Here is a 55891-nt window from a genome sequence, read left to right as displayed (position 1 = left end):
AATCCGAGCCGGTCAACGGCGACCCAGTAGCCGGTGTGCGCGCGGCCACACGTGCAGCGCTGAACGCGGTGCAATCCTGGCTGGCCGAACCACATTCGGGAACCTTGGTGGTGCTCACCAGGGGCGCGGTTGCCCTACCGGGCGAGGACGTCGCCGATTTGGCCGGCGCGGCGGTGTGGGGTTTGGTGCGGTCCGCGCAGACCGAGCATCCGGGCCATCTCCTTTTGGTGGATTCCGATGCGCCACTTGACGATACGGCAATAGCGGCGGCATTGGCGGTGGGCGAGCCGCAAGTCGTGATGCGCGGCGGCCAACCGCATATCGCGCGGGTGCACGCCAGCCGCGCGGTGGACGGCGTGTTGTCGCTTCCCGCCGATTCGGCGAACACCGCCTGGCGGCTGGGCATGACCAGCGCGGGCACATTCGAGAACCTGCGGCTCGAGCCGGCACCTGAGGCCGCTGCGCCATTGGCCCCGGGTCAGGTGCGCGTCGCGACCCATGCCATGGCGGCAAACTTCCGCGACGTCATGATCGCCTTGGGTCTCTACCCCGACCCGGACGCCGCGATGGGCGTCGAGGCCTCCGGCGTCGTCCTGGAAGTTTCTGAAACCGATTCCGGCGTAAGTCGTTTCGCGGTCGGCGACCGGGTCGCCGGACTGTTCCCAGACGGCACCGGCAGCATCGCCACCACCGACGAACGGCTGCTGCTGAAGATCCCCGCGGACTGGTCGGACGCCGACGCCGCCACGGCACCCGTCGGCTTCGCGACGGCGCACTATGCACTGTCCACCCTGGCCGGGGCGCAACCCGGCCAGCGCATCCTGGTGCACGCGGCCACCGGTGGCGTCGGAATGGCCGCCGTGCAGCTGGCCCGTCATCGCGGGCTCGAGGTGTTCGCCACCGCCAGCCGGGGTAAGTGGGACACCCTGCGGGCCATGGGTTTTGACGACGACCACATCGCGGATTCGCGCAGCTGCGAGTTTGAAGACAAGTTCCGTGCGGTCACCGGCACGGCCGGAATCGACGTGGTGTTGGACTCGCTGTCCGGCGAGTTCGTGGACGCGTCGCTGCGACTGGTCGCACCCGGCGGCGTCTTCCTAGAAATGGGCAAGACCGACATCCGCGACCCCGATGCGATCGCACAGGAATATCCGGGTGTGCGTTACCGCGCCTTCGACCTCTTCGAGGCCGGCCCGGACCACATTCAGCGCATGCTCACCGAATTGGCCGACATGTTCGAGGCGGGAATCCTGCGGCCATTGCCGGTGACCACGTTCGACATCCGCCGCGCACCCGCCGCGTTGCGGTACCTGAGCCAGGCGCGGCATGTGGGCAAAGTCGTGATGAGCATGCCCGACGCATGGGCGACCGGCACGGTGCTGATCACCGGCGGTACCGGCATGGCGGGCTCGGCGTTGGCCCGCCACGTGGTGGCACAGCATGGTGTGCGGCATCTCGTGCTGGTGAGCCGTCGCGGGCCGGACGCGCCCGGGGCGCCGGAACTGGCGGCCGAACTCGGCGCTAAAGGTGCGCAGGTGCAGGTGGTGGCCTGCGACGCCGCCGACCGGGAAGCGTTGGCCAAGGTGATCGCCGACATCCCCGTGCAGCATCCGCTGTCCGCAGTCATCCACGCGGCCGGAGCGCTCGACGACGCGGTGGTGACCTCACTGACCCCCGAACGCATGGAGGTGGCGTTGCGGGCCAAGGTGGATGCGGCGTGGAACCTGCACGAGCTGACCCGAGACTTGGATGTGTCGGCGTTCGTGATGTTTTCGTCGATCGCCGGGCTGGCTGGCGCAGCCGGGCAGGCCAACTACGCCGCCGGCAACTCGTTCCTGGACGGGCTGGCCGCACACCGGCAGGCTCGCGGCCTGCCGGCGGTGTCGCTCGGTTGGGGTCTGTGGGATCAGGCCAGCGCGATGACCGGCGGGTTGGAGAGCGTCGACTTCGCCAGGTTGGCCCGCGACGGCATCGTGGCGATGACCTCGGACGAAGCGCTTCAATTGCTGGACACCGCAATGATTGTGGCCGAGCCGTTCCTGCTGCCGGCCCGCATCGACCTGGTCGCGCTGCGCGCCAAGTTCGACAGCGGCACGCTGCCGCCGATGTTCGTCGACTTGATCAATGCGCCGGCCCGGCGCCAGGTCGACGACTCGATCGCCGCCGCCAAGTCCAAATCGGCCCTGCTGCAACGCCTGGAGGGGCTGCCGGCAGACGAGCAACAGGCGGTGCTGCTGGACTTGGTGCGGTCGCACATCGCCACCGTGCTGGGCAACACCACTGCCGAGGCCATCCACCCCGACCGGGCGTTCCAGGAGCTCGGCTTCGACTCGCTGACCGCGGTGGAAATGCGCAACCGGCTCAAAGCTGCTACCGGCCTTGCGCTTTCGCCCACGCTGATCTTCGACTACCCCAACTCCGCCGCGCTGGCCGGTTACATGCACCAAGAACTGGTGGGTAACGCGGCGCAACCAGCGCCCGCAGCGGCGCCGGGGGAGGCCGAGATCCAGCGCGTGGTCGGATCCATTCCGGTCAAGCGTCTTCGGCAGGCCGGCGTGCTGGAGCTGCTGCTGGCGCTGGCAGACGAAGCCGACGGTACCGGCCAGGCCACCAACAAGGACGTCAAGGACATCGCCGACATGGATCTCGATGATCTGGTCAATGCGGCGTTCATGGACGACGACGAGTAGGCATGGATCGCCAGCTCCGACTCGAGGCTACCCGGTGAGAATCGCCGTCACCGGGGCCAGCGGAGTGCTGGGCCGCGGCCTGGTCGCCCGGCTGCTCGGCCAGGGCCACCGAGTGGCCGGGATCGCCCGCCAACGCCCCCGAAGCTGGCCGGGCACAGCCGAATTCGTCGCGGCCGACATCCGCGACCGTGCCGCCGTCACACGTGCCGTCGGCGGCGCGGACGTCGTCGTGCACTGTGCCTGGGCAAGGACCCCTGGACCAGACGAGCCCATCAGCGAGCAGGTCAACATCGACGGCACGCAAAATGTCCTGGACGCGATGGGCGGCACCGGGCGCATGGTGTTCGTCTCGTCCGCGCACGCCCTGAATCCTGTTGCCGCCGAAGGCCGGTACAAGGCGCGGGTCGAGGAGATGCTGGCCGCTTCCGGTGTACCCTGGGTCGCGGTCCGCTCGGCGCTCGTCTTGGGCCGAAACGTGGACAACTGGGTCCGCCGGGTGTTCGCAGCGCCGGTGCTGGCCGACATCGACGGGTCCGCGGACCGCGTCGTGCAGGTGGTCCACTTGGACGACGTGCTGCGGCTGCTGGCCCATGTCACCGTCGGCAACGAAACTTACAACGGCCCAGTCAATCTCGCCGCTCCCGGCGCGTTGACCCTTCGCGAGATCGCCCGGGTGCTCGGCCGTCCTGTGCTACCGCTGGCCAGTGTGCCGTCGGCATTGCGACGACGGGTCACCGCCATCGCCGAACTGGAACTGATCCACAGCGCCCCGGTGATGGACACCACGCGGCTGCGCGACGAGTTCGGATTCCGAACCGCCTGGACCGCCGGCGAATCCGTCCACGACTTCGCGCTGACCGTCCGCGGCCGGGTGGCGATCGGCCGGCGGGTGTTGTCACTGCCGTGGCGGATGACCAACATCGCGGACCTACCCGCCCCGGACGCGCCGGCCGACGACGGCGTGGTGCCCAGATTGGCCGGGCCGGACGGGGTCAACGGGGAATTCGACACGCCCATCGATCCGCGCTTCCCCACCTACCTGGCGACCAATTTGTCGGAGGCGTTGCCCGGTCCGTTCTCGCCGTCGTCGGCCTCGGCAACGGTACGGGGCTTGCGCGCCGGCGGGGTGGCGATCGCCGAACGGCTCCGTCCCGGCGGTGTGGTGCAACAGGAGATTGCGGCGCGAACCGTCGCGGTGTTCGCCCACCGGCTATACGGCGCCATAACGTCGGCGCATTTCATGGCCGAAACGGTGCCGTTCGCCAAGCCCACGACGATCGTCAGCAATAGCGGCTTTTTCGGCCCCAGCATGGCATCGCTGCCGATCTTCGGTGAGCATCGCCCGCTGTCAGAAGCCGGCCCGGTCCGCAGACAACTGCGCACCCTGCGCAACATCGGAGTATTCGGCGTCAACCTGGTGGGCCTGAGCGCCGGATCACCCCGCGACACTGAAGATTTCGTCACCGACGTCGACCACCTGGAACGACTTGCCGGCGGTGACTTCGCGGCACTCGATGATCGGCGGCTGCTCAGCCTGATCGGGTTGGCACGCGACCACGTCGTGCACGGGTGGGTGCTGGCCTCCGCATCGTTCATGCTGTGCGCCGCGTTCAACGTCTTGTTGCGGGGTTTGTGCGGCCGGGACACCACCACACCCGCCGGGCCGGACTTGGTCAGTGCCCGATCGGTGGAGGCGGTGCAACGCTTGGTGGCTGCTGCGCAACGCGATCCGAACGTGATCCGGCTGCTGGCGGAGCCGGGCGAGCGCCTGGACAAGCTGGCCGTCGAGGCGCCGGAGTTTCATGCCGCGGTACTGGCCGAGTTGGCGCTGATCGGTCACCGCGGCCCGGCGGAAGTCGAGATGCGGTCGACCAGTTACGCCGACGACCCCGAATTGCTGATCCGGATGGTGGCCAAGGCGTTGAACGCGCCGCCGGCGCCTGAACCTCGGCACCCGGCTATTCCGTTGCGGGCCAAGCCTATTGCCGTGCTGGCCGCACGGCAGCTGCGTGATCGTGAAGTCCGTCGCGACAAAATGGTGCGGGCCATCTGGGTGCTGCGCGGCCTGCTGCGTGAATACGGGCGCCGGGCGGCCGATTCCGGCGTCTTCGCCGACCCCGACGACGTGTTCTACCTGTTGGTCGACGAACTCGACGAATTCGATCGGCTTCCGGCGGACGTCTCGGAACTGGTGGCCCGTCGGCGTGCCGAGCAACGTAGGCTGACCGCCGTCGTGCCACCGACGGTGTTCAGCGGAACCTGGGAGCCGTCGTCCCCGTCGTCGCCAGCGCTGGCGGCGGGGGACACCTTGCGCGGTGTCGGGGTGTGCGGGGGGCGGGTCCGCGGCCGGGTGCGGATCGTTCGGCCCGAGACCATCGACGATCTGCTGCCCGGTGAGATCCTCGTCGCCGAGGTCACCGATGTCGGGTACACCGCCGCCTTCTGCTACGCCGCTGCCGTGGTGACCGAACTTGGCGGCCCGATGTCGCATGCCGCGGTGGTCGCCCGCGAGTTCGGGTTCCCGTGCGTGGTCGACGTGCAGGGAGCCACCCGATTCCTGCCCGCGGGGGCGCTCATCGAGGTCGACGGCAGCACCGGCGAGATCCGGGTGCTGGAACCGTCTTCCGACGACAGTTCCCCGCTCAGCAGCTGAAGGCGATCCCGACGCCCTCGGGCGGCGGGACCGATCGCAGGCAACCGAACGGCTCGATGCCCGCGCTACTGAACCGTGCGGCCGAGCGGTGTGCGTAGTTGACGCAGAACACCCCGGCCCGGTCAGCGCGGCACCGGTAGTCACCGAACGGCAGCGAGTCGCCGTCGGCCAATTCCGATCCGTCGCCGTACAGGAACGGGCCCGGATCGGCGCGGGCCGACCCTACCTGCAGCTTTGTGCCGTCGAAGTCCACCCAGCCGCTCTTCCATTCGCCGTAGGCGGTCTCCGGACGCGGCGGCGGACTGTTCAGGTTGAGCAGGCACGACAGCGTGCCGTCGGTGTGTTTGGTGTCGGTCATGCAGGTCACCGGCCGACCCGTGTCGGATTGGCCGGACGGCAGAACGAACGCAATGTCGGGACCGAGTTGCGTGGTGAGACCGGCCCGGCTCGCGCTGTGGTAACCGCCCGGGTCGACGGGGTGACCGGCCTCGACCCAGGCGATGACGTCGGAGATCGGCGCTCCGGCCACCGGCGCGCCCGATGGGGCCGCCGGCTTACTCGTGGAAGCGGCGGCAGACGAACTCGGGCCGCTGGTGTGCGGTTCTCCGGAATGGTCGCCAGCCGTGTGCGAGCACCCGGCAACCAGCAACGACACTGCGACCAGCGCGGCGATCCGCATTCCGCCAGGCTAGCCGCCGCGCGGCGATTTGCGGCGCTGCGCGCGCTTTACCTTCGTGGTGTCGGCTACGGTCGGGGTTATGCACGAGCGCACCGTCCGCGCACACACGGCGTCCGGCATCGTCGAAGGCTTCACCCGCGACGGCGTGAACCGATGGCGATCCATCCCCTATGCCCGGCCGCCGATCGGGCCGCTGCGACTGGCGTCGCCGCAGCCGGCGCAGCCCTGGTCCGGCGTTCGGCACTGCCACGGCTTCGGCAACTGCGCACCCCAGCAGCGCCGCTACACGATGCTCGGGGTCGGCAGGTACCAGCCGATGAGCGAGGACTGCCTCACCCTCAACGTCGTCACGCCCGAAGCCCCCGCCCGCGAACCGCTGCCGGTCATGGTCTTCATTCACGGCGGCGGATATTTTCTGGGCAGCTCGGCCACACCGATCTACGACGGGGCCGCGCTGGCCCGCCGCGGTTGCGTCTACGTGTCGGTGAACTACCGGCTGGGCGCGCTGGGATGTCTGGATCTGTCGTCTCTGTCGACACCGGACATCACCTTCGACAGCAACCTCTACTTACGCGATCTGGTGCTGGCTTTGCAATGGGTCCGGGACAATATCGCCGGGTTCGGGGGTGATCCGGGCAATGTGACGATCTTCGGCGAGAGCGCAGGCGCGTGCATCACCGCCACGTTGCTGGCGGTGCCCGCTGCCAAAGGGCTGTTCGCCCGGGCGATTTCGGAGAGCCCGGCGTCGGGGCTGGTGCGGTCGAAAGAAATTGCGGCCGAGTTCGCGAACCGGTTCGCCGAGCTACTCGGAGCGCGTAGGGACGACGCCGCCGATGTGCTGATGCGGGCGCCCGCGGCGCAACTGGTGGAAGCGCAACACCGCCTGATCGACCAGGGCATGCAAAAACGGTTGGGCGCCTTCCCGATTGGACCCGTCGTCGGCGACGACACGCTGCCGATGGACCCCGTCGAGGCGATGCGCTGCGGGCGGGCGCACCCGGTACCGCTCATCGTGGGTACCAACGCCGAGGAGGGCCGGTTGTTCACCCGCTTCCTGCCGATGCTGCCGACCAACGAGTCGATGGTTGAAGAGCTGCTCGCCGACGCCGAACCCGATGCCCGCCAACGCATTACCGCCGCCTACCCGGAGTACCCCGCGCCGTCGGCGTGCATCCAGCTCGGCGGTGACTTCGCCTTCAGCTCCGCGGCGTGGCAGATCGCCGAGGCGCACTGCGATCACGCGCCCACCTACCTGTACCGGTATGACTACGCCCCAAGGACATTGCGCTGGTCCGGGTTCGGGGCAACGCATGCCACCGAGCTGCTCGCCGTCTTCGACATCTACCGCACCAGGTTCGGCACGTTGCTCACCGCGGCGGCCGATCGACGCGCCGCCCTGCGGGTCAGCAATCAAGTGCAACGACGTTGGCAGTCGTTCAGCCGCACCGGGGTCCCCGGTGACGACTGGCCGGCCTACACCCGAACCGACCGTGCCGTGCTGGTTTTCGACCGCAAGTGCCGAGTCGAGTTCGACCCGCACCAGCACCGCCGGATGGCCTGGGACGGCTTCTCCCTGGCACGCTGACCCTCATGGCCCCTAGCCCCGAGCAAGCCACCCACGTCATCGAGCGGCCCGACGATCTCACCGCGCCATGGCTGACCGCGACGATCGGCGCCGGAACCGTCGCCGATTTCGCGGTGGAGCGCATCGGCACCGGGCAGATGAGCGAGTGCTACCGCGTACTCCTGACTTATGCAGGCACGGCAGCCCAGCCCGGGCGTCCCGAGTCGGTGGTGTTGAAGGTGGCAGCCACCGATCCAATGAGCCGTCAAACCGGCTTGGCTCTGGGACTGTACGAGCGTGAGGTCTGCTTCTACCGCGACATCGCGCCCCGCCTCGGCGGGCCGATAGCACCCTGTTACCACGCCGCGGTCGACACCGCGACCGGGGCATTCGACCTGCTGCTCGGCGATGCCGGCCCGGCTGTCGTGGGCGACGAAATCACCGGCGCCACAACCGAACAGGCATTGACCGCGGTCGTCGAGCTGGGCCGGTTGCACGGCCCGCTGCTGGGAGACGCCGTCCTGGCCGAAGCGCCCTGGCTCAACCGGGATGCTCCGCTGAACCAGGCGACGATCACCGCCCTGTATGCCGGGTTCGTCGAACGCTACGGCGACCAGATCGCACCCGAACACCACGTGGTGTGCGAGGCCCTGGTGAACGCGTTCGACGCCTACCTCGCTCAGGAATCCGAGAGCGGCGGCATGCAGGGCTTGGTCCACGGCGACTACCGGCTGGACAACATGTTGTTCGGCACGCCCGAAGCCGACCGGGCGCTGACCGTGGTCGATTGGCAGACCGTTTCCTGGGGACCCGCGATGACGGACCTGGCGTACTTCCTCGGCTGCGCCCTGCCCACGCCGGACCGTCGCGCACAGTACGACACACTGCTGGGGGCATATCACCAAGCGCTGGGTTCCGCCGCCCCGCTCACGCTCTCCGACGTCCGCGAGGGCGTGCGGCGGCAGAGCTTTTTCGGGGTGATGATGGCGATCGTCTCGTCGATGCTGGTGGAACACACCAATCGGGGCGACCAGATGTTCATGACGATGCTGCAACGGCACTGCGACCATGTGCTGGACACCGACGCGTTGGCTACGTTGCCCGTTGCGCCGGCGCCGCCGGAGCCGCTGCGGCCATCGGACGACGACGAACTCGCCCACTCGCCGACCGCCGAACCGCTGTGGAGCGAGAGCTGGTACGCCGACTTCGTCGATGAGGCACAAGGATTGGGCGGGTGGTTTCGGGTTGGGCTGGTAGCCAACCAACGAGTCGCGTGGGTGCATGCGCTGCTGTGCGGACCACAGCTGCCCACCATCGCGCTCGTCGACGTCGAGGTCCCGCTGCCAACTGACCCGTGGGCGCTGCACGGCGACGCCGTCGAGGTCGGCCACTCGGCTGGCCCGCCGCTGCAGACCTACCGGGTCGAGCTGCGCGGACGAGCCGAGGCTTACTCCGACCCGTCGGCCCTGTTGCGCGGCGAAGCGGGCGCTTCGGTCGATGTGGCGATGAATCTGGTGTGGGCCACCGACGGAATCCCGTACAAGTACCGGGTGACCACGCGCTATGAGGTCCCATGCAAGGTCTCGGGCAGCGTTACCGTCGACGACAAGACCTACCGCATCGACTCGGTTCCCGGGCAGCGCGACCACTCCTGGGGAGTGCGCGACTGGTGGAGCATGGACTGGATGTGGAGCGCGCTGCACCTGGACGACGGCACCCATCTGCACGCGCTGCAGGTCAAGATTCCACGCACCCCTGCGATGGGCATCGGCTATTCCCAGGGTCCCGACGGGCGGATCACCGAACTACACACGGTGAACACTCGAGAAGCGTTCGCCGCCAACGGGTTACCAGAACATTCGACGCTGAGCCTGGACCCGCCTGTCGTTACCGCCGACATTGAGGTAGTCGCCCACGCCCCGGTGCTCCTGACCGCCGCCGACGGACGGGTGAGTCACTTTCCCCGGGCTTGGGTCAGCGTCCGCACCGAGGACGGGCGCACCGGCGTCGGCTGGATGGAATGGAACCGAAACCAGGCGTGACACCGGTGGTGGTGATGGGAGTCTCCGGCTCGGGCAAGTCGACCGTGGGCGTCGCACTCGCGCAACGGCTTCGGGTGCCCTTCGTGGACGCCGACACCCTGCACCCGTCGGCCAACATCGCGAAAATGGCTGCGGGTCAACCGCTCAACGACCACGACCGCTATCCATGGCTGGAGCGCGTCGGCGACTGGCTGGGCGGTCACCCCGAGGGCGGCGTGGTGAGTTGCTCGGCGCTCAAGCGCAAATACCGCGACCAGCTGCGTCGCCACCAACCGAGCGTCCAGTTCTTGCATCTGAGCGGTTCACCGCACCTGATCGAGCATCGATTGGCAAGCAGGCCAGGCCATTTCATGCCTGTGGCCTTGCTGCGGTCGCAATTCGACACCTTGGAACCGCTCGGCGACGACGAAGCGGGGTTCACTGTCGATGCGGCCCTGGACGTGCAGGCTATCGTCAAAGCTTTCCTCGCACGCGCCGCGCCGGGGCGCTGACTGGCGGACTGTTACTCATTTGCTGCCAGCGCATGGAACATTAAGCACCGCGGCCGACAGGCCCGTCACCCGAAGCTTGGCCGGTCGGCCGCATAAGGGCCACGGTTCGCAGCTTGTGTACTGGTTCGCCATGCCGCCGCCGGCGATGACCGCCACTTTTAGGAGCACAGTGAGAGCGCTCGGTCTTCAGCCGGCGGCCAAATACGCCCGTGTCCTGGTAATTCCAACGGGCAGACGGAATCTCGTCGTTGCCGGGCGCCTTCTTGGAGATCCGACTCTGCCGAGCTAGGTGTGGTCGCTGCGTCCTAAGGGTCGAACCTCTTGCACTTCAGCGCGTTCGGTCTGTGAACGGTTTGGCGTGTTCGCTTTACCAGCGGGTCGCCGTGGGGTCGTCGAATGGTTCATAGCTGCCGGTGCTCTTCCACTGCTCGGCGGCTTGGTGCGGGGTGCCGAACCAGCGGACGTGCGGCGCGATTTCGCCCGGGGCGCGCGCCGCGTCGCTAAGATGCCCGGTCGGGATCTCCTCGGGCGCAAGTGGTTCGCTTAAGAACGGACTCAGGACCCGGATGCCAAACAGGATCAGGTTGTGGGTTCCCGGCAGCGCGGCCGACGGCACGATCATTGCGACGTCGCCTCGGTCCCGAATGACATCGGCCAAAGCCTGCGTCGGGGCGTAGTCATCACCGACGAGTTCGTCGGGTGTCAGCCCATAGCTTGCGCAGTCGTCGAAGTCGACGCGTGTCGCGTCGTCCACGTCGACCAGCGCGCTCCACAGGTTCAACACGATGTCGTCGGGATTGCCCTGGGGCCCAACGTTACGGCGCAGCATCTCAGCTGCAGGGCCGAGCGGATGAAGACTCAGGTACTGGACGGTGTCGCGTCGGGCGCGGTGGAAATGGCCGGCGCGCGAGCTGGGGAAGGCCCACCACGGCGAGTCATAGGCGGCATGGCGATAGACCGTTAGCCTCATGCCGTCATGGCACGGGCCGCGCTCGCGGCGTCGAGCAGGCCCGGGTAGCTCAGCGGGTCGTCGAGCAGGTCGATCGGCCGCCGGCGCAGCACCGGATGCTCCCGATAAAACCAAGCCACCACGCCCGGCCCGGTGAACGAGTGGCGCAGCTGGTTGACGACTTGCCCAACCGCGCGGATGCGGGCGGCATCGTCGGCCGCCGGCTCGGTCCCGTCATGAGCCAGCCAGCGCTGAAGCTGGCGAACCGAAACCCCGAGCAGGTCCGCCAGGGTCTTCTGCGGGGTGACCAGCACCTCGGCCGTGCGAGTCAAGACGTCGCGGACCGGAGCATCATCGGCATACGGCCGATTTTCGATGATGTCCCGCAACGCATGCCGGAATTGCTCAAGCGCAATGCGCACATCTCGGCGCTGCTGTGCAGCGTCGTCATGACGGAGTGCTTTTTCCGCGCGAAACGCCGCCGCCCACAGCGTTGTCGTCAGATAGGGGTCGGCTTCCAAGCGCAGCGGCGTCGCCGCACCCAGCGTCTGCTCGAAGCCATCAATGAGCCGGGCGACCTCGCTGGGCACCGACGTCGACCGCTGCAACAGCTTGGTGGCGTCGTTGACTTGACCGAGCAGGTCATCAAGCTCTGGTCTGGTCGCTGTCGTAGTCATGTCGCTATCATACGACACATTAGCGTCATCGGCTGGACGCGGTTCGTGGGTGTCCGAGCGCGCGAGATCACCCCGTCATCGGTGGGCAACAAACTCTGCACTGCAAGGTAGATGTCGCTCTTCGATGGATAAGATCGAGTATCCATACAATTGCGAAAAGTGCTGGCGGGCAATGCATTACGCCCACGCACCGCCATACTGACGTATCGAGCGCTAAACGCTCAAACGGCGCTTGGCCTTGCGCTTGAGTTTGCGGGTACGGCCGCTGCTCGCCGCGTCGTCGATCCGGTCCCGGGCAACGTCGGCCCACTCGCTGCCGCGCTCCCGAGCGGTTTCGGCGAGTTCCAGTCCGCGTTCCCGAGCAATCTCGGCCAGGTCCACTCCGCGTTCCCGGGCGGCTTCGGCGAGTTCCAGCCCACGCTCCCGGGTGGTTTCGGCGAGGTCCAGGCCGCGTTTCTGGGCCTTGCGGGCCAGTTTTTCGCTGCGCTTGCGTGCCTTCTTGGCCAGCGGTGCGCTTCGCTCGGCGGCGGTGCTGGCCAGCTCCCGGCCGCGTTCCAGCGCAGCTTCGGCGTAAGGCGCGCTTCGTTCGGCGGCCACGCTGGCCAATTCCCGGCCGCGTTCGAGCGCGGCCTCGGCATAGGGTGCGCCTCGTTCGGCCGCGGTGCTGGCAAGTTCGCGCCCGCGCTCGGCGCCAGCCTGCAGGCCGTGCACGATCCGCTCGCCGAGGTCGGAGTCGAGCACACCGTCGGCGGATCCGGGCAGCGCGGAAGACACCCGTTCGGAAAGCCGCTCGGCGGCCCGGCGACCGCGCCAGCCCAGTGATGGCTTGCCCTCGGTATCGGCCGACGCGATGATCAGCCCGCCCAACAGGCTGACATCGGCCAAGAACGCACGCCGCTGCTCGGCTTTGCGTTCGGGGTCGGATTCGGTCCAGAACATATGTGCGCCGAGGTTGGCGGGTATCACGGTGAGCGCCAGAGCGGCCGAGGCGACGCGGGGCATCCGGCCGGCGGCGAGCAGCAGCCCACCGCCGATCTGAACGGCCGCGTTGATCTTTGCGAACGTCTCGGCGTCGGTTGGTACGTTGCTGCTCACCGGTTCAGGCATGGAGCGCAAGCCGTCCACCGCGGGCGCGGCGGCTTCCGCTGCCCGCTTCGGGTTGAGCAGCGAATCCACTCCTTGGCCGATGAATACTGCCGACAGCATGGGGCGCGCGATTCTACGGATCAACATGGCCGTGGGTTACCCCGCTCGCCGATGGGCAAACACTCCCGGCTGCCTGCGGGCAGGGCCGTCCCAGGACTACGGTTGTTGCATGCGGGCCCTGATCATCGTCGACGTGCAAAACGACTTCTGTGAAGGTGGCTCGCTGGCGGTCTCCGGCGGCGCCGGAGTGGCCCGCGCCATCAACGACCATCTGGCCCGCGACCCGGGTTATCAGCATGTGGTGGCTACCAAGGACTTCCACGTCGACCCGGGCGACCATTTCTCCGACCGGCCAGATTATTCGTCGTCGTGGCCACCGCACTGCATCGCCGAAACTCCGGGCGCGGACTTTCATCCTGACCTCGATACCAGCCCCATCGAGGCGGTGTTCCGGAAAGGTGCCTACGACGCCGCTTACAGCGGCTTCGAGGGCGTCGACGAGAACGGCACGCCGCTGCTGGAGTGGTTGCGGCAGCGCGGAGTCGACGCGGTCGATGTGGTGGGGCTGGCCACCGATCACTGTGTCCGCCGCACCGCCGAGGACGCCGCGCGGGCCGGCCTGGCCACCCGGGTCCTGCTTGACCTGACGGCCGGCGTGTCGGCCGAGACCACCGAAAAGGCCCTGGCCGGGATGCGCAGTGCCGGCGTCGCGTTGGTCGGGAGCGGTTGATGCCAGCGCCGAAGAACCGTCTGCTTGCCACAGTCGAGCAATCCCCGCAGGCAGCCGCTGCGCACGACCGCGACGGCTGGGTGCAGCTGTTCACCAGCGACGCCGGCGTTGAAGACCCGGTGGGCTCGCAACCGCATGTGGGGCACGAGCGGATCGGCCGTTTCTACGACACCTTCATCGGTCCGCGGGACATCAAGTTTCACCGCGATCTCGACATCGTCACCGGTCAAACCGTGCTGCGCGATCTCGAACTCGAAGTGGCGATGGGGCCCGGGGTGACCATGTACATTCCCGCCTTTCTGCGCTACGACCTTCGAGACATCAACGGCGAGTGGAAGATTGCCCGACTGCGGGCCTACTGGGAGTTGCCGGCGATGATGGCGCAGTTTCTGCGATCCGGGTCACGCGCTGTGGCGCCCGCCCTGAAACTGTCCCGAGGGTTGTTGGGCAACCAGGGCTGGCGCGGCACCGTGGGTTTCCTGAGCGGCTTCCGCCGGCCGGGGGCGCGGCACAAGAAGCTGGTGGCGACGTTCTTGAATGCCGTCACACGCGGAGACAAGGGCGCCGCGCTGCGCACGCTGTCATCCGGTGCCGCAATCACTTTGGGTGACGACGACCCGCTGGATATGGCCGAACTCCTCGAGCAGCTGGACAGCGCCCGCTGGAGCAAGGTCATCGGTGCCGGGTCCACGATCATCGTCGGCATCAACTCGACGCACGGGCGTGGCATCTTGTTTGCCGACATGGCGTCGCGGGGCAACGCCATCAACGAGGTCCGCTACTTTCCGGCCTGACCGCGGCGAGACCGGCGCTCAATGGGCGATCATCAGCGCCAGCGACGCCGTCGACAACAGCAAGTAGGCGCCCGGGAAGGCGATGTTGTACAGCACCTTGGCGCGCAGGTGGGTCGCGATCGCGCCGACGAAGAACAACACCAGGCCGGACGCGGCGGCAATCCCCAGCGTCGGCAGGCCCACGAGCCCGATGACCAGTCCGACCGCGCCGGCGAGTTTCGCCGCCCCCAGCGCCGGCAACCAGGACCGCGGCACGCCGACCTCGGCCGAGTTGGCCAGCACGAATCGGGCCGGGATGAAGTCGGCTATCGCGATGCCGGCGGTGACGACGGCGGTGGTCGCGGTGACCGCGATGAGGGCGGTGTCTATGGTCATGGTGTTGGTCTCCTCGACAGTGCATCGATTGAAGGGTGTGTCGCCTCTTTGACGACTGCTGCGCTGGAAAGGTGACCCGTGAAAGCACCGAAAGACGTCGCCGAGTTGGCCCGACAGTTCGACGCGGACCGGCGACACCTCAGATCGGTCGCCTACCAGCTGCTCGGGTCGGTTGCCGACGCCGACGACGCGGTGCAATCGGCGTGGTTGAAGGCCAGTCGCGCGGATTTCGGCGCCGTCGACAACCTCACCGGCTGGTTGACGACCATCACTTCTCGCGAGGCGCTCGACCAGCTCAAGGCGCGTAAGCGCCGAGCCGAATGGCCGCTGGCCGGGGCCGAGGAACTGGACCGACTGACCGGGGAAGTGGCCGCGCCGGCAGAGGACGACGCGTTGCTGGCGGACTCGGTCAGTCGCGCGCTGCTGGTCGTTCTCGACCGGCTCTCACCCGCGCAGCGGGTGGCTTTCGTGCTACACGACGTGTTCGCCTTGCCGTTCGAGACCATCGCCGATGTGTTGGACCGCACACCTGCGGCCGCGAAGAAGCTGGCTAGTCGGGCGCGCGGCCGCGTGCACGCCGGCCGGACGGCGCACGCGCCGCGGACGGCCAAGCACGTCGAGCTCGTGGAAGCGTTTCTGGCGGCCTCGCGCGGCGGCGATATCGCCACCTTGCTGGACCTGCTGGCACCCGATGTGGTCCGCCGCGTCGATCGCGTCCTGGTCCCCGATGACGTGCCGACCGAGCTGCGCGGAGCCCGCGAGGTAGCCGAGGAGACCCGGCGGTTCACCCAGCGCGCGCAACTTGGTGTTGTGTTGCTGATCGACGGAGCTCCGGGCATTGCCGTCGCGTCGGCGGGACGCACGCGCACGCTGCTGCGGATCGGATTCGACGACAATGACCGGATTCGGGTTATCGACATCACCGCCGAAGCCCACCGCGCTGTTCTCACGCTGCCGAGCTGACCAGATCCCCGGGCGTCCTCAGCCAAAGCACAGTCCGATCCGCTACCAAGGATTCCAAACGATGGCAGGCTGACCAGCGACGGACCAGGATCGGGATCATCATGTTCGACAAGTCGTTCGGGCGCAGGAGCCTGCTGCGGGGGGCCGGTGCGCTCACCGCGATGTCGCTTCCGCTGTGGGCCGCCGGCTGCGCTCCCGACGACGACGCGTTGACCTTCTTCTTCGCGGCCAACCCGGACGAGGCGGCCGCCCGGATGCGCATCGTCGACGAATTCCAGCGCCGGCATCCCGACATCAAGGTTCGGCCGGTACTGTCCGGGCCCGGTGCGATGCAGCAGCTGTCCACATTCTGCGCCGGGGGCAGGTGTCCGGATGTGCTGATGGCGTGGGAGTTGACCTACGCCGACCTCGCCGACCGTGGGGTGTTGCTGGATCTCAATACCTTCCTGGCGCAGGACAAAGCGTTCGCCGCTCAACTGAAGACCGACAGCATCACGGCGCTGTACGAGACGTTCACTTACGACGGGGGTCAGTACGCGCTGCCCGAGCAATGGTCGGGAAATTACTTGTTCTACAACAAACGGCTGTTCGCCGACGCCGGCGTCCGGCCTCCGCCGGCCAGGTGGGAAAACCCTTGGAGCTTCGGCGAATTCCTTGATGCGGCCAAAGCCCTTACCCAGCGCGACAAATCGGGCCGGGCCACCCAATGGGGGTTCGTCAACACCTGGGTGTCGTTTTACTCCGCGGGTTTGTTCGCGATGAACAACGGCGTGGCGTGGTCCAGTCCGCGAATGAACCCGAGCCACCTCAACTTCGGAGACGAGGGGTTCGTCGACGCCGTGCAGTTTTACGCCGACCTTTCCAACAAGCACCGGGTGGCACCTAACGCGTCGGAGACGCAGTCGATGTCGACGCCGGATCTGTTCGCGGTGGGCAAGGCGGCGATGGCATTGGGTGGGCATTGGCGCTACCAGACATTCATCCGGGCCGACGGGTTGGACTTCGACGTCACCTCATTGCCGACCGGTCCCGGACGTGCGGGCCAGCCCGCCTGCTCGGACATCGGGGCGACCGGGCTGGCCATCTCGGCGAGCAGCCGTCGCAAGGAACAGGCTTGGGAATTCGTGAAATTCGCGGGTGGCCCGGTCGGACAGGCCTTGATCGGTGAGTCCTGCCTGTTCGTCCCGGTGCTGCGGTCTGCGCTCAACTCGGCGGGCTTCGCCGACGCCCACCGGCGCGTTGGCAACCTCGCCGTGCTCACCGAAGGGCCGGCCTACTCCGATGGCCTGCCGATCACCCCGGCTTGGGAGAAGATCGTTGCCCTGATGGACCGCAACTTCGGGCCAGTCCTGCGCGGAACCCGGCCTGCGACATCGCTGACCGGGCTATCCCGTGCCACCGACGAAGTGCTGGGCAACCCATGACGTCTACCGCCGCCGCGCCCGTCGTCGCGAAGAAGCGCGCGTCGAGCCGACGCGCGTGGGCCGGGCGGATGTTCGTCGCACCGAACCTGGCCGCGGTGACGGTGTTCATGCTGTTCCCCCTGGGCTTCTCGCTGTACATGAGCCTGCAGCGGTGGGACGTGTTCACCTCGGCGAAGTTCGTGGGACTCAAGAATTTCCACGAGCTGTTCACCTCGGATCCGCTGTTTGTCATCGCGTTGCGCAATTCGGTCATCTACACCGTCGGGACGGTGCTGCCGACGGTCGTGATCAGCCTCGTCGTGGCCGGCGTGCTGAACCGAAAAGTCAAGGGCATCAGCGTTTTTCGGACGATCGTATTCCTGCCGCTGGCCATCTCATCGGTGGTGATGGCGGTCATCTGGCAGTTCGTCTTCAACACCGACAACGGGCTGCTCAACATCATGCTCGGCTGGGTCGGAATCCATCCCATCCCATGGCTGGTGGAGCCCAGGTGGGCCATGGCTTCGCTATGCCTCGTGAGCGTGTGGCGCGCGGTGCCGTTCGCCACTGTCATCCTGCTGGCCGCGATGCAGGGAGTCCCCGAAACCGTCTACGAGGCAGCCAAAATCGACGGTGCGGGTGAGATCCGGCAATTCGTGTCCATCACCGTGCCGTTGATCCGCGGGGCGATCTCGTTCGTGGTGGTCATCTCGATCATCCACGCGTTCCAGGCCTTTGACTTGGTCTATGTCCTGAACGGCGCCAACGGCGGGCCGGAAACCGCCACCTACGTCTTGGGCATCATGCTGTTCCAGCACGCGTTCTCGTTTCTGGAATTCGGCTACGCGTCTGCGCTGGCATGGGTGATGTTCGCGATCCTGCTGGTGTTGACCGTGCTGCAACTGCGGCTCGCTCGGCGGCGCTCCTGGGAGGCTTCGCGTGGTCTCAGCTGAGCGCTTAAAACGTATCCTCACCCGGAACGTCGTTCGGGGCATTCTCGTCTACATCGCGCTGCTCGGCATCGCATGGTGTGCACTGTTCCCGATCGTTTGGGCGGTGTCAGGCTCGCTGAAGAAGGAAGGCGAGATCAGCGAACCGAAATTGTTGCCCGCTCAACCGCGGTGGTCCAACTACCTAGAAGTTTTTCATCTGATGCCGTTCGGCCGGATGTTCTTCAACACCGTGCTGTATGCCGGATGCGTCACCGCCGGACAGGTGTTCTTCTGCTCGCTGGCCGGATATGCCTTCGCGCGACTGGACTTTCGCGGCCGCGACACATTGTTCGTCTTGTATCTGGGCACGCTGATGGTGCCGCTGACGGTGACGGTCATCCCGCAATTCATCATGATGCGGACCTTCGGGTGGGTCGACACTCCCTGGGCGATGATCGTGCCGGGCTTGTTCGGCAGCGCATTCGGCACCTACCTCATGCGGCAGTTCTTCGCCACCCTCCCCGCCGATCTCGAGGAAGCGGCGATACTCGACGGCTGCTCCCCGTGGCAGATCTACTGGCGCATCCTGCTGCCGCACGCCCGTCCCGCGGTGATGGTGCTGGGCGTGCTCACCTGGGTCAATGTCTGGAACGACTTTTTGTGGCCGCTGCTGATGCTGCAACGCAACAGCCTGGCCACGCTGACTCTGGGCCTGGTCCGGATGCGAGGTGAATACGTGGCGCGCTGGCCGGTGCTGATGGCCACCTCGATGCTGATTCTGCTGCCGCTGGTCATCATCTACGCCATCGCCCAGCGCTCCTTTGTCCGCGGCATCGCCGTCACCGGCTTGGGCGGCTGACGTGGCTTCCGTCGGTTTCGAGCAAGCCACTCGGCGGTTCCCGGGCACGGATCGACCGGCTCTGGATCGCTTGGACTTAGCCGTTGACGACGGCGAATTCGTCGTTCTGGTCGGGCCCTCCGGCTGCGGCAAAACCACCTCGCTGCGAATGGTTGCCGGCCTGGAGACCCTGGATTCCGGCTGCATCCGGATAGGGGGAAGCGACGTCACCAACGCCGACCCCAAGGATCGTGACGTCGCCATGGTCTTCCAGAACTACGCGCTCTACCCGCACATGACGGTCGCGCAGAACATGGGGTTTGCGTTAAAAATCGCCAAGACCCCCAAGGCCGAGATCCGTGACCGGGTACAGGCGGCAGCGAAACTCCTTGACCTGCAACCGTATCTGGATCGCAAGCCCAAAGACCTCTCGGGCGGTCAGCGTCAGCGGGTGGCGATGGGGCGGGCGATCGTACGCCGCCCGCAGGTATTCCTGATGGATGAGCCGCTGTCCAACCTCGACGCCAAGCTGCGGGTGCAAACCCGCAACCAGATCGCGGCATTGCAACGCCGACTCGGCACCACCACGGTGTACGTGACTCACGACCAGGTGGAGGCGATGACCATGGGTGACCGCGTCGCCGTCCTGAACGACGGTGTGCTGCAGCAGTTCGCGACGCCCCGCGAGCTTTACCGCAACCCCGCCAATGTCTTCGTCGCCGGTTTCATCGGGTCTCCGGCAATGAACCTGTTCAGCCTGCCTATCGTCGATTCAGCTGTGGCGCTGGGTGATTGGGTGATCCCGGTGCCACGGGAGATCGCCGGGGCGGCAGCCGAGGTCGTCGTCGGCGTCCGTCCCGAGCATTTCGAGCTGGGCAGCATTGGCGTGGAGATGGAGGTCGACATCGTCGAGGAACTGGGGGCGGACGCCTACCTGTACGGCCGGATCGCCGGTTCCGGCAAGGTGATCGGCCAATCCGTCGTCGCGCGCGCCGATGGGCATAATCCGCCCGAGAAGGGCGCCCGGGTGCGCTTGCATCCCCATCCCGGACAGCTGCACTTCTTCCGCGCGGACGGTCGCCGTTTCTAGCGCGAGCAGACGCAAAATCCCCCTGAAACGTGCCGTTTAGGGGGATTTTGCGTCTGCTCGCTGCCATCGGCGCGCCGCAACGAGGTTTTGCCGCAACGCTTCTAGTATCTGCCGGGTGCTGGATCGCTATGGAACCGACGTCCTGGCTCAGGGTAGGCGCAAGCCGCGTTCGACGGAACACGCCGCCGAGATCGGCCTGGTTGTCGAGGACGCCGAAAGCGGCTACGTCGGCGCGGTGGTCCGCGTGGAATACGGCCGCATCTACCTGGAAGACCGGCGCGGCCACACCCGCGGCTTTGCGCTGGGGCCCGGCTTCCTGCTAGAAGGGCGTCCGGTGATCTTGACGGAACCACGGCGCGCGGGGCCCACCATCCAGACTCGGACGGCGTCGGGATCGGTCGCGGTGAAGGGTGCTCGCGCACGGGTGGCCCGCGCCAGCCGGATTTACGTCGAAGGCCGCCATGACGCAGAACTCGTCGCGCAGGTGTGGGGTGAGGACCTGCGCATCGAGGGTGTGGTCGTGGAGCAACTCGGCGGCGTGGACGACCTCGTGGGGATCGTGGCCGAGTTCGGTCCCGCGCCGGGGCGCCGGCTCGGCGTTCTCGTCGACCACCTCGTCGCGGGGTCGAAGGAGGCGCGAATCGCCGACGCGGTGCGCCGGGGACCCGGCGGCACCGACACCCTGGTCGTCGGCCACCCGTATGTCGACATCTGGCAGGCCGTGAAGCCGCAGCGGCTCGGCCTGAAGGCCTGGCCGAGCGTGCCGCGGCACATGGATTGGAAGCGCGGTGCATGTCAGGCTCTCGGCATGCCGCATGCCAACCAGGCGGACATCGCCAGGGCCTGGCAGCACATTCGGTCGCGCGTTCGCGATTGGAACGATGTGGAGCCGGCACTGATCGGCGGGGTCGAAGAACTCATCGACTTCGTCACGGCAGTATGACTGGCAGCTATCACCTCCGCGCGAGGCCGACATTCGCCGCTGCCGCCGCGCACACGGAAGCGGTGTTGCGGCCGGCGCACATGACCGTCCGGTCGGGCCGGATGAGCGCCGCGGCCGCTCGGCCCCGGCGCAGCCACCTTTCCAGTTCGCTTCCGGGCTGGGCAACCAGCACGCAGACATTGCGACGCGCCAAATTCGCCTGATCGCGCTGGCCGAGCGGGGCGGTGGTGATCAGCGCGAAACCCGTACCGATGACATGGTCGAGTCGTTCGGCTTGGGACAGTATTGGATTCGGACACAGTGTGCCCGCGAGTTGACCGGGACGACGGGACTTGAGCACCAGCGCAGATCGATGCAATGCAGGTGTGCTGGAATCGACGAGCTTGTCGCGCAGCCCGGGGATCAGCCACAGCCGGGGTAGTACCAGTCGCCGCAACAGGTCGCCGGCGCGGCCGCCGCCGGTCATCGAGCGACCGACGGTCAGCGCAAGGCGGATCAATTGACGAGTATGCGGCTTGCGTTCTTGCTCATAGGTGTCCAGAGCGTCTGCCGCGAGGGTGCCATGGTGCACGCCAGCAATTTTCCAGGCCAGGTTCATGGCGTCCCGCATGCCGGCTCCCATGCCCTGACCGATGAACGGGGGAGTCAGGTGTGCAGCATCGCCCAGGATGAACACGTTGCCGCGACGCCAGCGATCGGCAATCTGTGCGCGAAAGGTGTACTCCGCTACGCGCAGCAGCCTCAATTCGCCGTCATCGACGTCACCGATCCAGGGGGCGATCAGCGGCCGCAGATCGGCCAGGGTGGCGAAGTCGTCGGCACCTTCGCCGGGCAGCAGCCGAAACTCCCACCGGTAGCGGGCATCTCCGATCCGCATGTAGGTGCCCGCGCGAACCCGATCGCATACCTGATACACGCCGTCCCATTGACGCAGATCGGCAGCGGTTTCCACGTCGACGACCAGCCAGCGCTGCTCGAATTTCAAGTCCCGCATAATGGCGCCGATCTCGTTGCGCACCATGCTGTTCGCTCCGTCGCAGCCCAACAGGTAGTCGGAGTCCACAAGGTGAACTTGCCCGTCGCTGCGGTCGATGAACGTTACGCGCACGGTCCCGCCCTGATCGTCAATTTCGATTACCTCAGCGTCGCCGCGCAACTCGGCCTGCGGGTAGCGTTTGAGGTTTGCCCGCAGCAGGCCCTCCAATTCGGGTTGATCGAACATGTTGGCCTGCGGAAAGCCGTGGGCGCTGCGGGACGGATCGCGGCGAAATTCGGCGAGGATGTTAAATCGATTGTCCAGCAGCCGTAACCCGAGTGCGGGCCGGGAAATCGCGGCGAATTCGTCGGCCACGCCAAGACGGGCGATGACGCGATAGATCTCGTCGTCCAGGTGGACGGCTCGGGGTTGCGGGTATACGCCCGGCCAGCGGTCGAGCACCAAGCACTCAATGCCGTACTGCGCCAACAACGTGGCCGCGGTGATCCCGGTGGGGCCAGCGCCGACGATGACGACGGGCACACGCCGAATCGCGTCGGGTCTCATGCGAATCGCACTGTGTTGCGCTGGGTTCCGAGGTCAATGCTCCCGTCGTCGGTGGCCACCGACGACTCCACGACGTCTCCGTGCTTTAGATATTTGGTGTTTTTGGCCTGACTCTTGAAAAACGCTTTCCACTTGACGGCCGGTGGCAACAGGTTGCCGATGACCTGGATCGGCTTGGGGGGCGCGCTCAGGGCGGTGCCGACGGGGGTGCCGGTGAGCACGAGATCACCCGGCGCGAGTTCCTGGAATTGACTGAGCGACTGCAGCGCCTGCAGCGGCCGGTACAGCATGTCGCCTTCCACCAACGCGTTTTGTCGCTCCTCGCCGTTGACGCTGAGCCGCAGCCGCAGCTCGCCGAAACGCCTGAGCTCGTCGGCGCTCAACAGCACCAGCTCCGGCCCGACCGGGGTGAAGGACGGATACGACTTCGCCTCGTAGAACTGAGTCTGGGGGAGCTGGACGTCGCGGGCTGACACGTCGTTGGTGACGACCAGCCCGGCGATGTACTCCGCGAGGTTGGCGTCGGAAACCTCAGTGCCAACCGGCATTTGACGTCCGATGACCAACCCGATCTCTACCTCGTAGTCCAGCAGCGTGACGTGGCGAGGCTTGACGATGTCGTCGAACGGGCCGGCGATGGACGCCGACGCCTTGCGGAAGAAGGTCAACGGAATCGCGCTCGGGTCCATGCCGGCGTCCCTGACATGCGATTCGAAGTTGGTCATCTGAGCGACCACCCGGCATGGCCTGGTCACCGGCGACACCAGGCGCAGACTGTCCAGAGCGACAGTGTCGGCGCCGGCGGCCTCCACCGCGGCACGATCGGCCAGCAACTCGCTGGTCGTTTTCGCGGTGGTCTCGATCCGCGCGGCGCCGTCGGGAGTCTTGACAAACCAGGCGTCGGCGGTGCGTAGCACGGAGACGGTCATGATGTGGCCACTTTCATTAGACCGATCAGGCGGTTGACGTCGAACTCGTTGGGTTGGCGAAGCGCGCTGATCATCGAAACCAGTTCGTGGCGAGCCGATCTCGGACTGGTCCCGAGGAAGTCTTTGCTTGCCGGCGGCCCCCATTGGGCGAGGCCGGACGCGGTGAAGGGGGCCCAGCCTGGCTCGAGCGTGTTGTCGAACATGTCGCCGTCGGTGAAGTGTTCGACGAGGAATCCGTCGGGATCGCGCCAGTAGTCGAAGATCTGGCTGCCCTGGATGTGCCTGCCGATTCCCCATGACCGGAAATAGCCACGCTCGCTGAGGTATTCGCCGCCGGCGGCCAGGGCATCGAGGTCGCTGACCTGATACGCCGAATGTATGTAGCGATTAGCCGGGCCCAGCGCTATGGCCAACGTGTGGTGATCGGCCGGGTCCGATCCGCGGTCGCAGCGGATAAAGCTCATCGTCGGGCCTCGCTGACGCTGCCCGGGAAAGAACAGGAAATCGCTGACGATCATCCCCAGGTTGTCCAGGTACCAGTTCAGCGACTGCAGGTACTTCGTCGACTGCAGCACCAAATGGCCGAGGCGCTGCACGCGGGCCGGCGCGCGATGGGGGCGCTGGGTGGCATTGGTGCGCTGGACGTCGCGCCCGAAGTTGAATACGTGAGGCTGCTGAGCCGGGAGCTCCGGCAGCTGGTGCATGCCGGCGACCACGCGCACCGCAATTCCGCTGGGGTCGGTCAGGTTGACCGACAGCCCGCCGATGCTTTCCGGGAGCGGTCGGGCGGTGGCGCCGAATCTATCGGCCAGCCGCAGTACGTCGACTTCGTCGCACGCCCGAAACGCCACGCCGGTGAACCGGGTCAGTTGGCCGTGGCGCACGATCATGCACGGTGCGCCCGCGTCCGTGCCGCGGAACTGAACACCGGCCGGGTCACGCCGTGCGGTCTGGAAGCCGAAAGCCCGGGCGAATGCCTCGGCGCGCATCAGATCCGGTTTCTCGAACTCGAGCCAGGCGATGTCGGCGACTTTGATCACCGGATTTCGCGACCGGCCGGGGTGTTCGCCGGGCAGGGCGCCCTGCTCGCTATGCAGGTCTCGATGCGGGGCTCCAGGGGTGTTGACCGTCGGTCGCATTGCCGCTCCCATCAAATAAACTGACGAAATCGTCACATACGAGGCTATGCTCAGTCAAGTGTTCCTGACGAATTCCTCAGCAGTGATGCATACTACTAGCGGCTGGACAGGAGGGAGGCCACGATTGAGCGGTATTCCGGAGGGGTCGCAGCGCCCCAACCGCCTACAGCGCCGAAAACAGCGCACCAGGTCGGCGCTGATCAGGGCGGCCCAGCGGCTGATCGCCGAAGGCAAGACAAATGTCCCGGTCCTGGAGATCACCCAGGCCGCCGATGTCGGAATGGGCTCCTTCTACAACCACTTCGACAGCAAGGAGCAGTTGTTCGAGGCGGCGGTGGAAGACGTCTTGGACACCCACGGTGCGCTGCTCGACGCGCTGACCGCCGCGATCGAAGACCCGGCGGAAACGTTTGCCGCCAGTTTTCGGTTGACGGGCCGGCTTTTGCGTGAGCGCCCGCGGGAGAGCGACATCCTGTTGGCCAATGCAGCGGCGATGCTTTCGTCCGACCGAGGCCTGGCGCCCCGGGCGTTACGGGACATCAAGGCCGCCGCTGCCGCCGGGCGATTCCAGGTCGCTGACCCGGACCTGGCGCTGGCCACCGCCGGTGGGGCGTTGTTAGGGCTCGGTGTCCTGCTGCGGGCAGAGCCGGATCGTGATAGCGCATCGGCTGCTGACGCGATGACCGAAAACGTATTGCGCTTGTTTGGGCTCAGCGCCGACGAGGCGCATGCGGTCTGCCAACGGCCACTGCCCGAACTTGGCGCCTGGGGTCAGCCCGATTCTGCCGCTTGAATAGCCGCAGGCAAGCCCTGCACAGCCAAAGCCCAGGATTCACAAACAATTCCGAGCCGACGCATCAATGCCGACCCGCTGAAGACGCCGCCACCTTCGGGCGAAACGCCGCCAGCACCACACCGACGGCAAAGATCAGCGCCGTCACCCGCGACAAGTGGCCATCGGGTGCAAAACCCTTGGCGGCGAAGAAGGCCAGACCATACGCTGCGGCCGCGGCACCGGCCAGGGTGATCGGTTCGAGCCAGCGCTCGCTGATCGGGGTACCCAGCATCGGCAGGGGAGCCGCGAAAATGCGCCGCGCCCACCACAACAGCACCAGTTCGACCGCCGTCACGAAACTGAGAATCGTCACCCATTCCAGCCGCGCCAGCCACCACTGCGCGGTACCCTCGACCGGCTGCGGCAACAGTCCGGTCGGGTAGCCGACAACCGCAACAATGACAACGGGAATCATGTGCCACAGATACAGCGCCATGATGTTGTTGTTGGCAACCGAAAGTACCCGTCGCACAGGAGCGGGACGAAGCACGCGGCTGATCGCCGGCGCACAGCTTATCGCTATTCCAGCTTGTGCGCCCGCGAACGCCAGCATTGCCACCGAGGGCGGCTCGGTGTTTTGCACGGGTTGACCGGGAACGCCGATCATGCTGACCGGGAACGGGCCCAGCCCGATGAGCAGCGCCAAAGCGATCGCCGACCCGACAGCGAGCAACACCGCTCTACGGCCCGCCAAAGATCCTTCGTGCCAAGCGATTCCGAGCTGGTAGAGCGCCCCCCAGCACAGCAGGTAGTTCAGCCAGCCGAGGTACGGTACGTGGGCGCCGACCGAGGCGGCATCGACCGCCGCGACTCCCAGCGCCGGCACCGCCGGCAGCAGCAATCCCCAACGACGATGCGCTGCAACAGCAATCGGTGTCAGCGACACCACAATCAGATAGACCGCAAGGAACCATAGGTGCATCGCGACGGCCCATCCGGCATACGCCAGCGTGGAACCGGCCACGCCGAGCATGTCGGCCGCTTCCGCGATCAGCGACACCACCGCGACGTACACCGTGGTCGGCCCCAGGACCCGGGCCAGCCGATGCCGAAGCCAGACCGGGCGCGTCATGTCCTCGCCGCTGCGATGCGTCCACGACACCGCGCCGGCGTAACCGGCAACCAAGAAAAACACCGGGACCGCCTGGAAGGGCCACGTAAGCCATTGCGTCCACGGCTGGTCCACCAGGGGGTTCTGCCGCCCGAATCGTCCCTCCTGATACGTGACCGAGCCGGCCAGCCAGTGCCCCAGCACGATCAGGACCACGCCTGATACGCGGTAATAGTCGACAGCCAGGTTGCGGACCGGCCGAGCAGTGTCTACCCGATCCATCAGATTCTCGGGACGTCAACGCGGTGCACGAGCGCCACGGTACGCGTCTGGGCGTCCCCCGGGCAGACGCAAAGCAGCGTCGTGCCCAAAGACGCCTATCCCTGAATCTTGCGCACCAGCGCTGCGGCGCGCACCTCGTCGCCGACGGTGAACTGCATGCGGACGGTGTCGTGGTGCCGCTGCGAATGGATGGTCACCCGCTCGCCGTACTTGATCGGACTGCGGTATTCGAGCACGGCGCGATACGGTGCGCTCTCCAGTTCGGGTACCTGACCGAGGATCTCGTGCACACCATGCCAGTAAATGGTGTTGTTGACGTGTTCGAAATGATCAATGTCGGTGCGGCGCAGCGGAAACGGCGTTACTGCGCCATCGACCGGCTCGGTGAGCCACGCGCGCCACCTGAGCCGATGGTTGTCGGTGGTACTGCCGAAACGTGCGACGCATTCGTCGGATAGGCGCGAGGGGGTGAGGGTGTCCTTGTTCATGCAGATCCAGAAACCCTCGGTCTCTATGAGGCCGCCGTCGGAACCCTGCAGCTGAACCCGCATGTTGCACCAGCGCGTGGAAAGCGCTGCGCACCAACGGCGGAAGGTGATGTCGCTGGGAATCTCGATCGGTTGTAGGACGTCGATCACCGTGCGCAGGACGATCCAATGGGGATGGACGTCGGCCAGTTTGGCATCGGCGAGATGTTCGGCACCGACCTCTTGGATGTAGCGCGCCACGCCGTCGAGGCGCAATCGCTTGTGTTCGTCGATATCCGTTGTCGCCAGCCGCCATCCGGTTTCATAGACGTACCCCGAGTCGGGTAGGTCGACAAGGGGCATGTCTACCTCGCGGCGTTCGGACACGCCCCCTCCTCGTCTGCGATTTCCAGATTGTGCTCGCTGAGCAGCTTCTCCAATTGCTCCGCGGCGGCGTCGAGCTTCGCCTGAAACATCGACACCACCCGCGCGCGGACCCGCGGCTTGTCCGACAGCGGTGGAAGCAGTTCGGCGAGCAGGTTCAGCCGTGCGGTGCTGAGCCAATCGATCAGCTCATCATCGTCCAGCCAGCGACGCTGGTTGCGCAGATCGGAGTGCGTCAGTCGCATCCAGTCCAGGTCGCGGTCCGGATGCGGAATCGGCGCGCACAGTTCGTTTTTCAGCTCATCGCTGCTGTAGGCCAACTCGACGTGTGCGATGAATGCGGCGCTGAACACCTGCTGGCATCCACGTACCGCCTGCAGGGTCAGGCGGTCGCCGTCGAAAACCGGCCGGGCCGGACGCTGCGGCGCTCCGTCGGCTGTGCAGTCGATGTACAGGGCCGACGGTGACGACGTGACGGAGCCATCATCCAGGACGATGGCTGTGGGCTCGATGCTGTGGACGTGGCCCATCCTGACGATGTCTTTGATGCGGCGTAATTGTTCGAACTCCAGCTGCGACACGATCGCACACCGATACATGGTGGGCCGTATCGCGGGATCGAGCCGCAGCAACGTGCCGGCGCTTTCCAGTCGATCGAACAAGTCATCGGTCGAGGTCGCTGCCGCGATTGCGTCGAGGGTCGCGCCGTAGCTGTCCCGGAACTGCTTGATGAACGTCGGCCCGGGCTGCAGCGTTGCTCGGTCCATCATCCAGGAGTCGCGGGGCATGATCCAGGTCAGCTTGTCCGGGTTGACGCCGTTGCGCAGTAGCCACAGGCAGATGTCCATGCCGGTTTTGCCCGCACCGACGATCACGTACCGGTCGCGGGGAGCGTATTTCGGCAGCTCGCTCGGGGGGATGCAGTCGATGCCGGGTGCGACCGAATACGGCGCGGGCCGCATCGACGGGACGATCGCCTGCAAGTAGGTGGCGTCGACGGTTCGCTGGTTGACTGTGACGACGTATTCGGCCCCAGCCATCGTCCGGAGCCGCCCGTCGCCCAGGTACTCGCTCATCGGGAAGTATTCGACCCGGCCGGTGGGAAGAAATTGCTGTTGCATGACCGCATCGAAGTAGGCGCATATCTCGCCAACAGGCGCGAGTTCGCCCAATCCCTTGTTCCAGCCAACGGCGTCAATCCTGTTGTCGCCCAACGCCCTTGAGTTGACGCCGTAGTAAGCCGACGGTTGGTGCAACCGCACGAACGGATAGGCGGCGTTCCAGTGTCCGCCCGGCTGGTGGGCACGGTCGACAATGACCACCCGCGCCTCGGACTCGGTGACCAGGGTGTCGGTGAACGCCATACCCATGGCTCCGGCACCGATCACCAGGTAGTCGGCCTCGATGCTTTTCGCCGACACCGTCATCGGCACCCCCTTCGCGCGGCCGCATCTGCGGATAAAGGTCACAGGGTAGCCCGTGGCCACGGCAGATCACGAATAGGTGGTTTCGTCCGCCGCTGATTTGTACACAGGGTTTACGCGGCGCGGCGCGCCTCAGTCCGAACCGGCCAGCGCCGCCGTCCCATATTTCTTCGCGATCAGCGCCCAGGGGTCGGCATAGGGACCGCGTCGCTCGGCGTAGCGCTGCATTCTCAGGGCCGTACGGATCGTGGGGCGCAAGACCGGCCCGAGTATGCGCAACACCAAACGCACGCGGCCTTGCGATTCGGCCAACCAGGACACCGACTGATCCCAGTCGTGCTGTTGGAAGTCAAGCAGTGCCTGCGACTCGGTGGTGTCGAACCAGCCGGTGAAAGTCCAGCCGCCATCGTCCGTCGGGTCGCCGGGAAGGCTGGCCGACGGGCCGAGGCGGCCCACGCCGACGGCGGCCATGATGTCGTCCTCGATGTCGCGGTACACCTTCACGTACGACTCGTTGCCGCCGATGAGCAGCACCTTGCCCGCGACGCTGGCGGCACGGTCGACGGCATTGGCAAATGCCAGCGCGGCGTCGCGGGAATCCACCATGTGCAGGCGGTTATCGCCGGGCGTCGCGCGGACCAGCAGCAGATAGTCACCGTCGAAGTGGGCGTCGGGCGACATCACCCCGCCCAGTCGGAGCAGCGCGTACGGCAGGCCGCCGCCGCGGACGGCGGCCTCCGCCAACACTTTGTCCTCGCCATATTGATCGATGGGGTTCACGGGAGTATCGGGGGTGATCCGCTCGGGATAGCGGTAGGGATTGCGCGACCCGTACACCGCGGCACTGGATGCCATGAGGAATAGCGGCGCATCACGCAGCGCCGCGGCGGCTGCCAGCAGGTTCTCGGTACCACCTACGTTGACGCTGCGGGCCAGTCCGGGATTGCGGTATGACGGCGGAGAGACGATGGCGGCCAGATGGACGATGGCTGCGGGCTGATGGATCAAAATCAGCTCGCGCACTGCTCGCCGGTCCCGCAGGTCGATGTAAGCCGGAATCAGCCGCCCGGGTGGGGCCCCGAGGGCCAGCTTCTTCTCGACCGCGGCGGTGCCATCGGTGCGGAGGTCCGTGGCGACGACGGTATGCCCTCTGTCGAGCAATATCTCGGTGCAGCGCCTGCCGATCTGTCCGAACGCCCCGGTGACCAGGACGGTGCTAGCAGTCATGAGGCCACCGCAGCGGCGTGACATTTCACGCAAAAACTGTAAACCATCCATGCGCGCCCTGACAGCACGATCGGGTACAGTTTCAGACCATTGCTGGGCGATCGCCCAGCAACGTATGAGGGAGGCCACGGCGATGACGTCCACGGGAATGCGACGACGCGGTGGTTGAGTCCGTCGGGGAATTCCGGAGCCGGGCGCGGTCCTGGTTGGCGGCAAACCTACCGCGGCTGGATCCCGACAACCCTGCGATTCGCGCGCGGGACGGCGACGACACCTGGGCGCGAGCCAGGGAGCTGCAGAAAATCTTGTGGGACGGCGGATTCGCCGGGATCTGCTTTCCCCGCGAATACGGCGGTCTTGGGCTGGGTTACGAGTACAAGAAAGCGTTCGACGCCGAGTCGCTGGGCTACGAGACACCGCTGATTCTCAACGTCCCGTCGTTCGCCATCTGCTGCGCAACGATCCTCGACATGGGCAGCGAACAGCAGAAGCGCAGCCACATCAGGGCCGCGCTGCGCGGCGACGAAGTGCTGGTACAGCTGTTGTCGGAACCCAGCGGGGGCTCAGACCTTGCCGGTGTCATCACCCGCGCCGACCGCCGAGGCGGGCGCTGGGTCATCAACGGCGCCAAGACCTGGACCACCTGGGCCTTCGCCGCCGACTACGGTCTGTGCCTGGCCCGCACTGACTGGGCCGTCCCCAAACACGACGGGCTGACGATGTTCCTTGTGCCGCTTCGGCATCCCGGAATAACGATCAACCGCATCCGGCAAGTCAACGGCTCGACCGAGTTCTGCGAAGAGTTCTTCGACGACGTCGACGTTGGCGACGACGCGGTGGTCGGCGAACCGGGCAATGGCTGGGCGGTCGCGTCGCGGCAGCTATACCACGAGCGCCGCACCATGGGTGATGGCTCGGAGTACACCAGTGGGCCCGGAATTGCTGAGGCGCAAGATGTTTCGATCGACCTGATGTCGGTGGCCCAGAGTGCGAAGCAAGGCGCCAGTGCATGCGCCCAAGAGCTGGTCGGTCGGGCCCTGGTGCACCGGGCGGTCCACGGGCAGCTCAGCGAGCATGTTTTCCACGCCGTGGCGAATGGGGCACTGCCACCCGCCGCGGGTTCAGTGATCCGGTTGTCTATGGCTGCGGTCCACGACGTCGAAACCGATGCGGCGCTACAGGTTGCGGGTGCGTCGGCAGTTGTCGAGGACGAGTCCGGGCTGCTCGATGTCGGCACTCGCTTTCTGGGACGCCAGATCGCCAGCATCGGCGGCGGTACCACCGAGATGGCACGCAACGTGATCGCTGAGCGAGTGTTGAGCCTTCCGCGCGAGTACGCCGCAGACCGGGGTGTGCCGTTCAACCAGGTGCGGCGAAACAGGCTCGGTTGAGACTGCGTCCTGAGTAGTGTGCAGCCATGACTGCCGACGAGCAGTACTTCGACCTCGGTTCATACCGCCGGCCGGTCGACACCTCTTCGGTGCAAGCGCAAATCTGGTTCGACCGCGCGATGGTGTGGGCCTACGCGTTCAACCACGAAGAGGCGGTCCGCTGTTTCGAGCGGGCTTTGGAACTCGACCAGGATCTGGCCATTGCGCACTGGGGAATCGCCTATTCGGTAGGCCCCAACTACAACAAGGCGTGGGAGGCGTTCGACCCGATTGACCTGAGCTCGTCACTGGCTCGCGCACGCAGAGAACTGCGTCTCGCCGCGCAAGGCCGGGCCAGTCCCGTCGAACAAGGTCTGATAACCGCGCTTGATGCCCGCTTTCCCACCGATGACCCGAACGACACGCACGCCCTGCAGGCAGGTCTTGGGGCCTACGCCGACGCGATGACGGCGCTTGCCGCGACCTATCCGCAGGACATTGACGTCCAGGCGCTGGCCGCCGACGCGCTGGTCAATCTGACCGCTTGGGCCTTGTGGGACACCAGCACCGGTGAACCTGCGGCCGGCTCACGGGTGATCGAGGCCAAGCAGATCCTTGAGGATGCGCTGCAACGGGCCGAGGGTCGTGAACACCCGGGGATCTTGCACTTGTATTTGCACACCATGGAGATGTCGTCGACCCCCGAGATCGCGAAACCGGCCGCAGACTTGTTGCGCGGCCTGGTTCCCGACGCCGGGCATCTAGAGCACATGCCGAGCCATATCGACGTCCTGTGCGGCGACTACCACCGGTCGGTGGAGGCGAATCTTGCTGCAGTGCAGGCAGATCGGCGCTTTGTCAGCCGCGAGGGCCCGTTGAACTTCTACTCCCTGTACCGCGCGCACGATCTGCATTTCGTGGTGTATTCTGCGATGTTCCAAGGAAATTCGCGAATCGCGTTGCAGGCCGCTGATGAGCTTGCCGGCCAGCTGACACCCGAGCTGCTGTCGATCGCGTCGCCGCCGATGGCCGATTGGCTTGAGGCGTTCGTACCGCTGCGGACCCATGTGCTGGTGCGATTCGGGCGCTGGGAGGAGCTGATCGCGCAGCCATTGCCGGAGGATCCTGACCTGTATTGCACCACCGCAGCAACGATGCACTACGGCCGCGGGATCGCGCTGGCGGCCACCGGTCAACAGGCGCGCGCGCACGCCGAGCGCGCGGCGTTCATCCAGGCATACGACCGGATTCCGAACACCCGATACCTGTTCAACAACACCAGCCGAGACATCCTGGCCGTGGCCGCCGCCATGTTGGACGGTGAGATTGCCTACCGTGAACGGCATTTCGACGAGGCGTTCGAACATTTGAGGCGCGCGGTCGACCTCGACGACGCGCTGCCCTACGACGAGCCGTGGGGCTGGATGCAGCCCACCCGACACGCGTATGGCGCATTGCTGCTCGAGCAGGGCCACGTCGAGGAGGCGGCTGCCGTGTATGCGGCCGACCTGGGTTTGGACCCGGTATTGCCCAGGCCGTGTCAGCACCCCGGGAACGTGTGGAGCCTGCACGGGTACCACGAATGCTTGCAGCGGCTGGGCCGTACCGACGAAGCCGCCGTCGTCGGTGAAGAGCTCAGACTCGCCGCCGCACGCGCCGACGTGCCTATTCGTGCGTCGTGCGCGTGCCGGCTCGAGGCCATGCGATGCTGCGAGGAATGACATGGTCAGTGGCTTCGACGTGACACCGCTCGCAGGCTGCGCATCTGATTTACCACCGGCGCCTTGCGGGCAGACGCCCGGATCAAGGCGTTGGGCGACTGGCGCGGTGAAATGCTCTCTCGTATCAGGAAACTGATCAAACAGGCTGACCCGATGTGGTGGAGGCGTGGAGGTGCCGAGGAGTTCCGGTGTGGTATCACGACGGGATGATCTGCACCGGTGAGACATACCAGAAGGTCGTGAAAGTCACCTTCGCGAAGGGCGCCTCGTTGGCGGATCCTGCAGGTCTCTTCAATGCCAGCCTCGGCGGCAACACCAGGCGCGCCATTGATTTTCACGAGGGCGACCAAATCAATGAAAAGGCGTTGACGCAACTCATCCGCGCCGCAGTGGCGCTGAACACCCCCAAAATCGTGAGACCTAACAGGGTCGTCGCTGCCGAGTGCTGACCAACGTCGCCGACGGTATGTATGGCATCGTGGCTGGCAAGGCTAGCCAGGCAAGTCGGCCGATGCGCCAGGACGAAAAGGATTAGGCGGGGAAGCACATGGATGTCCCAGCTTGGGTATGGGGCGTGACAATTTTAGGTATTGCCGGACTTTTGGCCTTTGACTTCGTGTTTCACGTCCGCAAGGCGCACGTCCCGACGCTTAAGGAGGCCGCAGTCTGGTCGAGCGCCTACGTCGGCGTCGCCATGATGTTCGGCGCCGGCTTGTTTTTGCGCAGCGGGTACGACGCCGGCTCGCAATACTTTGCCGGCTACCTCACCGAAAAAGCTCTGTCCGTCGACAATCTATTTGTCTTTTTGGTGGTGATGGCAAGCTTTCGGGTCCCTCGCGAGGATCAGCAAAAGGTACTGCTGTTCGGCATCGTCTTCGCCCTCGTCGCCCGCACCGGTTTCATCTTTCTCGGCGCCGCGTTGATAAACACGTTCGCCTGGGTCTTCTATTTCTTCGGTTTGATCCTGTTGTTCACCGGCGGACACATGCTCAAGACGTGGGACAGCGAGGATGCCGAGCGAGCCGACAACTTCGTCATCCGCATAGCGAAGAAGGTCATTCCCGCCACCGAGCACTACGACGGCGACAAGTTGTTCACCACGATCGATGGCAGACGGGCGATGACGCCAATGTTGTTGGTGATGGTCGCTATCGGCGGCACTGACATCCTGTTCGCGCTCGACTCGGTCCCGGCGATTTTCGGCCTCACCGAAGAGGTTTACATCGTCTTCACCGCGACCGCGTTCTCGCTGTTGGGCCTGAGGCAGCTTTACTTTCTCCTCGACGGCCTGCTGGACCGGCTCATCTACCTCTCCTATGGGTTGGCGGCGATCCTCGGTTTCATCGGAGTGAAGCTGTTCCTCCATGCGCTGCACAAGAACAACGTCCCATTTGTCAACAGCGGCAAACCGATTGACGTTGCCGAGATCAGCACCAGCCTGTCGCTGCTGGTGATCGTCGCCGTGCTCGCAATCACGGTGGCCGCGTCGTTGCTCAGCCGCAAGGGCAAGGCTCGGACGGCGATTGCCAACGCTCGACGGCACGCCACGGCCTACCTCGACTCGGAATACACCCACGATGCGGCGGAACGCGAACGCATCTTCGGGCTGCTGCTCAACGAGCGGGATCAAATACTTGCGCTAGGCCCGAAGTATCGTCAGATGGTCCGTGACGAGCCTGCCCTGATGACGCTGCTCGACCGTGCCGCCGCCAAACACGATGAAGCCGTCGACCGTGGTCAGGCCAAACCCTTCATCCGAAGGGGGCTGACCGCCTGAACACGAATATTTCTTGCGGCGCGGCTCGGAGCATCGGGTGTTCGACTGGTTGCTGAACGCGTTCGGTCACTCGTGGTGGGCGTATCCGCTGCTTCTCGGCTTCTGTACGTTCGATGCCATTCTTCCCGTGCTGCCCGGCGAGACCGCCCTCATCACGGGAGGAATCCTCGCGGCAAACGGCGCGATGGTGCTCGGCTGGGTGATTGCGATGGGGGCGGTGGGTGCGTTCGTCGGGGACAACCTCGCTTACTGGATTGGCCGGTCTGCCGAGGGCTGGGCTCGCCGCTGGATCACTCGCGGCGAGAAGGGCGAACGGCGGCTGGAATGGGCGCATCGGGAATTGGACCGCCACGGGGGCTCCCTGGTGATCGCGGCGCGGTTCGTTCCAGGCGGTCGCACAGCGATGACGGTTGCGTGCGGGGTACTGGACTTTCCCTATCGCCAGTTTCTGGCGTTCGACGCGATCGGCGCCGTCGTGTGGGCAACTGTCAACACGATGATCGGCATTGTCGGCGGCCAAGCGTTCGCCCACAACGCTGTCGCCGCGTTCGCGACGTCCTTTGCCGTCGCACTGACTCTGGCAGGGGTCATTGAGCTGTCCCGCTGGATTCTGCGGCAAACTGCTCGGCGATAGAAAACGGGTGCTTTGCTACTGGAGTACTACTCAAGTAGCATTCGGGTATGAAGCTTAGCATCAGTCTGTCCGATGATGACGTAGCCATCTTGGACGCGTACGTCGAAAGAACGGGGCTGCCGTCCCGCTCGGCAGGCATGCAGCACGCGGTGCGGATGCTGCGTTATCCAACTCTCGAAGACGACTATGCCGATGCTTGGGCGCAGTGGGCCACCGCAGAGGATGCCGATGCGTGGGAAGGCGCCGTAGGGGACGGCATCGGCGATGTTGCGCGGTGAAATCTGGCAAGTCGACCTGGACCCCGTCCGCGGCCATGAGGCAAATAAACAACGTCCTGCGATCATCGTCAGCAACGACAGGGCGAACGCTACGGCGGCGCGTCTGCGTCATGGAATGGTCACGGTGGTACCGGTGACACGCAGCACCGCCAAGGTGTATCCGTTTCAGGTTTTGCTGTCCAGCGCGACTGGACTGCGAGTCGCTTCGAAGGCGCAGGCTGAGCAGGTCAGATCGGTTGCGACGCAACGACTATTGCATCGCATAGGCCGGATTTCAAGCAGGGAACTGGCCGAGCTTGACGATTCATTGCGACTCCATCTGGGCCTTTAGCGTTCAGCACTCGAAATCGCTACGCCCGCTGGCTATCTGGGTAATCGGGCGCATGCCGGTGTTGCGCGATTTCACCAAGTGTGACGACGCCCTGGGTAATCTGCGCGGCGAGAGCGTGGGTATCGGCGTTGAGTTGTTCGGCAAGGTTGGCGTTGAGCGCGAGCGTCGCGAAGCCGTGGCTCAGCGACCAGCCCGCCATCACCAGCCCACGAACCTCGTCGTCTGACACCGGCCCCGACCGGTGGGCGGTCAAACTGGCGCGCGCGCTGCCGTAAAGAATCCCGAAGGCTTCGTTTTTGGCCGCAACCAAGGCCGGGTCGTCGCCGCGATAGAGGTAGGGGCGAAACATCACCTCGAAATAGCCGCGGTGCGCCAGCGCGAAGGCTATGTAGGTTTGGCCGCCGCGCAGGAAGCCATCCGGTCCGGTCGCGACGGGCCCGATTGTCTCAGCCGCCATCCGGAATCCCTCCGTGGCCACCGCCGTGAATATTCCGGCCTTATCCCCGAATTGGTACGCGAGTGCGGCGTGCGAGACGCCGGCCCGGCGCGCGATCCGTCGCATGCTCACTGCGGCGACGCCGACAGTTTCGACTTCTTGCACGGCGCCATCAATCGCAGCGCGTTCAAGCTGCCCGTGGTGGTACGGCCGTCTCTCACTGGATGTCATCGAGTGTCAGGATAGCGAAGCGATCTGACCATTGATAAGTTCTCGGCGAACCGGCAGACTTACCAATGGTAAGAAAGTGTGACGAGGGGAGGCGGAGCCATGTACGACGTCGTGGTCGTAGGCGCCCGATGTGCGGGCTCACCATTGGCGGCCATGCTGGCGCGACGCGGTCTGCGGGTGTGCGTGCTGGATCGGGCGCGGTTTCCCAGCGAAACACCCTCCACCCATGTCATTCAGCCGTGTGGGGTGGAGATTCTCGACGAAATCGGTGTGCTCGACTCCGTCCTGGCTCACGGCGCGGTGCCGCTGGATCACTTCACACTGGTCTACGAGGACGTCCGCATCGAGGCGGCACTGGACGTCGTGCGCTCTGCCACCCCCGGCTTGTGCATGCGGCGCGCGGCGCTGGATGCACTGCTGATCGAGGCGGCTGCGGCGGCGGGCGCCGAGGTGCGCACCGGATGCCGGGTGACCGGGGTGCTCACCGACGACACCGGTCGTGTGACGGGCGTGCAAACACCCGAGGGCCCGGTGACAGCCCGCGTGACGGTCGGTGCCGACGGGCGCCATTCGATCGTCGCCGCCTCAACCGGAGCCGCTAAATATCTGGTCACCCCGCCCGGGCGAATACCGGCCTGGGGCTACTTCGCCGGCGTCGCCGATACCGAAGCGCGGTTGCGGATCGGCCGGATAGGCGATCTGGCGTTTCTGGCCAGTCCGACCGATGGCGGCCTGTACCTGGCCGGAATCGCCATCGACGTTGCCGTTGCCCGCGAGTTCCACGCCGACCGAGAACGCGCCTTCGCCGCCGGCCTTGCACAATGGCCGGAGTTGGCCGACCTCTTGGCTGGGGCTAAGCGGCAGGGCCCGATTCGTGTGATGAGCGACTGGCACGGCTACTTTCGTCGCAGCGCCGGCCGCGGATGGGCGTTGGTCGGCGATGCCGGGCACTTCAAAGACTTCACGCCCGCACAGGGCATCGCGGATGCGCTGCGCCAGGCGAAAACACTCGCCGCATCCATCGCTACCGGCCTCGAGCTAGGCGAAACGGACGCTCAACTGCGCAACTGGTGGCGATGGCGCGACCGCGATGCATACGCAATGTATTGGCTGGCAAGGGACATGGGTGTGCCGGCACCGGCAACGCCGCTGGTAACCAGCATCATGCGGCAGGTCGCGCGCAGCGAGGAGGCCACTGGGCAACTGCTGCGGGTGCTCAACCATGAACTGCCTCCAGCGAAGCTGTTCACCATGGCCCGGCTCGCGAGGGCCGCCGCCTGCGCACTGCATGAACAGCCACGCCAAATCCCAGCCACGCTCACCGATATCGTCCGCGCGGTCAAAGACGAGATCAGCCGCGCGGCAACCCGTTACCGGCTGGACAGCCGCCAGCCCGCGCTGCGGTAGGTGTCCACCATTCGGAGGACAACAGCATTCAACCGTCTGGGCGTCGCGAAGCCACGGTCGTAACGCGCAGCATCGGTCCATGGACGAATCGATCCGTAACGCAGCGGCCATGCAGATCGGAAAGCACCGGGGACTGCTGCGCTCGGCCCGTCGCGGCAAGGTATTGAGCGCAATCATGCTGCCGCTGCTTCGTATCTCACCTGCCGCCGGGTTCGGAGTGCTCACGACAACCGGGCGCAAGACTGGAAAAGCGCGCAGCAAGTGCGTCCGCGCGATACGCCGCGCAGAACGCGTGTATCTGGTCGCGCTGCGACCGCCTCATGTCGCGGTGGAGACGCCCGGGGCTGTGCACGCCTGGGTCTGGAACATCCGCAGCGATCCGCGGGTTCGGTTGCGCATGTCTGGCGGCACGTTCGACGGCTTCGCCCGTGAGATCACCGATTGCGCCGAGCGCGAGCGGGCGCGAAGGGCAATCTGCGACACCGTCAATCCCCTCGACTACGCCGAGTGCGCACTGCACCTGCGCGGTTTACCGACTCGCGCCAAAGTCCAGGAGTTGCACCGCTATTGGTTCTCGACCGGCATTCCGGTCGCGGTCGATCTAAAGGAGACACCAGCATGACTACCACTACCAGCACCCCGGGCCCGGGCGTGACGATCAACCCGTATCTGAACGGGAACTACGCGCCGGTGCAGCGCGAAATCACTGCCACTGACCTCGACGTCACCGGCACGATTCCGGACCATCTCAACGGCCGCTACCTGCGCATCGGACCGAACCCGATAGGAAATCCGGATCCTGACCATTATCAGGTGTTCCTGGGCGACGGTATGGTGCACGGGCTGCGTTTGCGGAACGGCAAGGCCCAGTGGTACCGCAACCGTTGGGTGCGCTCAGCCCACGTGGCGCGGCGGCTCGGCGAGCCGTGGCATGGTGGGCCGCGATATGGCGGCTTCGACTTCGCGGGCAACACCAACGTCATCGGCCATGCGGGCCGAACGTTGGCCCTCACCGAATCGGGTGTGCGCCCTTATGAATTGAGCGACGAACTCGAAACAGTGGGTCCGTCGGATTTCTGTGGGACTCTTTTCGGGGGCTACAGCGCTCACCCCAAGCGTGACCCGATAACCGAAGAACTGCACGCAGTGTCCTACAACCCGTTGCGCGGCAATATCGTTCGGTACTCCGTCACCGGCGTGGACGGCAGGGTTCGACACACGGTTGACATCCGGCTCGACACCCAGACGTTAATGCACGACTTCTCGCTCACCGAAAGGTACGTGGTGCTCTACGACCTCCCGGTGGCGCTGGACCTCGGGTCTCGGTTATCCAGCCGGCCGGCCAAAGCGGTCGCGGGCTGGCTGACTCGGTTCGCCCAGCGCCATGCCGCACCGGATTTCGTGCTCCGGGCGGCGATGCGGGGATCCGAGCAAGGATCTCCGCCTGACTTCGGCCTGCCCTACCGTTGGGCGCCCGAGCGACCGGCTCGTGTGGGCGTCATGCCGCGGGAGGGTACTGCGGACGACATCCGTTGGCTCGAGGTGCCGCAGTGCTTTATCTTCCATCCGCTCAATGCCTACGATGCCGGCGATACGGTGGTGCTCGACGTCGTCCGTCATCCGTCGGTGTTCGCCAGCGGTCTCGCCCTCGTGCCCGACACCCGGACCTTGGATCGGTGGACGGTTGACGTCGTGGCCGGCACCTTCACCGAAGAGCGGCTCGACGATACTTCACAGGAATTCCCTCGGGTCGACGAGCGGTTGGTCGGCCGGCGCCACCGCTATGGATACGCCGTCGGATACGCACCGGGATCTGCGGGCATCAGTGAGCCGAACGCAATCCTCAAACACGACACCATGACTCGCAGCACACGCACTCTCTCATTCGGCCCGGGGTGTGAACCCGGTGAGTTCGTGTTCGTCCCCGCGGGACCGGATGCGGGCGAGGACGACGGCGTGGCGATGGGCTTCGTCTACGACCGTGCGCGCGATGTCAGCGATCTTGTGCTGCTCGATGCCCAGACCCTCGAGACCGTCGCCGCCGTGCACATCCCCGCCCGGGTACCACACGGTTTCCACGGCAATTGGGTGCCCGCCGACGGATAGCATCGCTTGATGGACGACGCCGCTCCGGCCCGGCGACAGGCCAACGAATGGTACTGGCTGTGGGATGCCTATGTCGTCGGCCTGTGCGGCGCCGCCATCGTGGCCGTGATGTTGTTGAACCACCGCTTCCCTGGAAACGTATTCGTGGCCACTGCGGCCCTGTCCGGCATCGCGATCTGCATGCTGACCACGGGGCGCCGGGTCATCCAGGCCGACAACGTCGACTGGCGCACGGTGCTGTTCCTGACCACGGTGGTGGCACTATGGGTGACCGCCGTGGGGTCATCGCCGGTCGCCGTTGCCGCAGTACCGGCGCTTTATCCGTTGCTCTTCGCAACGCTGCCGCTTGCCGCGGCACTGGTCGTGACCACCGCGGTCAACCTGGTGCCCCTGGGCATCACGCTGCTGACCGAAGGCACCCGATCGCCCGACCTGGCCGGGGCGATTGCCGTGACACTGGTCGGCCTGGTGGCGGCACCAGTGATCGGCACGGTAATCATGACGTCGATGCGGCAGCGAGCCAGGTTGGCCCACCTCGTCAACGAACTCGAGGCCAGCCGGGCCGAATCCGCCCGCCTATCGCGGGAAGCCGGCGTGGCCGCCGAGCGCGAACGGCTGGCCAGGGAGATCCACGACACCCTGGCGCAAGGGTTCACCAGCATCGTGGCCCTCGCCCAAGCCGTCGACGCCGAACTCGACAGCAAGCCGACAGCCGCACGTGAGCACGTCGAGCTGATCCGAAACACCGCCAGAGAGAATCTGGCCGAGGCCCGCGGCATGGTCGCAGGATTGTCGCCAACGGACCTCGGTGAGGGTTCCCTGCCCGCAGCGGTGCAGCGTCAATGTGACCGGCTTTCCGTCGAAAGGGGGATCACCGTGACCACAGTCATCGACCGGCCCCTTCCGGCACTGGCCATGGCCACCGAGGTGGTGCTCTTGAGGGCCGCCCAAGAGGCGCTGACGAACGTGGGCAAACACTCACAGGCATGCGAGGTGCGTGTCGAGCTGTCGTCAGTCGATCGCAGTGTTCGATTAACCGTGGCGGACAACGGAATTGGTCTTAAGCAGGACCACGTCGAAGGATTTGGCCTGCGCGGCATGCGGGCCCGCGTCGCGCAAGTCGGCGGAATCCTGTCGATGTCACCGACCCCCGGCGGGGGAGTAACCGTAGCGATCGAGGTGCCGACATGACCACCGTCCTGATCGTCGATGACCACCCGGTGGTGCGGGAGGGATTGCGTGGCATGATCACCGCCGAGAACGACCTCACCGTCGTCGGTGAGGCGGGTTCGGGTGCCGAGGCGGTTGCATTGTCCCAGTCGCTGCACCCCGACGTGGTGCTCATGGACCTTCGAATGCCCGACGGCGACGGCGTCACTGCAACCGAGCAGATCCTGGCGGCCTTGCCGCAAACTCGGATCCTTGTGGTCACCACCTACGACACCGACGCCGACATCCTGCGCGCCGTCGAGGCCGGTGCGGCGGGTTACCTACTCAAGGACGCCTCTCGAACCGAGCTGACCGCCGCCGTGCGCGACGCAGCCCGCGGCAAGACCGTGCTCACTCCGTCGGTGGCGCACCGGCTGGTCAGGGCCGTCCGGCAGCCCCCGGCGAGCAGCTTGTCAGCGCGCGAAGTCCAGGTGCTCGCCCTGGTAGCGAAAGGAAAGACCAACGCACAGATTGGCAGCGAGCTGCACATCAGCGAGGCGACGGTGAAAACCCACCTGCTGCGAGCCTTCAACAAGCTGGGTGTCTCCGACCGCACCGCCGCCGTCACCAGCGCCATAGCTCTCGGCCTACTCACCTGAGCCCAGATCGTTGTCGGCCAGGATTAGGTGGCCTTCGATAGGGTTAACCAGATGTTCGTGGCCCGCGACGAGGTTCGCCTGAGACGATCACGCGACACGGCAGTGAACTCTGGCAGATCGTCCTGCTCGAATCCTGCTCACAGCGCCAGAGGTGGGACGGAAGTGCAGCATGACTGCTAGTGATCCCGCGCAGGACAATCCCGAGGCGATCACCCTGGGCCTGCACGACGCTGCGCCGACCCATCTCATGGATGCGATGGCCCACGATGTGGAACTCGAATTGGGTTGGGGCCGACTAATTTTCGGCCAAACCTTCGCTGATCCCGGCGTGGTGGCCGAGGCACTTCGCCGGGAAGCGCCGGGCCGGCGCGACATCTGCATCTATGCCCGTGAAGCCCATGTGATCGTCGCGAAAGCCCCGGACGAACTGTTCATCGATCCCAGTCACACCTATCGACTCCGCTTCACTGATCCGCCGGCGGACGAAGACCGATCGTCGCCGCTACCTGGCGTGACGATGCGCACCCTGAACGACCCACACGACGCCGATGCCATGAATCGTGTCCTGGTTCGCTGCGGCATGGTCCCCGCACCCGTCGACACGATCTGGCACAACCATCTACATGCCGACGCGGTGACATATCTGCTTGCGGTGCGCGACGACGACGGCGCGGTCGTGGGCACCGTGACCGGCGTCGACCACGAGTTGCTCTTCTCCGATCCGGAGCACGGGTCCAGCATGTGGACCTTGGCGGTGGATTCGGCGGCCGGACTGCCGGGTATCGGTGAAGCCTTGACGCGAAAGTTGGCTGAGCACTTCCGAAACCTGGGCCGCGCCTATCTGGATCTGTCCGTCGCACACGACAACGCCGCCGGGATTGCCCTGTATGAGAAGCTCGGTTTCCGGCGCGTTCCGGTGTTGGCGATCAAGCGGAAGAACGCGATCAACGAGCCGCTGTTCACCCCGACGCCCGAGACCATCGACGACCTCAATCCCTACGCGCGGATCATCGCCGAAGAGGCGCTGCGCCGGGGGATCCGCGTGGAGGTGCTTGACGCCGAGACCGGCGAGATGCGCCTGACCCTCGGTGGCCGTAGCGTGATCACCCGAGAGTCGCTGTCCGAGTTCACTTCTGCCGTCGCCATGTGCCGGTGCGACGACAAGCGCTTGACGCGCCGACTCGTCGCCGCAGCCGGCATCACCGTGCCACGTGCGCGGCTGGCGACCTTCGACGACGACGACTACGCGTTTGCCAGAGAGGTCGGGGAAGTCGTCGTCAAGCCGACGCGTGGAGAACAGGGCAAAGGCATCACCGTCGGCGTCACCGTCGAGAACGGCCCCGACGAGCTCGCCACCGCTCTGACGCACGCCCGTGAGCAACACCCGGAGGTGCTGCTCGAGCAGATGGTTGCCGGGAACGACCTTCGCTTGGTCGTCATTGACGGCCGGGTGGTGGCCGCCGCCGTACGGATGCCGGCGGAGGTCATCGGCACCGGCAAGCACAGCGTGCGGGAACTCATCGCGGCCGAGAGCCGCCGCCGGTCTGCGGCTACCGACGGTGAGTCTCGAATTCCGCTCGACGACACCACCGAGGCGACGGTCGCGGAAGCCGGATGGACGTTAGACGATGTGTTGCCCGAAGGAACCCGGCTGCTGGTGCGACGGACCGCCAACTTGCATCAGGGCGGAACGATCCACGATGTCACTGCCGAGGTGAACCCGGAGCTGTGCCGGGTCGCGGTGGCGGCAGCTGAGGCGATCGGCATCCCGGTCACCGGCATCGACTTGCTGGTCCCGGACGTCCGCGGCGACGAATACGTCTTCATCGAGGCCAACGAGCGGCCAGGTCTGGCCAATCATGAACCACAGCCCACCGCAGCGGCTTTCGTCGATTTTCTATTTCCCGGTAAGCACGGCCAGTCGCCGGCCTGGACACCAGAGAATGCGGATTGACGTTTCATGCCGCGGCGGTCAGATACTCCTTCGAAAGCACCAGCGCGGTAACTGCGGCGACAACCAACACGTAGACCGGCAACAGATGCTCGAAGTGCGTGTAGCCCACTGCGAAATGAATCACCAGCACAGGAACCGTGCCGAAGGCGCAACCAAGGAGCAGACACCACCACACCCAGCGCTGCCCGCGCCGCCAGCCCCACATGCTGATCAACATCACCGCCAGCCCGGCACCGATCAGCGCGCCGCCAAAACCGGCCCGGTCATGAGCGATGAACGGCAACAGATGAGCGTTCGCATACCGCAGATGTTCGGCGTCGGTCTCCATGAAGTCCAGGTCGGTAGGCACGAAGACGGTCGTCATACCGACGATGGAGATCACGAACCCGGCCACCGTCAAGCCGCCGCCGACGCCGATCATGAGCAACTGACCCCATAGCGCCCGTAGCCGCTGCGGCTCGGGTCCTTCAACGACCGGCGGCCAGTGTGGGTCGGGGAGGCGCCGACAGACCGCGACCACCAGGAGTGGAAAAAGCGTGACGACGACGAGGGTGTGCAGCGGCTCCACGAATCCGCCGGTGCCGAAGAGATAGAAGTAACTGCCGAACGCGACGAGTCCGGAGATCGCCAGCGCCCGCCGAGCCCACCGATAGCCCTGCCGCATCGCCTGAGCCAGCGCGAGGTAGAGGATTCCGATCCCGATCATGTTGCCCGCCATCGTGATTCGGTCATGCTGGAGGAACCCGATCAGGTGCTGGTTGACGTGATGCAGGTCGGCCACGGTGGCACCGAGGTAGTCGCGGTCGTAGTGCAGCAGTACGGGCCCCAACGCGATCGCCGCGGCGCCGACGCCCGCCACGATCAAGCCGATAGCAACGATCGCGGCATAGAGCCAGCCGGGCCAGCGCCGCGGATCCGGCGGGATGCTGCGCAGCGGCGCCGGGGGAGACGTGGCTGTGGCCGCCTCGATCACCCGGTTGAACCAGCCCGGCCCGGCCGCGATCAACACCGACCGGTCGGCAAGAACCGTCGTCGACGCGTCAGCCAGTGCGTTTACCGCAGGGCCGAGCGCCGGCGTCGACAGTCGCACCACGGGATGGTCGGGTTCGCCGACGGTGGCGGCGTCGACATCCGGCGCAATCACATCGCGTGCCTCTTGGCTGTCGGCGACGACCGTAATGCGGCAGTGTCGGCCGGCGGCCGCGCGACGCACGGTTTCGACGTCGGCCAGTCCGACCGGGTTGATTTCGACGACACCGGCGCCCTGTACCGGGAGCACCGTGACGGCATCTGCCGCGATCCATGGCGGCACCGACGCGCCGAAGCGGCCCGACCACTGCGGCAGCGGGTCCGGGTGGTCGAAAACCACCGGGATCCATCGCCGCCCGCCCGCGTTCCGGATGAGCGTCGCGAGGAATCGCAGCGCCCAGACGCGCGTGCGGCGTTCACCGAAAACGGCCTCGGCGACGGGGCGCAGTGGGTGATAGGTCCAATCCGGCACGCCGCCAATCTTCACACTCCGGCGTAGGCCGCCGTCACGCCTTCCTCGCGGCGGACCCACAGCAACTGTCTGCTGCGCTGGTGTGCGCAGGGTAATGGGCGAAATGTGACGAATTTCAACCGGCAAAAGTGGCGTACGTCACCGCAAATAAGCGGTCGATTCGGCAATGCTGATTGATCGTTTGTGTATCTAACGGCTGGAGCGTGATGGCCAACCTTGACTTTGCCTATGACCTGACCCTCGACGAGGCGCGTCGACGAAGCGCAGTGCTCGACGCGATAGGTGACGACTGGGACCCCATCGCCGTCCTCGCCGAAGAACAGAAGGCCTACGACATGCTGTATTCGGACCTCGATGTTGAGCAGCAGCGGATCTACGACGAGTTGGTGCGCGCCGGCGTCCTTCCCGACAGGACGGCTGATCGTGTTACCGATTGATCCGACAGCCGACCGCAGCCGTCGCGCATGGTTGGCTTGCCCGTGCTGCGATCACGGCGCCAAGTGTGGTAGTTGCCGGGAGCGCCGCAACTGCGACAAGCACTGGCAGTACCTGTTGAGCAACAAGGGGACGTTGGTCCACCTGCAGTGCCCGGATTGCGGATATCTCTGGTCCACCGACACACATCACCGCCGGCGGCGCGCCAGCTGAACGGCGAGGTCGGCCGCCTTACGCTTGCCCGCCGGCCGAGTTCAAGGCCGGTGAGCGATCAGGTGGCTTAACGGCGTGCATACTTAATGCCTCTGGCCACAATGCAATTCGTCCCGAATATGGGGGAGAACCACTCCAACCAGGCTGATGCCAGAGCTATGGTAGCGTAATGGTATGCGTACTACCATCGATAAGGCTGGACGCTTGGTAATCCCAAAGTCACTACGCGAACAGTCGGGCATTACCGCTGGCGAGGTGGAGATATCCCTCGACGGGGCTGCTATCCGCATCGAAAGCGTGGCAGCCGACGCACTCGTCGAAGAGGACGGTCTTCTTATGCTGCCCAGCGGCGGGCCCGAGCTTGACGCCGTCGCGGTCAGGGAGTTGCGTCTTGCCGACCAGCGCTGAACATGTCCTGGTCGACACGAGCGCGGCACTAGCGCTGGTGCAGCGTGAAAACCCATTCCACGTTGCCGCCAGGTCGAGGCTCCTGGCATGCCGCCGGGGAATGTCCGGGCATGCCGCGGTGGAGTTGCTGTCGGTACTCACACGACTTCCGCCGCCACACCGCCTCAGCCCGGCTGCGGCACTCCGGCTAGAGGAGACGAATTTTCCGGAGTCCCGCTTCGTCTCCGCGACAGATACGAGGGCCTTGCTACGGGAGTTTGCCGAAGCCGGCTTGGCGGGCGGCGCGCTTTACGACGGTTTGGTCGGCGCGGCAGCCCGAAAGCACAAGCTACCGCTTATCACGAGCGATCGTAGGGCCGAGCCGACATATCGCGCGCTTGGCGTCAACTACGAGCTGCTGTCGGCGATTTCGCGATGACTTTGACGGGTGCGCGGCCCTGCTGTTGTCGGGCCCTGGTGCGACCATGTGTCTGCATGCGTTGGGACACCCACAGAAAGCGAACCGAAGATGCCTTTGCCGAAGGTAGCGCTGGGCCTCTGCGGCCCAGTCGCAGTCACGCTGATCACTTTCTGGTTCTTAGCCAAGAAGCGCGTTGACATCGTCAGTATCCACACTGAGGTGGAGATCGATACGGCCAGAGAAAAATTGTGGGTCGTGCTTTCAGACTTCGAGGGATATCAGCGCTGGAATCCACTGATGATCGAAATTCAAAATCCGCCAAAGGCCCTGCGTGCGGGAGAGCGGTTGGACTGGAAGTCCCGCATCAAGGACAGAGTGAGAAACTACAACGCGCGGATCGATCTGGTGGCGCCCAACCGCGAGCTCGCCTGGACCGGGCCGATCTCCGGAATGCAAAAGATTTTCTTCTGGGGCGAGCACCGCTTTGTCATCGAAGAACTCGCAACTGGCCGTGTGCGTCTGGTCAACAAAGAACGCTTCGGCGGCCTGCTGACGCTTCCTCTAGCGCGTTACTCGAGACAGGACGTCCGAGCGGCATATGTCGAGGCCAACGAAGCGCTACGGAAGCAGGCCGAGGTGCGAGATATTTAGTCAGTGTAGCGCTAAGTATGTATAGTGACATCGTGAAGACGATCACGATCACGATCCCAGACGAACTCGACGTGCTCGCCGCCGCCGAGGCACGTCGTCGCGGCATTTCCAAATCCGAGTTGATTCGTCTCGGACTCGGCACTGTTCTTACCCAGCCGCTCGATGACTCGGAAGGGGATCTGTGGCGCTCCCTAGCCGGGTTCGGGTCGGGCGATGTCTCCGTGGAGCCTGGCGAGGTCGACGAAATCGTCTACGGCCAGTGAAATTCGCCGACACCGGTTGGTGGGTGGCGTGGGCGTTGCCCGGGGATGCTCGGCACGGAGACGCACTGGCCATGCTAAGAGCTCTCGGACGCACTGAGCAGATTCTAACCACCAATCTTGTTGCGGGCGAGACCTGGACATTCCTGCGCCGCAAGGACAGCCACCGTACCGCGCTCGCCTTTCTCGATCGGCTCGCTACCCTTAGCAAAGCCGAGCGCCTCGTCGTACACCGAGTTACAGAAGAGCAAGAAACCGCGGCTTGGGCTTGGCTCCGCAAGCACGATGAGAGAGCGTATTCCTATGTGGACGCGACCAGCTTTCGCGTCATGCGGGACCGACGGCTGCGCGAAGCCTTAGCCTTCGACCAGGACTTCGCGGCGGCGGGGTTCATAGAGGTCTACGTCAAGAGGTAGAAATCACCGACAGAGCCATTGGGGCACAACGGATTTCAACCGTCGGATACGTCACTGTGACGAACCGCTGGTTGTATATCCATAGTTCGATCGCAGCGAGATCGATATGAGTACTCCTGATGCGCTCGTTGATCTGCCGGAGAAGCGCCGTGGGCCAAGTGATCCCACGAATAGTACGCTGCTGCATTCGCAGGCGGTTAGTGACGAGCATTCCGCACCTGTCGTTGTCAAAACCCAACTGTCACTTGGTCAACCACGCGTCTTCGCGGCCGTAGTCGAAGAAGCGTTGGAAATAGGGGTCGTTGGCTGGCGGTAGAAACCCGCTGCTCGGGCAACCGGTGCAGGCACCCGCGACCAGCCAGTCAATCTCAGCACGCACGGTATCGGCGTAATTGCCGGCGGGCAGGTAACCGAGCCGCTCGGCCGCCGTAACGCGAACAGGGAGCTCGCTTTACGCAGTCGGACAGGTACGACGCTGGCGAGCTGCGCCGGTTGCTCCACGATGGCGCCGATGTCGTGGTCGACTGCGTGGGATACACAGCTGAGCACAGCCGGATGCTTCTTGAGCAGAGCGCGGGTATTGGGTCAGTGGTGTTCATTTCCAGCAAGGCTGTCTACGTCGATGACTGTGGCCGTCATTCCAACTCTGATGAACCGCCCGTGTTCGGTGGTCCGGTGAGCGAGAACCAGACGACGATCGCGCCATCCGACCTCAACTACCGTTCCCGAGAGGGGTATGGCGCCAACAAGGTCGCCGCTGAGCAGGTCCTTTTGGATTCGGGAGTGGCGGTGAGCGTGCTGCGGCCCTCACGCATCCATGGCGTCGGCGCCGCGCGTCCTCGCGAGTGGGTTTTCGTCAAACGCGTGCTCGACGGACGCCGACACGTGTTTCTGGCCCGGTATGGTCGAGGAATCAATCACCCAACTGCTGCGGTGAATCTGGCTGCGCTCGTGCGGATTTGCGCTGAATCGCCGGGCACCCGCATCCTTAACTGCGCAGACCCTGACGCGCCCGATGGCCTGGCGATATGCCGAGCCATCTCCGGCTACCTGACACATGAATGGGAAGAGATCCTGCTCGACGACACTGCACCCGAGGGACTTGGCGACCATCCATGGAACACGTGGCCGCCGTTCATCCTGGCCACTAAGGTCAGGTGAGAAGCGGCTTTCTGATCGACCAGTGCACGTGACGTCCCAACCTGCCCTGACAAGGGCGCGTGCTGACGCCGTGCCCACCAAACCTGTTCCGCCAAGCACGATCACCTTCGCCACCACAGCAGAATAGTGGTGCTGTGAACCTGTCCCAGAGTGGCACAGGCTTGCCCTGCGGCCCAACGTGATTCGTCACGGTGACGTATCGATGACGATGAGCGCGGGGAGGAAGCGGGAGTGTGGATTGGATTCCGCGGTGCGTTGACGTCGGTGGTGCCTCCGCGTCATGCCGAACTCTGTGTCACCGAGGAATGAACGTCTGCCGACGGCGATACCTGCAGCGTTATACGACGCCCGCTCGGCTTCTCACTGATTCTGTTCCGTCCTCACTGGCGCAAATCGGATGAGTACCGCGTCCGATTGCCAAGGGGTGCAGGTTCTTTCAGGCAAACACGGCCTGCATCCTATTGCCGATAAGCGACACTATGTCAAGTAAGCCCGCAGCGGCTGCCGCACGGGATCAGCCCATAGCCCTCTTGGCCATCACTGCCTATCCCCTGCTGCGCCTCCCGATGAAGTGCTCCCAATCGGTGGGATGGTCAGTGTGCGGCGCCGCCGTCGAGAATTAGCGTCGCTCCGGTGAGGTAGCCCCCGTCGTCGCCGGCGAGGTAGACCACTAGGCCGCCTGCGTCGCGTTCGGGGTCGCCCAGGCGGCCCATCGGCAAACTTTGCACCAGTGTTTCGAGATGGTCTTTCTCGTGGTGGGCCAGCGCTTCGGTGAGGATGGCCGGCAAGATGCAGTTCACGGTGATCTGGTGGGGAGCCAATTCATGAGCGGCGGTCAAGGTGAGGCTCCGGATCGCTTCTTTGGTGGCGTTGTAGGGAGCCAACAACGGTTGCGCCGACAAGGCGACTGGCGATCCGAAGTTGATGATCCTTCCGCTGCGTTGCCTTTTCATATGGGGCAGCACCGCTTTCATACCGTGCAGGGTGCCATAGAACCCTGACCGAAAGGTCAGGTCCCATTCCGCGGCGGTGACGTCCTCGAACGGTGTCTTGGGTGGCGAGATGGATTTGAGGTCCGGCCTGCCCCAGGCCTGGGCGGCGTTGACGAGGATGTCGACCGTCCCGAACCTCGCCACCGTCTGCTCGACCGCAGTGTTGACTTGTTCTTCCTCGGCGACGTCGAGGGTGGCGCCGATCGCGGAGCCGCCGTCGCCGGTGATCTCGGTGACGACGTCGTGCACGGTGCTTTCCGTCCGCGACGCGACGGTGACGTGGGCTCCTTCTTTGGCAAGCCGCACAGCGATGCCGCGGCCTATTCCGCGGCCCGCGCCTGTCACGATCGCTACTTTTCCGGTCAACGCTGCCATGGGATCACCTAACGTGGAGTAAGTTTCGTGAGAAATGAGGCGGTGTGGCCGTACTTTGACGCCTCGGGCCAACAGAGGCCATGCCGCGGTTCACGCGTTTGCTAGTACAAGGCCAGTGGGTTAGGCGGCTCAGCTGGTGCGAATTCGCCTCGCCATGCTCGCTCGTGAATGTCCCACGGGCTTGCCCCGGCCTCGCGTGCTTGCACCAGGAGTGCCGGGTCGACGAACTGGCCCAATGGACGATCAGCGAATTCGGGTGAGTGCTGGAGGTGTTCGCTGGCGGTGAGGTTACTGCCGTAGTTATTGACGTTCAGTTCGACACTGTTTTGGTCGGGGTCGAGGTAATAGAACGCTGTTTGGAGGCCTTCGTCGGCGGCAAGGACCGGGGTGATTCCGGCGTCGGACAGTCGTACCCATGAACCGAGTAGTTCGTCGAGGGTCTGGTATTCGAATGCGAAGTGTTGCACGCGCGGGTGTGCGGACCTTCGCGGGTCATCGCTGAGTCCGGGCAGACTCAGAATGGCCATGCGGTGGTGGATTTCGTCGTTGGTGAGCCAGATGGCAATGACTCCGGGGTTATGGGCGTGGTCGGCCCCCGTGGGATTCTCGTTGCGGTGCATCAGGCGCATTCCCAACACGGTCCGGTACCACGCGACCATCTCGTCAGGTCGAGCGGATGTGAGTGCGATGTGCTGGAGACGGGGATGAACGATGACATTGGTGTTCAGCATAAGAAGCCCTCCTAAGAGTGTTAGTTCAAAGTCCAATTGGATCTCGGCATTGCCGTGCAATTTCGTGCGTAGTGGCCAGTTATGCCTGGCCTTGCGCGCCGTCAACGAACAGTTCACCGCCGGAGACGAAGCTGGCCCGGTCGGAGGCGAGGAACACCATTGCTTCGGCGACCTCGTTCGGTTGCCCAATGCGCCCGAGCGGCACACGAGCGGCCTCAGCCTCGAGCACGCGTTGAACGTCTTCAGGGCCCGCTGCCTGCTTCTTGAGCGCTGCGGTTTCGATCGGACCGGGATTGACTGTGTTGACGCGAATCCCGCGTGGACCCAGTTCCACGGCCCAAACCCGGACGAACTGCCGCAGTGCGGCTTTGGACGCCGAATACGCGCCGAAGGATGCCGTTCCTCGAGTCGTCGCGGTCGAACCGGTCACGATAATTGAGGCGCCCTTGTTCAGGAGCGGTAGTGATTTCTGGACGGCAAATACGATGCCACGTAGGTAGCCGACGAACGTTTCCTCGAAATGTTCCAGCGTCAGATCTTGCAACGGTGCCAACGAGCCACCGACTGCGGTGGCCACCACGACGTCCAGCCCGGCCTGCCGCGCGCGGATCGCGTCGAATACTCCATCGAGCTCTTCGACGTTGGTGACATCATTGCGAATAGCAGTAACCGCATCGCCGTATTCAGAAGCGAGCGCGTCCAATTCAGCCTGTCGACGACCAGTGACAAAAACATGGGCCCCTTCGGCGACGAACCGCTCCGCCGTCTGCCGCCCGATGCCTGAGGTCGCCCCGATCACCAACGCCGTCTTGCCGGCGAGCTCACCCATAACTTTGCTCCGTCTCCATACGTAGGTCACCGTCGGCGCCTACCGAATCGGTTTGCTGCGCACCGGCGCGAGCCTGCTTGCGCTGCTCGAGGGTCGGCATCGGCTGATTCCTCACTTCCACAATTGGAGTCCCCTTTCCACTTAGCGTACACTAAGTGGAAAGGACGTTCCAGTTAACCTGGTGATGCGCGGATGAGGAGTCAGGTCGATGAGGTGCACGGCGTTCGGGGCGACCGGAGGTATCGGTCGCCTGGTCGTCGACCAGCTGTTGGCGGCAGGGCATGACGTGATGGCCTATGTGCGGGCGCCGCAGAAGCTGGGAATTACCCACGCCAGGTTGACGGTGTTAGGCGGTGAATTGTCCGATCACACGGCGGTTACTGAGGCGATTGCCGGCGCCGACGTCGTGATCAGCGCCCTCGGCCCTTCCTTGGATCGCCGTGTCCGCGGGACAGCATTGTCCGACGGCACTCACGCCATCGTCGCGGCCATGCGTGCCAACGGGGTGCGCCGACTGATCGCATTGGCCACTCCCTCGGTAACGGACCCGCGCGACCGTCCGACACTTCGGGGCCGGATCATCCCGGTAATCGCCCGTGTGTTGTTCCCGAACGGGTTCGCCGAGATCGTTTCGATGACCCAGGCCATCACTGCTTCGGATCTGGATTGGACTGTCGCGCGTATCATCCGCCCGATCGACAAACCGGCCAAAGGGACGGCCCGCTCGGGTTTCCTCGGTGTCGACGAGGTGGGCTGGACGATGACCCGGGCAGACATCGCGGCATTCATGGTCGCCCAGATCGCCGACAGACGCTATGTGCGAGCCCTTCCGGCTATCAGCAACTAAACACGCTGTGCACCAACGCAATCACATTCACGAACAGGAAAACCCATGAGTGGCCGCAGCTGCTGCGCTAGCCGAGCAGAGCGTCGTGAAGTTTGTTTCCACCACCAGATCCCCCTGGCTGAGCGCGCCGAGGCGTGGAAGATCAGTGGAGCCGGACATGTTTGAGGGAAACCCATCGTCATACCGTGATATGCGAGCGCTGCTACCGCCGGCGACGACTGTATTCGAGACAGGACTAGTAATGACTACTCAGATCTCGGCGCCGATTCCCGTATCGCCCTCGACGCCAACCACCGCAAAGTACTGCCTTAAGGTGCGGCCGTGACAGCCTTGCCCGGCCCGACCGAGTCGCCGAACCTGCGACGGGACGCCGCCCGCAACCGTGCCGCTGTCCTGCATGCCGCTCGACGCGTTTTCGCCGAACAAGGTCTTGATGTCGCGATGGCCGAGATCGCCCGACAAGCCGGAGTCGGTATCGCGACCCTCTTTCGCCACTTCTCGACCCGCGATGACCTGATTACCGCAGTGTTCGACGAGAAGATGGCGGCCTACCTCGACGCAGTGGAGACGGCATTGCGCGACCCCGACCCATGGCACGGTTTCTGCGGTTTTGTCGAGCAGGTGTGCGCAATGCAATGCCAGGACCGCGGATTCAACCACGTGTTGACAATGACGTTCCCCAGTGCATGTGCCTTCGAGGCCAAACGATCAGCAGCCATTCGAGGGTTCAAAACCCTTATCTCCAAAGCCAAATCGACCGGGCGCTTGCGCAGTGACTTCCGACATCAGGACCTCGTGGTCTTCCTGATGGCCAATGCAGGAGTCGTCTCCAGCACCGCTGAGATTGCTCCCGCGGCCTCGGCGCGGCTGGTCAGCTATCTGATCGCCGCCTGCGACACCGCCCACCACCACACTCTCGCACCGGCCCCCAACGCTAACGCTGTTCAAGAAGCTATGCGGCGCAACAGCTCTGATTGAACTGATCAAGGGCCGCTGGTTTAGCGCCACCCCCACGGTCACCGAGCACAGAGCCGAACTGCTCTCGCCGGATTCGCTCGGCCCCCTACATTCTCTGCTCCACACGGCAGCAATACGGCGGAACCGAATACGGCGGGTTACCAGTAAACTATGCCGTTTTCTGTTGTTGCCCAACGTGTTTGATAATCCACTACTCCTCCGCTGTTGACTGAGGTCGACCGCCTAGTGACGGTGCGGATGAGTAACCGATCGGAGTTCTAGTCGTGGGATTCCCGCGAAGTCTGCTGGATTGCAGGTGTAGAGCGGCACCGCATATGCGATTGCGCTCGCTGCGATGAGTGCGTCGTACGCTCGCGCAGCCTGTTTGCGCCCCGACGCGCGCAGAGCTGCCGCTACGCCGCCAAAAGCCCGCGCGCAGTCCCCGTCGAATGGAAGGACGTCAAAGTCAGCCTCGGCTTGTTGCAGGTGCTGCTGACGGGCCCCGCGCTCGGCATGGTCGTGCGCGACGTGCGGACCCACGGACAGCTCGGCTAGTGTTATCGCGCTGATCACAGATTCGTCAGGAAGCTCGGCCGCGTCAGATATCTGGCCAAGAAGAATCACTGTGGAGGTATCGAGCATCCCCACGTTGGAGGGTTCTGTCATAGCGACGGGTCGATCAGGTCGTCGATTTCGCGCCGGAGCGTGTCTGGGTTCACCTGTGGAAGATTTTTCCGGCGACGAATCAGCTCGGTTGGGCCGGCGCTGGAACGGGGTAGGGGGCGAAGCTCCGCTACCGGTGTGCCGTCACGGGTGATGACGATGCGCTCGCCGCGCTCAACACGGCGTAGAACATCTCCCCCGCTGTTGCGGAGTTCGCGCACTGTCACTGTGTCCATGCGACGAGTGTATCACCGGTGAGACCACGATGTACGGCTCTGCATGGTGCTTGCTGCAGGAAAGTAAGCGATCGGACCGAAATCCGCACTGCCCCATAGCGTTCTGCATCGCGGACCTTCTCCGAGACTGGGTCGTGGCCAAGTATCGGGCACCCGTGACCTCGACTAACGCCGCAACTCCGGCGAGGGACGACATGCCCACCGCGAGCCCCCGAACAAGCTGCACCTCGGCAGTTAGCACCGCATCAAACTGAGGCCCGTCGGGGCGTCCGACATCAATACCGGACTGGGTCGAGCGCTTCAGCGTTGCCGGATTCGCAGGCCGTCGCTCACGGTGGCGATATAGACGGAGAGAAGGTGGTCGATGGCTTCGGGGCTGGCGTGCAGGCCGCCGGGGCGCCACGCCAGGGCGAGTAGGCCGTTGAGAGCGGCCCACAATGCGGTGGCGAGGTCATCGGGATCGAGGTCGGTGCGAACGACGCCGTTCTGAATGCCTTCACGGATCACGTCGGCGAGGCGAGCA

General features: G+C 65.1%; 57 protein-coding genes and 1 pseudogene (1 of these 58 cut by a window edge). 36 read left to right on the top strand and 22 right to left on the bottom strand.

The features are described from left to right. Positions 1–2690, top strand: partial view of a type I polyketide synthase gene (locus tag AC5Y2L_RS23250; protein ID WP_499931464.1) — the 3' end only. It extends 9763 nt beyond the left edge of the window; 2690 of the gene's 12453 nt are visible here — the last part of the coding sequence; the start codon falls outside the window, past its left edge; the stop codon is at positions 2688–2690. 34 nt (positions 2691–2724) lie between these two features. Continuing rightward, a complete protein-coding gene (locus tag AC5Y2L_RS23245) occupies positions 2725–5343 on the top strand; it encodes a sugar epimerase family protein (protein ID WP_499931462.1) in 2619 nt (872 codons plus the stop codon). Here the strand turns inward: AC5Y2L_RS23245 and AC5Y2L_RS23240 are convergent. Continuing rightward, positions 5333–6022, bottom strand: a complete 690-nt coding sequence (locus AC5Y2L_RS23240; RefSeq protein WP_499931460.1) for a hypothetical protein — start codon at positions 6020–6022, stop codon at positions 5333–5335. The two genes, AC5Y2L_RS23245 and AC5Y2L_RS23240, sit on opposite strands and share 11 nt — an antisense overlap. A 79-nt stretch (positions 6023–6101) precedes the next feature. Between AC5Y2L_RS23240 and AC5Y2L_RS23235 the strand changes: the two genes are divergently transcribed. Genes AC5Y2L_RS23235 through AC5Y2L_RS23225 form a run of 3 tightly spaced genes read left to right on the top strand, consistent with a single transcriptional unit; the run spans position 6102 to position 10119 of the window. Next, a complete protein-coding gene (locus AC5Y2L_RS23235; RefSeq protein ID WP_499931458.1) occupies positions 6102–7607 on the top strand; it encodes a carboxylesterase/lipase family protein in 1506 nt (501 codons plus the stop codon). Between the two features lie 5 nt (positions 7608–7612). Further along, entirely contained in the window at positions 7613–9628 is a 2016-nt protein-coding gene (locus tag AC5Y2L_RS23230; protein ID WP_499931455.1) for a DUF7064 domain-containing protein, read from the top strand. Further along, a complete protein-coding gene (locus tag AC5Y2L_RS23225) occupies positions 9607–10119 on the top strand; it encodes a gluconokinase (protein ID WP_499931453.1) in 513 nt (170 codons plus the stop codon). The genes AC5Y2L_RS23230 and AC5Y2L_RS23225 overlap by 22 nt, the downstream gene beginning before the upstream one ends. Before the next feature lie 367 nt (positions 10120–10486). Here AC5Y2L_RS23225 and AC5Y2L_RS23220 read toward each other — a convergent pair whose 3' ends face one another. From AC5Y2L_RS23220 to AC5Y2L_RS23210, 3 genes are all read right to left on the bottom strand, one after another. Continuing rightward, the gene (locus tag AC5Y2L_RS23220; RefSeq protein WP_499931451.1) at positions 10487–11089 is read right to left on the bottom strand and encodes an RES family NAD+ phosphorylase; all 603 of its coding nucleotides are present in this window, start codon (positions 11087–11089) and stop codon (positions 10487–10489) included. After that, positions 11086–11745: a hypothetical protein gene (locus AC5Y2L_RS23215; RefSeq protein ID WP_499931449.1), complete on the bottom strand. Its 660-nt coding sequence runs from the start codon at positions 11743–11745 to the stop codon at positions 11086–11088. The genes AC5Y2L_RS23220 and AC5Y2L_RS23215 overlap by 4 nt, the downstream gene beginning before the upstream one ends. A 213-nt stretch (positions 11746–11958) precedes the next feature. After that, a complete protein-coding gene (locus AC5Y2L_RS23210; protein WP_499931447.1) occupies positions 11959–12978 on the bottom strand; it encodes a DoxX family protein in 1020 nt (339 codons plus the stop codon). A gap of 82 nt (positions 12979–13060) precedes the next feature. Here AC5Y2L_RS23210 and pncA point away from each other — a divergent pair, with 82 nt between their 5' ends. Next, positions 13061–13621, top strand: a complete 561-nt coding sequence (gene pncA, locus AC5Y2L_RS23205; protein ID WP_499931445.1) for a pyrazinamidase PncA — start codon at positions 13061–13063, stop codon at positions 13619–13621. Beyond that, complete coding sequence (locus AC5Y2L_RS23200) at positions 13621–14415, top strand: nuclear transport factor 2 family protein (RefSeq protein WP_499931443.1); 795 nt, start codon at positions 13621–13623, stop codon at positions 14413–14415. The genes pncA and AC5Y2L_RS23200 overlap by 1 nt, the downstream gene beginning before the upstream one ends. 18 nt (positions 14416–14433) lie before the next feature. On the opposite strand, the gene AC5Y2L_RS23195 is transcribed toward AC5Y2L_RS23200, so the two are convergent. Next, positions 14434–14790, bottom strand: coding sequence for a DoxX family protein (locus AC5Y2L_RS23195; RefSeq protein WP_499931441.1), 357 nt, complete (start codon positions 14788–14790; stop codon positions 14434–14436). Positions 14791–14868: 78 nt separating this feature from the next. Between AC5Y2L_RS23195 and AC5Y2L_RS23190 the strand changes: the two genes are divergently transcribed. The 6 genes from AC5Y2L_RS23190 to AC5Y2L_RS23165 all read left to right on the top strand — a co-directional run bounded on the left by AC5Y2L_RS23190 (position 14869) and on the right by AC5Y2L_RS23165 (position 20959). Next, positions 14869–15753, top strand: a complete 885-nt coding sequence (locus AC5Y2L_RS23190; RefSeq protein ID WP_499931439.1) for a sigma-70 family RNA polymerase sigma factor — start codon at positions 14869–14871, stop codon at positions 15751–15753. 101 nt (positions 15754–15854) lie between these two features. After that, a complete protein-coding gene (locus AC5Y2L_RS23185; protein ID WP_499931437.1) occupies positions 15855–17177 on the top strand; it encodes an ABC transporter substrate-binding protein in 1323 nt (440 codons plus the stop codon). Then, positions 17174–18109, top strand: a complete 936-nt coding sequence (locus AC5Y2L_RS23180) for a carbohydrate ABC transporter permease (RefSeq protein WP_499931435.1) — start codon at positions 17174–17176, stop codon at positions 18107–18109. Before AC5Y2L_RS23185 ends, AC5Y2L_RS23180 begins: the two co-directional genes overlap by 4 nt. 13 nt (positions 18110–18122) lie before the next feature. Further along, the gene (locus AC5Y2L_RS23175; RefSeq protein WP_499932338.1) at positions 18123–18947 is read left to right on the top strand and encodes a carbohydrate ABC transporter permease; all 825 of its coding nucleotides are present in this window, start codon (positions 18123–18125) and stop codon (positions 18945–18947) included. A 1-nt stretch (position 18948) separates the two neighbouring features. Then, complete coding sequence (locus AC5Y2L_RS23170) at positions 18949–20016, top strand: ABC transporter ATP-binding protein (protein WP_499931432.1); 1068 nt, start codon at positions 18949–18951, stop codon at positions 20014–20016. Between the two features lie 115 nt (positions 20017–20131). Further along, positions 20132–20959, top strand: a complete 828-nt coding sequence (locus AC5Y2L_RS23165) for a DUF3097 domain-containing protein (RefSeq protein ID WP_499931429.1) — start codon at positions 20132–20134, stop codon at positions 20957–20959. Between the two features lie 10 nt (positions 20960–20969). On the opposite strand, the gene mhpA is transcribed toward AC5Y2L_RS23165, so the two are convergent. The 3 genes from mhpA to AC5Y2L_RS23150 are packed head-to-tail and all read right to left on the bottom strand — an operon-like array spanning position 20970 to position 24570. Next, the gene (gene mhpA / locus AC5Y2L_RS23160; protein ID WP_499931427.1) at positions 20970–22502 is read right to left on the bottom strand and encodes a bifunctional 3-(3-hydroxy-phenyl)propionate/3-hydroxycinnamic acid hydroxylase MhpA; all 1533 of its coding nucleotides are present in this window, start codon (positions 22500–22502) and stop codon (positions 20970–20972) included. After that, the gene (locus AC5Y2L_RS23155) at positions 22499–23431 is read right to left on the bottom strand and encodes a fumarylacetoacetate hydrolase family protein (protein WP_499931425.1); all 933 of its coding nucleotides are present in this window, start codon (positions 23429–23431) and stop codon (positions 22499–22501) included. The genes mhpA and AC5Y2L_RS23155 overlap by 4 nt, the downstream gene beginning before the upstream one ends. Continuing rightward, positions 23428–24570, bottom strand: coding sequence for a VOC family protein (locus tag AC5Y2L_RS23150; RefSeq protein ID WP_499931423.1), 1143 nt, complete (start codon positions 24568–24570; stop codon positions 23428–23430). Before AC5Y2L_RS23150 ends, AC5Y2L_RS23155 begins: the two co-directional genes overlap by 4 nt. Before the next feature lie 133 nt (positions 24571–24703). Here AC5Y2L_RS23150 and AC5Y2L_RS23145 point away from each other — a divergent pair, with 133 nt between their 5' ends. After that, entirely contained in the window at positions 24704–25363 is a 660-nt protein-coding gene (locus AC5Y2L_RS23145) for a TetR/AcrR family transcriptional regulator (RefSeq protein ID WP_499932336.1), read from the top strand. A 64-nt stretch (positions 25364–25427) separates the two neighbouring features. On the opposite strand, the gene AC5Y2L_RS23140 is transcribed toward AC5Y2L_RS23145, so the two are convergent. The 4 genes from AC5Y2L_RS23140 to AC5Y2L_RS23125 all read right to left on the bottom strand — a co-directional run bounded on the left by AC5Y2L_RS23140 (position 25428) and on the right by AC5Y2L_RS23125 (position 30240). Further along, complete coding sequence (locus AC5Y2L_RS23140) at positions 25428–26738, bottom strand: acyltransferase family protein (protein ID WP_499931421.1); 1311 nt, start codon at positions 26736–26738, stop codon at positions 25428–25430. Between the two features lie 95 nt (positions 26739–26833). Continuing rightward, the gene (locus AC5Y2L_RS23135; RefSeq protein WP_499932334.1) at positions 26834–27568 is read right to left on the bottom strand and encodes an acyl-[acyl-carrier-protein] thioesterase; all 735 of its coding nucleotides are present in this window, start codon (positions 27566–27568) and stop codon (positions 26834–26836) included. A 2-nt stretch (positions 27569–27570) separates the two neighbouring features. Beyond that, entirely contained in the window at positions 27571–29016 is a 1446-nt protein-coding gene (locus AC5Y2L_RS23130) for an NAD(P)-binding protein (protein ID WP_499931419.1), read from the bottom strand. A 129-nt stretch (positions 29017–29145) separates the two neighbouring features. Next, positions 29146–30240: an NAD-dependent epimerase/dehydratase family protein gene (locus tag AC5Y2L_RS23125; RefSeq protein ID WP_499931417.1), complete on the bottom strand. Its 1095-nt coding sequence runs from the start codon at positions 30238–30240 to the stop codon at positions 29146–29148. Positions 30241–30401: 161 nt separating this feature from the next. Here AC5Y2L_RS23125 and AC5Y2L_RS23120 point away from each other — a divergent pair, with 161 nt between their 5' ends. From AC5Y2L_RS23120 to AC5Y2L_RS23090, 7 genes and pseudogenes are all read left to right on the top strand, one after another. Beyond that, entirely contained in the window at positions 30402–31631 is a 1230-nt protein-coding gene (locus tag AC5Y2L_RS23120) for an acyl-CoA dehydrogenase family protein (protein WP_499931415.1), read from the top strand. 26 nt (positions 31632–31657) lie between these two features. Next, complete coding sequence (locus tag AC5Y2L_RS23115; protein WP_499931413.1) at positions 31658–33331, top strand: tetratricopeptide repeat protein; 1674 nt, start codon at positions 31658–31660, stop codon at positions 33329–33331. A gap of 63 nt (positions 33332–33394) precedes the next feature. After that, a pseudogene (locus AC5Y2L_RS23110) lies at positions 33395–33780 on the top strand (DUF1801 domain-containing protein). A gap of 98 nt (positions 33781–33878) precedes the next feature. Continuing rightward, positions 33879–35108 (top strand): TerC family protein, encoded by a 1230-nt coding sequence (locus tag AC5Y2L_RS23105; protein WP_499931410.1) that lies wholly within the window; start codon positions 33879–33881, stop codon positions 35106–35108. A 37-nt stretch (positions 35109–35145) separates the two neighbouring features. Then, positions 35146–35742: a DedA family protein gene (locus AC5Y2L_RS23100; RefSeq protein ID WP_499931408.1), complete on the top strand. Its 597-nt coding sequence runs from the start codon at positions 35146–35148 to the stop codon at positions 35740–35742. 47 nt (positions 35743–35789) lie between these two features. Then, a complete protein-coding gene (locus AC5Y2L_RS23095; protein ID WP_499931405.1) occupies positions 35790–36020 on the top strand; it encodes a ribbon-helix-helix domain-containing protein in 231 nt (76 codons plus the stop codon). Then, a complete protein-coding gene (locus AC5Y2L_RS23090) occupies positions 36007–36351 on the top strand; it encodes a type II toxin-antitoxin system PemK/MazF family toxin (RefSeq protein WP_499931403.1) in 345 nt (114 codons plus the stop codon). Before AC5Y2L_RS23095 ends, AC5Y2L_RS23090 begins: the two co-directional genes overlap by 14 nt. A 19-nt stretch (positions 36352–36370) precedes the next feature. On the opposite strand, the gene AC5Y2L_RS23085 is transcribed toward AC5Y2L_RS23090, so the two are convergent. Beyond that, positions 36371–37018: a TetR/AcrR family transcriptional regulator gene (locus tag AC5Y2L_RS23085; protein ID WP_499931401.1), complete on the bottom strand. Its 648-nt coding sequence runs from the start codon at positions 37016–37018 to the stop codon at positions 36371–36373. A gap of 99 nt (positions 37019–37117) precedes the next feature. On the opposite strand from AC5Y2L_RS23085, the gene AC5Y2L_RS23080 reads away from it, so the two are divergent. The 6 genes from AC5Y2L_RS23080 (at position 37118) to ngg (ending at position 44293) form a co-directional block, all read left to right on the top strand. Further along, on the top strand, positions 37118–38425 hold the full coding sequence (locus AC5Y2L_RS23080) for an NAD(P)/FAD-dependent oxidoreductase (protein ID WP_499931399.1): 1308 nt from the start codon (positions 37118–37120) through the stop codon (positions 38423–38425). A gap of 79 nt (positions 38426–38504) precedes the next feature. Beyond that, the gene (locus AC5Y2L_RS23075; RefSeq protein WP_499931397.1) at positions 38505–39047 is read left to right on the top strand and encodes a nitroreductase family deazaflavin-dependent oxidoreductase; all 543 of its coding nucleotides are present in this window, start codon (positions 38505–38507) and stop codon (positions 39045–39047) included. Beyond that, positions 39044–40531, top strand: coding sequence for a carotenoid oxygenase family protein (locus AC5Y2L_RS23070; protein WP_499931394.1), 1488 nt, complete (start codon positions 39044–39046; stop codon positions 40529–40531). Before AC5Y2L_RS23075 ends, AC5Y2L_RS23070 begins: the two co-directional genes overlap by 4 nt. A gap of 9 nt (positions 40532–40540) precedes the next feature. Then, complete coding sequence (locus AC5Y2L_RS23065) at positions 40541–41722, top strand: histidine kinase (RefSeq protein WP_499931391.1); 1182 nt, start codon at positions 40541–40543, stop codon at positions 41720–41722. After that, positions 41719–42339 (top strand): response regulator, encoded by a 621-nt coding sequence (locus AC5Y2L_RS23060; RefSeq protein ID WP_499931389.1) that lies wholly within the window; start codon positions 41719–41721, stop codon positions 42337–42339. Before AC5Y2L_RS23065 ends, AC5Y2L_RS23060 begins: the two co-directional genes overlap by 4 nt. A 169-nt stretch (positions 42340–42508) precedes the next feature. Beyond that, positions 42509–44293: an N-acetylglutaminylglutamine synthetase gene (gene ngg, locus AC5Y2L_RS23055; protein ID WP_499931386.1), complete on the top strand. Its 1785-nt coding sequence runs from the start codon at positions 42509–42511 to the stop codon at positions 44291–44293. Between the two features lie 4 nt (positions 44294–44297). Here ngg and AC5Y2L_RS23050 read toward each other — a convergent pair whose 3' ends face one another. Continuing rightward, positions 44298–45794, bottom strand: coding sequence for a hypothetical protein (locus AC5Y2L_RS23050; protein WP_499931384.1), 1497 nt, complete (start codon positions 45792–45794; stop codon positions 44298–44300). Between the two features lie 206 nt (positions 45795–46000). Between AC5Y2L_RS23050 and AC5Y2L_RS23045 the strand changes: the two genes are divergently transcribed. From AC5Y2L_RS23045 to AC5Y2L_RS23020, 6 genes are all read left to right on the top strand, one after another. Next, the gene (locus tag AC5Y2L_RS23045) at positions 46001–46231 is read left to right on the top strand and encodes a DUF6400 family protein (protein ID WP_499931382.1); all 231 of its coding nucleotides are present in this window, start codon (positions 46001–46003) and stop codon (positions 46229–46231) included. A 385-nt stretch (positions 46232–46616) separates the two neighbouring features. Next, entirely contained in the window at positions 46617–46850 is a 234-nt protein-coding gene (locus tag AC5Y2L_RS23040; RefSeq protein WP_499931379.1) for an AbrB/MazE/SpoVT family DNA-binding domain-containing protein, read from the top strand. Next, a complete protein-coding gene (locus AC5Y2L_RS23035) occupies positions 46834–47268 on the top strand; it encodes a type II toxin-antitoxin system VapC family toxin (RefSeq protein WP_499944718.1) in 435 nt (144 codons plus the stop codon). The genes AC5Y2L_RS23040 and AC5Y2L_RS23035 overlap by 17 nt, the downstream gene beginning before the upstream one ends. Before the next feature lie 90 nt (positions 47269–47358). Further along, a complete protein-coding gene (locus tag AC5Y2L_RS23030; protein ID WP_499931373.1) occupies positions 47359–47901 on the top strand; it encodes an SRPBCC family protein in 543 nt (180 codons plus the stop codon). 32 nt (positions 47902–47933) lie between these two features. Next, positions 47934–48164, top strand: a complete 231-nt coding sequence (locus tag AC5Y2L_RS23025; protein ID WP_499931371.1) for a ribbon-helix-helix domain-containing protein — start codon at positions 47934–47936, stop codon at positions 48162–48164. After that, a complete protein-coding gene (locus tag AC5Y2L_RS23020; RefSeq protein ID WP_499931368.1) occupies positions 48161–48577 on the top strand; it encodes a type II toxin-antitoxin system VapC family toxin in 417 nt (138 codons plus the stop codon). Before AC5Y2L_RS23025 ends, AC5Y2L_RS23020 begins: the two co-directional genes overlap by 4 nt. Before the next feature lie 241 nt (positions 48578–48818). On the opposite strand, the gene AC5Y2L_RS23015 is transcribed toward AC5Y2L_RS23020, so the two are convergent. Further along, a complete protein-coding gene (locus AC5Y2L_RS23015) occupies positions 48819–48956 on the bottom strand; it encodes a hypothetical protein (protein ID WP_499931365.1) in 138 nt (45 codons plus the stop codon). Positions 48957–49252: 296 nt separating this feature from the next. Here AC5Y2L_RS23015 and AC5Y2L_RS23010 point away from each other — a divergent pair, with 296 nt between their 5' ends. Then, positions 49253–49738: a hypothetical protein gene (locus tag AC5Y2L_RS23010; RefSeq protein ID WP_499931363.1), complete on the top strand. Its 486-nt coding sequence runs from the start codon at positions 49253–49255 to the stop codon at positions 49736–49738. A gap of 593 nt (positions 49739–50331) precedes the next feature. Here AC5Y2L_RS23010 and AC5Y2L_RS23005 read toward each other — a convergent pair. From AC5Y2L_RS23005 to AC5Y2L_RS22995, 3 genes are all read right to left on the bottom strand, one after another. Next, positions 50332–51105: an SDR family NAD(P)-dependent oxidoreductase gene (locus AC5Y2L_RS23005; protein WP_499931361.1), complete on the bottom strand. Its 774-nt coding sequence runs from the start codon at positions 51103–51105 to the stop codon at positions 50332–50334. 101 nt (positions 51106–51206) lie between these two features. Further along, positions 51207–51836 carry a VOC family protein gene (locus AC5Y2L_RS23000; RefSeq protein WP_499931357.1) on the bottom strand — a complete coding sequence of 210 codons (630 nt, stop codon included), beginning with the start codon at positions 51834–51836 and terminating at the stop codon, positions 51207–51209. A 79-nt stretch (positions 51837–51915) separates the two neighbouring features. After that, complete coding sequence (locus AC5Y2L_RS22995; RefSeq protein ID WP_499931354.1) at positions 51916–52665, bottom strand: SDR family NAD(P)-dependent oxidoreductase; 750 nt, start codon at positions 52663–52665, stop codon at positions 51916–51918. A 208-nt stretch (positions 52666–52873) separates the two neighbouring features. Between AC5Y2L_RS22995 and AC5Y2L_RS22990 the strand changes: the two genes are divergently transcribed. Beyond that, positions 52874–53512 carry an NAD(P)-dependent oxidoreductase gene (locus AC5Y2L_RS22990; protein WP_499931352.1) on the top strand — a complete coding sequence of 213 codons (639 nt, stop codon included), beginning with the start codon at positions 52874–52876 and terminating at the stop codon, positions 53510–53512. Positions 53513–53761: 249 nt separating this feature from the next. Here AC5Y2L_RS22990 and AC5Y2L_RS22985 read toward each other — a convergent pair whose 3' ends face one another. Further along, on the bottom strand, positions 53762–53974 hold the full coding sequence (locus tag AC5Y2L_RS22985; protein ID WP_499931350.1) for a hypothetical protein: 213 nt from the start codon (positions 53972–53974) through the stop codon (positions 53762–53764). Between AC5Y2L_RS22985 and AC5Y2L_RS22980 the strand changes: the two genes are divergently transcribed. Then, positions 53954–54490 carry a TetR/AcrR family transcriptional regulator gene (locus AC5Y2L_RS22980; RefSeq protein ID WP_499931348.1) on the top strand — a complete coding sequence of 179 codons (537 nt, stop codon included), beginning with the start codon at positions 53954–53956 and terminating at the stop codon, positions 54488–54490. The genes AC5Y2L_RS22985 and AC5Y2L_RS22980 overlap by 21 nt on opposite strands. 222 nt (positions 54491–54712) lie before the next feature. Here AC5Y2L_RS22980 and AC5Y2L_RS22975 read toward each other — a convergent pair whose 3' ends face one another. The 3 genes from AC5Y2L_RS22975 to AC5Y2L_RS22965 all read right to left on the bottom strand — a co-directional run. Then, positions 54713–55111 carry a type II toxin-antitoxin system VapC family toxin gene (locus AC5Y2L_RS22975; RefSeq protein WP_499932332.1) on the bottom strand — a complete coding sequence of 133 codons (399 nt, stop codon included), beginning with the start codon at positions 55109–55111 and terminating at the stop codon, positions 54713–54715. 20 nt (positions 55112–55131) lie between these two features. Continuing rightward, on the bottom strand, positions 55132–55368 hold the full coding sequence (locus AC5Y2L_RS22970; RefSeq protein ID WP_499931345.1) for a type II toxin-antitoxin system Phd/YefM family antitoxin: 237 nt from the start codon (positions 55366–55368) through the stop codon (positions 55132–55134). A 300-nt stretch (positions 55369–55668) separates the two neighbouring features. Next, on the bottom strand, positions 55669–55891 hold a 223-nt coding region (locus tag AC5Y2L_RS22965; protein WP_499931343.1), incomplete at its 5' end, for a TetR family transcriptional regulator C-terminal domain-containing protein.

Source organism: Mycobacterium sp. NGS66 (assembly GCF_059812225.1).
This window is presented reverse-complemented; position numbering and strand designations above follow the sequence as displayed.

Coding starts and splice junctions, on each gene's coding strand:
- AC5Y2L_RS23215 (WP_499931449.1), bottom strand. CDS start 11,745: ATGACTACGACAGCGACCAGACCAGAGCTTGATGACCTGCTCGGTCAA.
- AC5Y2L_RS23070 (WP_499931394.1), top strand. CDS start 39,044: ATGACTACCACTACCAGCACCCCGGGCCCGGGCGTGACGATCAACCCG.
- AC5Y2L_RS23150 (WP_499931423.1), bottom strand. CDS start 24,570: ATGCGACCGACGGTCAACACCCCTGGAGCCCCGCATCGAGACCTGCAT.
- AC5Y2L_RS23095 (WP_499931405.1), top strand. CDS start 35,790: ATGAAGCTTAGCATCAGTCTGTCCGATGATGACGTAGCCATCTTGGAC.
- AC5Y2L_RS22970 (WP_499931345.1), bottom strand. CDS start 55,368: ATGGACACAGTGACAGTGCGCGAACTCCGCAACAGCGGGGGAGATGTT.
- AC5Y2L_RS23180 (WP_499931435.1), top strand. CDS start 17,174: ATGACGTCTACCGCCGCCGCGCCCGTCGTCGCGAAGAAGCGCGCGTCG.
- AC5Y2L_RS23105 (WP_499931410.1), top strand. CDS start 33,879: ATGGATGTCCCAGCTTGGGTATGGGGCGTGACAATTTTAGGTATTGCC.
- AC5Y2L_RS23200 (WP_499931443.1), top strand. CDS start 13,621: ATGCCAGCGCCGAAGAACCGTCTGCTTGCCACAGTCGAGCAATCCCCG.
- AC5Y2L_RS22975 (WP_499932332.1), bottom strand. CDS start 55,111: ATGCTCGATACCTCCACAGTGATTCTTCTTGGCCAGATATCTGACGCG.
- AC5Y2L_RS23060 (WP_499931389.1), top strand. CDS start 41,719: ATGACCACCGTCCTGATCGTCGATGACCACCCGGTGGTGCGGGAGGGA.
- AC5Y2L_RS23220 (WP_499931451.1), bottom strand. CDS start 11,089: ATGAGGCTAACGGTCTATCGCCATGCCGCCTATGACTCGCCGTGGTGG.
- AC5Y2L_RS23230 (WP_499931455.1), top strand. CDS start 7,613: ATGGCCCCTAGCCCCGAGCAAGCCACCCACGTCATCGAGCGGCCCGAC.
- AC5Y2L_RS23240 (WP_499931460.1), bottom strand. CDS start 6,022: ATGCGGATCGCCGCGCTGGTCGCAGTGTCGTTGCTGGTTGCCGGGTGC.
- AC5Y2L_RS23080 (WP_499931399.1), top strand. CDS start 37,118: ATGTACGACGTCGTGGTCGTAGGCGCCCGATGTGCGGGCTCACCATTG.
- AC5Y2L_RS23085 (WP_499931401.1), bottom strand. CDS start 37,018: ATGACATCCAGTGAGAGACGGCCGTACCACCACGGGCAGCTTGAACGC.
- AC5Y2L_RS23030 (WP_499931373.1), top strand. CDS start 47,359: ATGCCTTTGCCGAAGGTAGCGCTGGGCCTCTGCGGCCCAGTCGCAGTC.
- AC5Y2L_RS23005 (WP_499931361.1), bottom strand. CDS start 51,105: ATGGCAGCGTTGACCGGAAAAGTAGCGATCGTGACAGGCGCGGGCCGC.
- AC5Y2L_RS23090 (WP_499931403.1), top strand. CDS start 36,007: ATGTTGCGCGGTGAAATCTGGCAAGTCGACCTGGACCCCGTCCGCGGC.
- pncA (WP_499931445.1), top strand. CDS start 13,061: ATGCGGGCCCTGATCATCGTCGACGTGCAAAACGACTTCTGTGAAGGT.
- AC5Y2L_RS23210 (WP_499931447.1), bottom strand. CDS start 12,978: ATGTTGATCCGTAGAATCGCGCGCCCCATGCTGTCGGCAGTATTCATC.
- AC5Y2L_RS23115 (WP_499931413.1), top strand. CDS start 31,658: ATGACTGCCGACGAGCAGTACTTCGACCTCGGTTCATACCGCCGGCCG.
- AC5Y2L_RS23040 (WP_499931379.1), top strand. CDS start 46,617: ATGCGTACTACCATCGATAAGGCTGGACGCTTGGTAATCCCAAAGTCA.
- ngg (WP_499931386.1), top strand. CDS start 42,509: ATGACTGCTAGTGATCCCGCGCAGGACAATCCCGAGGCGATCACCCTG.
- AC5Y2L_RS23140 (WP_499931421.1), bottom strand. CDS start 26,738: ATGGATCGGGTAGACACTGCTCGGCCGGTCCGCAACCTGGCTGTCGAC.
- AC5Y2L_RS23045 (WP_499931382.1), top strand. CDS start 46,001: ATGGCCAACCTTGACTTTGCCTATGACCTGACCCTCGACGAGGCGCGT.
- AC5Y2L_RS23000 (WP_499931357.1), bottom strand. CDS start 51,836: ATGCTGAACACCAATGTCATCGTTCATCCCCGTCTCCAGCACATCGCA.
- AC5Y2L_RS23135 (WP_499932334.1), bottom strand. CDS start 27,568: ATGCCCCTTGTCGACCTACCCGACTCGGGGTACGTCTATGAAACCGGA.
- mhpA (WP_499931427.1), bottom strand. CDS start 22,502: ATGAGACCCGACGCGATTCGGCGTGTGCCCGTCGTCATCGTCGGCGCT.
- AC5Y2L_RS22990 (WP_499931352.1), top strand. CDS start 52,874: ATGAGGTGCACGGCGTTCGGGGCGACCGGAGGTATCGGTCGCCTGGTC.
- AC5Y2L_RS23075 (WP_499931397.1), top strand. CDS start 38,505: ATGGACGAATCGATCCGTAACGCAGCGGCCATGCAGATCGGAAAGCAC.
- AC5Y2L_RS23130 (WP_499931419.1), bottom strand. CDS start 29,016: ATGACGGTGTCGGCGAAAAGCATCGAGGCCGACTACCTGGTGATCGGT.
- AC5Y2L_RS23225 (WP_499931453.1), top strand. CDS start 9,607: ATGGAACCGAAACCAGGCGTGACACCGGTGGTGGTGATGGGAGTCTCC.
- AC5Y2L_RS22980 (WP_499931348.1), top strand. CDS start 53,954: ATGGCCGAGATCGCCCGACAAGCCGGAGTCGGTATCGCGACCCTCTTT.
- AC5Y2L_RS23235 (WP_499931458.1), top strand. CDS start 6,102: ATGCACGAGCGCACCGTCCGCGCACACACGGCGTCCGGCATCGTCGAA.
- AC5Y2L_RS23155 (WP_499931425.1), bottom strand. CDS start 23,431: ATGACCGTCTCCGTGCTACGCACCGCCGACGCCTGGTTTGTCAAGACT.
- AC5Y2L_RS23195 (WP_499931441.1), bottom strand. CDS start 14,790: ATGACCATAGACACCGCCCTCATCGCGGTCACCGCGACCACCGCCGTC.
- AC5Y2L_RS23185 (WP_499931437.1), top strand. CDS start 15,855: ATGTTCGACAAGTCGTTCGGGCGCAGGAGCCTGCTGCGGGGGGCCGGT.
- AC5Y2L_RS22995 (WP_499931354.1), bottom strand. CDS start 52,665: ATGGGTGAGCTCGCCGGCAAGACGGCGTTGGTGATCGGGGCGACCTCA.
- AC5Y2L_RS23125 (WP_499931417.1), bottom strand. CDS start 30,240: ATGACTGCTAGCACCGTCCTGGTCACCGGGGCGTTCGGACAGATCGGC.
- AC5Y2L_RS23065 (WP_499931391.1), top strand. CDS start 40,541: ATGGACGACGCCGCTCCGGCCCGGCGACAGGCCAACGAATGGTACTGG.